The organism is Lentibacillus salinarum, assembly GCF_042679865.1.
In the GTDB taxonomy this organism is placed as follows: Bacteria; Bacillota; Bacilli; order Bacillales; family Amphibacillaceae; genus Lentibacillus; species Lentibacillus salinarum.
This window is the reverse complement of record NZ_JBHTNH010000027.1, coordinates 1-49,949: the sequence shown is the minus strand read 5'-3', so window position 1 is coordinate 49,949 and position 49,949 is coordinate 1. Positions and strand designations below refer to the sequence as shown.

The 49,949-nt window shown below is 44.4% G+C and carries 43 protein-coding genes, 1 other RNA gene and 2 riboswitches; of the genes, 10 read left to right on the top strand and 34 right to left on the bottom strand.

Annotation, left to right across the window (positions count from 1 at the left end):
• Positions 1-102 precede the first annotated feature (102 nt).
• The 7 genes from ACFQ4A_RS12755 to ACFQ4A_RS12725 all read right to left on the bottom strand — a co-directional run bounded on the left by ACFQ4A_RS12755 (position 103) and on the right by ACFQ4A_RS12725 (position 8,233).
• Complete coding sequence (locus tag ACFQ4A_RS12755; protein WP_382401213.1) at positions 103-438, bottom strand: thioredoxin family protein; 336 nt, start codon at positions 436-438, stop codon at positions 103-105.
• Between the two features lie 9 nt (positions 439-447).
• Positions 448-801: a toprim domain-containing protein gene (locus ACFQ4A_RS12750; protein WP_382401211.1), complete on the bottom strand. Its 354-nt coding sequence runs from the start codon at positions 799-801 to the stop codon at positions 448-450.
• A 232-nt stretch (positions 802-1,033) separates the two neighbouring features.
• The gene (gene gcvH, locus ACFQ4A_RS12745) at positions 1,034-1,417 is read right to left on the bottom strand and encodes a glycine cleavage system protein GcvH (RefSeq protein WP_382401209.1); all 384 of its coding nucleotides are present in this window, start codon (positions 1,415-1,417) and stop codon (positions 1,034-1,036) included.
• Positions 1,418-1,497: 80 nt separating this feature from the next.
• Positions 1,498-1,854, bottom strand: a complete 357-nt coding sequence (locus tag ACFQ4A_RS12740; protein WP_382401207.1) for an arsenate reductase family protein — start codon at positions 1,852-1,854, stop codon at positions 1,498-1,500.
• A gap of 326 nt (positions 1,855-2,180) precedes the next feature.
• A complete protein-coding gene (locus ACFQ4A_RS12735) occupies positions 2,181-3,965 on the bottom strand; it encodes an acyl-CoA dehydrogenase family protein (RefSeq protein WP_382401205.1) in 1,785 nt (594 codons plus the stop codon).
• A 673-nt stretch (positions 3,966-4,638) separates the two neighbouring features.
• The gene (locus ACFQ4A_RS12730; protein WP_382401203.1) at positions 4,639-5,814 is read right to left on the bottom strand and encodes an acetyl-CoA C-acetyltransferase; all 1,176 of its coding nucleotides are present in this window, start codon (positions 5,812-5,814) and stop codon (positions 4,639-4,641) included.
• A 19-nt stretch (positions 5,815-5,833) separates the two neighbouring features.
• Positions 5,834-8,233, bottom strand: coding sequence for a 3-hydroxyacyl-CoA dehydrogenase/enoyl-CoA hydratase family protein (locus ACFQ4A_RS12725; protein WP_382401201.1), 2,400 nt, complete (start codon positions 8,231-8,233; stop codon positions 5,834-5,836).
• Between the two features lie 438 nt (positions 8,234-8,671).
• Between ACFQ4A_RS12725 and ACFQ4A_RS12720 the strand changes: the two genes are divergently transcribed.
• The 5 genes from ACFQ4A_RS12720 to ACFQ4A_RS12700 all read left to right on the top strand — a co-directional run bounded on the left by ACFQ4A_RS12720 (position 8,672) and on the right by ACFQ4A_RS12700 (position 12,769).
• Positions 8,672-9,526, top strand: coding sequence for a YitT family protein (locus ACFQ4A_RS12720; protein ID WP_382401199.1), 855 nt, complete (start codon positions 8,672-8,674; stop codon positions 9,524-9,526).
• A gap of 221 nt (positions 9,527-9,747) precedes the next feature.
• Positions 9,748-10,719 carry a metal ABC transporter solute-binding protein, Zn/Mn family gene (locus ACFQ4A_RS12715; protein ID WP_382401197.1) on the top strand — a complete coding sequence of 324 codons (972 nt, stop codon included), beginning with the start codon at positions 9,748-9,750 and terminating at the stop codon, positions 10,717-10,719.
• 16 nt (positions 10,720-10,735) lie between these two features.
• Positions 10,736-11,491: a metal ABC transporter ATP-binding protein gene (locus ACFQ4A_RS12710; RefSeq protein WP_382401195.1), complete on the top strand. Its 756-nt coding sequence runs from the start codon at positions 10,736-10,738 to the stop codon at positions 11,489-11,491.
• A 17-nt stretch (positions 11,492-11,508) separates the two neighbouring features.
• Entirely contained in the window at positions 11,509-12,387 is an 879-nt protein-coding gene (locus tag ACFQ4A_RS12705; protein WP_382401193.1) for a metal ABC transporter permease, read from the top strand.
• Positions 12,356-12,769 carry a Fur family transcriptional regulator gene (locus tag ACFQ4A_RS12700; protein WP_382401191.1) on the top strand — a complete coding sequence of 138 codons (414 nt, stop codon included), beginning with the start codon at positions 12,356-12,358 and terminating at the stop codon, positions 12,767-12,769. Before ACFQ4A_RS12705 ends, ACFQ4A_RS12700 begins: the two co-directional genes overlap by 32 nt.
• Positions 12,770-12,908: 139 nt before the next feature.
• On the opposite strand, the gene ACFQ4A_RS12695 is transcribed toward ACFQ4A_RS12700, so the two are convergent.
• Both ACFQ4A_RS12695 and ACFQ4A_RS12690 read right to left on the bottom strand, forming a co-directional pair.
• Complete coding sequence (locus ACFQ4A_RS12695) at positions 12,909-13,223, bottom strand: DMT family transporter (RefSeq protein ID WP_382401189.1); 315 nt, start codon at positions 13,221-13,223, stop codon at positions 12,909-12,911.
• Positions 13,220-13,558 carry a DMT family transporter gene (locus ACFQ4A_RS12690; RefSeq protein ID WP_382401187.1) on the bottom strand — a complete coding sequence of 113 codons (339 nt, stop codon included), beginning with the start codon at positions 13,556-13,558 and terminating at the stop codon, positions 13,220-13,222. The genes ACFQ4A_RS12695 and ACFQ4A_RS12690 overlap by 4 nt, the downstream gene beginning before the upstream one ends.
• Positions 13,559-13,638: 80 nt before the next feature.
• A riboswitch (guanidine-I (ykkC/yxkD leader) is annotated at positions 13,639-13,731 on the bottom strand.
• A gap of 168 nt (positions 13,732-13,899) precedes the next feature.
• On the opposite strand from ACFQ4A_RS12690, the gene ACFQ4A_RS12685 reads away from it, so the two are divergent.
• Complete coding sequence (locus tag ACFQ4A_RS12685; protein ID WP_382401185.1) at positions 13,900-14,487, top strand: YitT family protein; 588 nt, start codon at positions 13,900-13,902, stop codon at positions 14,485-14,487.
• A gap of 142 nt (positions 14,488-14,629) precedes the next feature.
• On the opposite strand, the gene ACFQ4A_RS12680 is transcribed toward ACFQ4A_RS12685, so the two are convergent.
• The 3 genes from ACFQ4A_RS12680 to aceA form a co-directional block, all read right to left on the bottom strand.
• Positions 14,630-16,129 (bottom strand): BCCT family transporter, encoded by a 1,500-nt coding sequence (locus ACFQ4A_RS12680; protein ID WP_382401183.1) that lies wholly within the window; start codon positions 16,127-16,129, stop codon positions 14,630-14,632.
• Positions 16,130-16,447: 318 nt separating this feature from the next.
• Positions 16,448-17,680, bottom strand: a complete 1,233-nt coding sequence (locus ACFQ4A_RS12675) for a C40 family peptidase (protein ID WP_382401181.1) — start codon at positions 17,678-17,680, stop codon at positions 16,448-16,450.
• A gap of 216 nt (positions 17,681-17,896) precedes the next feature.
• Positions 17,897-19,177 carry an isocitrate lyase gene (gene aceA / locus ACFQ4A_RS12670; RefSeq protein ID WP_382401179.1) on the bottom strand — a complete coding sequence of 427 codons (1,281 nt, stop codon included), beginning with the start codon at positions 19,175-19,177 and terminating at the stop codon, positions 17,897-17,899.
• Positions 19,178-19,564: 387 nt separating this feature from the next.
• On the opposite strand from aceA, the gene ACFQ4A_RS12665 reads away from it, so the two are divergent.
• Positions 19,565-20,614: an FUSC family protein gene (locus tag ACFQ4A_RS12665; RefSeq protein ID WP_382401177.1), complete on the top strand. Its 1,050-nt coding sequence runs from the start codon at positions 19,565-19,567 to the stop codon at positions 20,612-20,614.
• A gap of 120 nt (positions 20,615-20,734) precedes the next feature.
• Here the strand turns inward: ACFQ4A_RS12665 and ACFQ4A_RS12660 are convergent, their stop codons facing one another.
• Both ACFQ4A_RS12660 and ACFQ4A_RS12655 read right to left on the bottom strand, forming a co-directional pair.
• The gene (locus ACFQ4A_RS12660; RefSeq protein WP_382401175.1) at positions 20,735-21,739 is read right to left on the bottom strand and encodes an LLM class flavin-dependent oxidoreductase; all 1,005 of its coding nucleotides are present in this window, start codon (positions 21,737-21,739) and stop codon (positions 20,735-20,737) included.
• Between the two features lie 27 nt (positions 21,740-21,766).
• On the bottom strand, positions 21,767-22,345 hold the full coding sequence (locus tag ACFQ4A_RS12655) for a DUF1836 domain-containing protein (protein ID WP_382401173.1): 579 nt from the start codon (positions 22,343-22,345) through the stop codon (positions 21,767-21,769).
• A gap of 147 nt (positions 22,346-22,492) precedes the next feature.
• On the opposite strand from ACFQ4A_RS12655, the gene trhA reads away from it, so the two are divergent.
• A complete protein-coding gene (gene trhA, locus ACFQ4A_RS12650) occupies positions 22,493-23,140 on the top strand; it encodes a PAQR family membrane homeostasis protein TrhA (protein ID WP_382401171.1) in 648 nt (215 codons plus the stop codon).
• 107 nt (positions 23,141-23,247) lie between these two features.
• On the opposite strand, the gene ACFQ4A_RS12645 is transcribed toward trhA, so the two are convergent.
• Positions 23,248-25,710 carry an Eco57I restriction-modification methylase domain-containing protein gene (locus tag ACFQ4A_RS12645; protein WP_382401169.1) on the bottom strand — a complete coding sequence of 821 codons (2,463 nt, stop codon included), beginning with the start codon at positions 25,708-25,710 and terminating at the stop codon, positions 23,248-23,250.
• Between the two features lie 294 nt (positions 25,711-26,004).
• On the opposite strand from ACFQ4A_RS12645, the gene ACFQ4A_RS12640 reads away from it, so the two are divergent.
• Positions 26,005-26,820, top strand: coding sequence for a ZIP family metal transporter (locus tag ACFQ4A_RS12640; protein WP_382401167.1), 816 nt, complete (start codon positions 26,005-26,007; stop codon positions 26,818-26,820).
• Between the two features lie 133 nt (positions 26,821-26,953).
• On the opposite strand, the gene ACFQ4A_RS12635 is transcribed toward ACFQ4A_RS12640, so the two are convergent.
• The 10 genes from ACFQ4A_RS12635 to secG form a co-directional block, all read right to left on the bottom strand.
• Positions 26,954-27,274, bottom strand: coding sequence for a universal stress protein (locus ACFQ4A_RS12635; RefSeq protein ID WP_382401215.1), 321 nt, complete (start codon positions 27,272-27,274; stop codon positions 26,954-26,956).
• 547 nt (positions 27,275-27,821) lie between these two features.
• Positions 27,822-28,871, bottom strand: a complete 1,050-nt coding sequence (locus ACFQ4A_RS12630; protein WP_382401165.1) for a homocysteine S-methyltransferase family protein — start codon at positions 28,869-28,871, stop codon at positions 27,822-27,824.
• Positions 28,872-28,976: 105 nt separating this feature from the next.
• Positions 28,977-29,076, bottom strand: a riboswitch (SAM riboswitch).
• Positions 29,077-29,417: 341 nt separating this feature from the next.
• Positions 29,418-29,783: a transfer-messenger RNA gene (ssrA, locus tag ACFQ4A_RS12625) on the bottom strand.
• A 110-nt stretch (positions 29,784-29,893) separates the two neighbouring features.
• On the bottom strand, positions 29,894-30,361 hold the full coding sequence (smpB, locus tag ACFQ4A_RS12620; protein WP_382401163.1) for an SsrA-binding protein SmpB: 468 nt from the start codon (positions 30,359-30,361) through the stop codon (positions 29,894-29,896).
• Between the two features lie 257 nt (positions 30,362-30,618).
• Positions 30,619-31,557, bottom strand: coding sequence for a metal ABC transporter substrate-binding protein (locus ACFQ4A_RS12615; protein WP_382401161.1), 939 nt, complete (start codon positions 31,555-31,557; stop codon positions 30,619-30,621).
• Positions 31,558-31,575: 18 nt separating this feature from the next.
• The gene (locus ACFQ4A_RS12610) at positions 31,576-32,430 is read right to left on the bottom strand and encodes a metal ABC transporter permease (protein ID WP_382401159.1); all 855 of its coding nucleotides are present in this window, start codon (positions 32,428-32,430) and stop codon (positions 31,576-31,578) included.
• Positions 32,427-33,170, bottom strand: coding sequence for a metal ABC transporter ATP-binding protein (locus ACFQ4A_RS12605; protein ID WP_382401157.1), 744 nt, complete (start codon positions 33,168-33,170; stop codon positions 32,427-32,429). Before ACFQ4A_RS12605 ends, ACFQ4A_RS12610 begins: the two co-directional genes overlap by 4 nt.
• 315 nt (positions 33,171-33,485) lie before the next feature.
• Complete coding sequence (gene rnr, locus ACFQ4A_RS12600; protein ID WP_382401155.1) at positions 33,486-35,672, bottom strand: ribonuclease R; 2,187 nt, start codon at positions 35,670-35,672, stop codon at positions 33,486-33,488.
• 51 nt (positions 35,673-35,723) lie between these two features.
• Positions 35,724-36,470 carry an alpha/beta hydrolase gene (locus ACFQ4A_RS12595; RefSeq protein ID WP_382401153.1) on the bottom strand — a complete coding sequence of 249 codons (747 nt, stop codon included), beginning with the start codon at positions 36,468-36,470 and terminating at the stop codon, positions 35,724-35,726.
• 123 nt (positions 36,471-36,593) lie between these two features.
• Entirely contained in the window at positions 36,594-36,827 is a 234-nt protein-coding gene (secG, locus tag ACFQ4A_RS12590) for a preprotein translocase subunit SecG (RefSeq protein ID WP_382401151.1), read from the bottom strand.
• 310 nt (positions 36,828-37,137) lie between these two features.
• On the opposite strand from secG, the gene ptsP reads away from it, so the two are divergent.
• On the top strand, positions 37,138-38,844 hold the full coding sequence (gene ptsP, locus ACFQ4A_RS12585; protein WP_382401148.1) for a phosphoenolpyruvate--protein phosphotransferase: 1,707 nt from the start codon (positions 37,138-37,140) through the stop codon (positions 38,842-38,844).
• Between the two features lie 272 nt (positions 38,845-39,116).
• Here ptsP and ACFQ4A_RS12580 read toward each other — a convergent pair whose 3' ends face one another.
• From ACFQ4A_RS12580 to ACFQ4A_RS12540, 9 genes are all read right to left on the bottom strand, one after another.
• Complete coding sequence (locus ACFQ4A_RS12580; protein WP_382401146.1) at positions 39,117-39,704, bottom strand: nitroreductase family protein; 588 nt, start codon at positions 39,702-39,704, stop codon at positions 39,117-39,119.
• A gap of 99 nt (positions 39,705-39,803) precedes the next feature.
• The gene (locus ACFQ4A_RS12575; protein ID WP_382401144.1) at positions 39,804-40,769 is read right to left on the bottom strand and encodes a nucleoside hydrolase; all 966 of its coding nucleotides are present in this window, start codon (positions 40,767-40,769) and stop codon (positions 39,804-39,806) included.
• 140 nt (positions 40,770-40,909) lie between these two features.
• Entirely contained in the window at positions 40,910-42,385 is a 1,476-nt protein-coding gene (locus ACFQ4A_RS12570; RefSeq protein WP_382401142.1) for an alkaline phosphatase family protein, read from the bottom strand.
• A gap of 232 nt (positions 42,386-42,617) precedes the next feature.
• Positions 42,618-43,904: a phosphopyruvate hydratase gene (gene eno / locus ACFQ4A_RS12565; protein ID WP_382401140.1), complete on the bottom strand. Its 1,287-nt coding sequence runs from the start codon at positions 43,902-43,904 to the stop codon at positions 42,618-42,620.
• Between the two features lie 12 nt (positions 43,905-43,916).
• Positions 43,917-45,455 (bottom strand): 2,3-bisphosphoglycerate-independent phosphoglycerate mutase, encoded by a 1,539-nt coding sequence (gene gpmI / locus ACFQ4A_RS12560; RefSeq protein ID WP_382401138.1) that lies wholly within the window; start codon positions 45,453-45,455, stop codon positions 43,917-43,919.
• Positions 45,452-46,210 (bottom strand): triose-phosphate isomerase, encoded by a 759-nt coding sequence (gene tpiA, locus ACFQ4A_RS12555; protein ID WP_382401136.1) that lies wholly within the window; start codon positions 46,208-46,210, stop codon positions 45,452-45,454. Before tpiA ends, gpmI begins: the two co-directional genes overlap by 4 nt.
• Before the next feature lie 18 nt (positions 46,211-46,228).
• Positions 46,229-47,410 (bottom strand): phosphoglycerate kinase, encoded by a 1,182-nt coding sequence (locus ACFQ4A_RS12550; RefSeq protein ID WP_382401134.1) that lies wholly within the window; start codon positions 47,408-47,410, stop codon positions 46,229-46,231.
• 169 nt (positions 47,411-47,579) lie between these two features.
• Positions 47,580-48,590, bottom strand: a complete 1,011-nt coding sequence (gene gap, locus ACFQ4A_RS12545; RefSeq protein WP_382401132.1) for a type I glyceraldehyde-3-phosphate dehydrogenase — start codon at positions 48,588-48,590, stop codon at positions 47,580-47,582.
• 40 nt (positions 48,591-48,630) lie between these two features.
• Positions 48,631-49,665 (bottom strand): sugar-binding transcriptional regulator, encoded by a 1,035-nt coding sequence (locus tag ACFQ4A_RS12540; protein ID WP_382401131.1) that lies wholly within the window; start codon positions 49,663-49,665, stop codon positions 48,631-48,633.
• Positions 49,666-49,949 lie beyond the last annotated feature (284 nt).

Genomic DNA, 49,949 nt, shown 5'->3' with positions numbered 1-49,949 from the left:
TTGTGATTAAATCCTGCCAATTTCCAGTGAAAATTGAATTTTTTAGCCGAAAACCATAGATCCCCGTTCTTCCTGCCATGTTAAGTCTCGCTTCATGTCTAATCATCTCTTAAGCGTGGACCCTGGGCTTCGCACGAATAATTCCGGCTTATACGCCATTAAATAGGTGTATATATTTGGAATGGACTTGAATGCATATACCTTATCTTGAACCTCGCCTTTTTCTTTAATCAACAGACAAGGGACACTTTCAATTTTGAATTCCTGCATAAATTCGGGATTGAGTGACGCATTCATTTCATAAAAAATATCCTGCTGATGGACTGTCTCAATTTTATCGAGCATCGTCCGTGCCAGCGCACACGTACCGCAAAATGGTGTATAAATGTATAATAAATAGCGTTCGTGTTGTAAACGATCATCCGTTACCTGCAGCAAAAAATCACCCTAAATCAGAAAAATCGGATTAACCGCTATCCGCTTCCCCACCAGTTCAGTCGCCAGTATATTTTCCGGTGTTGTTGCCACTTCCCGGTACTCGCTGCTCACATAAATATGTCTGGCATGCGGAAGCTCACGGGACAACTGGTTGCGCAGTTTGATGCCCGGGCTATCCTCATCAACGAGAATATAAACATCCCGGTTGTCCAGATCGTGATTATCGAGAAGCTCATCAAACTTCTCCACCCCAAGTGTCCCATTTGTACAAATAATCTCGGCCTCTTCAGCAATCACTTTTTTAACCTGTTTCTTATCGGTTAATCCTTCCACAATGATAACTTTTTCCGTCCTATCTGTCATTCATATTGCACTCCTTAGGCAGGATATCATGATTATTATATGATGATTGCGAAAAGACATCCACCCGGTCACAGGTATAAAGTAAGAAAAACCCGGCTCCCGCCTCGTCTTTCTAGAGGTCAGAGGCCGGAAGTCAGATCGGCGAATTCACCGATTTCGATATTGCAAACGTCGTCCAAAAAAAAGCCGACTTTCCGCTTTTGGGAGTAAGCCGGCTTTTCCTATTCAGCTATTAACCTTTATTAACAGCTTCTTCATATTGCTCAGCGGATAATAACTGGTCAACATCTGATGGTTCGGACGGTTCGACGACAACCATCCATGCTTTGTCATAAGGTGATTCATTGACAAACTCCGGACTGTCTTCCAATTCCTCGTTAATCTCGACAACTTTACCGCTGATAGGTGCATAGAGTTCGGAGACAGTTTTAACAGATTCGACACTGCCAAATGGCTCATCCGCTTCCATTTCGTCCCCGACTTCAGGCAGCTCCACAAAAACGATGTCACCAAGTTCATCCTGTGCAAAGTCAGTGATTCCAATCCTTACCTTGCCGTCCTCTTTTTTAATCCATTCATGCTCTTCCGTATAAAACAAATCGTTCGGTAAATTCATCCGAATCCCTCCATTCATCATTGCGGGTGTTACCCTAACTATACTAGGCAACCGTATATTTTTCTAGTATTTTTTTGTTTTTAGAGCCAATTTTCGGTGAATGTTTCCTCTTTGAAGCCTATTGTAACCTTTTCCCCGTCCGTCACGATTGGCCGTTTAATCAGCATGCCATCCGTTGCCAGCAGTTCCGCCATTTCGTCAGTGTTCATATCCTTGAGTTTATCCTTGAGATTCAGTTCACGATATTTTTTCCCGCTTGTGTTAAAAAACTTTTTCGGCGGTAAGTCACTTTTGGACATGTAGTTAAGCAGCTGTTCTTTTGATGGTGGCTCGTCCACGATATGTATGCTCGTATAATCAATGTCATGTGCATCGAGCCATTTTTTCGCTTTTTGACATGTACCGCATTTCGGATACCAGTAAAACGCTAACGCCATTCGTCTCCCCCCTAACTTTTAAATGATTATGTTCATTATAGCAAATATACTGAAAACAAGCGAGACATATTCCGGGAATGTCGGGATTTCACTGAGACTCTCCATCTAATTGTGAACACTTCAGCGAAAAAAGTGTGAATCTCAGCGGATTTTGTAACACTTTCAGCCGAAAATTCATGAACTTCGGCCAATATTGTGACACCTTCAGCCAATTTGAGATGATTAGAGTTACCAGGTCTAATTGATTGTATAAGTTGCGAATTTCGGGATTCAAAAAATACCCCCCGGCCGTCAATCTAGGCTGGGGGTATTTTCATATTATTGTATTAAACAACATATTTTTCTTCTTCAATGATTTTCGCTGCAATCTCGCGTTTTTTAGCAATCACATTTATCGGTGTGTGGCGGGTTAATTTACGCAACGATGACAGCATCATTCTTAGTGTGTCGCCTTCCTCAACAGCGATGAGTGATTCTTTTGCATCAGCTTCAATGCGGTTAAACGCTTCTTGTACATAGACTTGTGTGTACAGACGTTTTTGCTTGTGTTTATCCTCGCCATCTTTGTTGATCGCCTTCTCCGTACGCAAAATGGCTGATTCCATGTTATAGACGTCGTTTACCATATCGGCCAGGTTCACTAAAATCTCTTGCTCATTCTCCAGTTTTTGCTGATATTTTTGAACAGCCAGACCGGCACCAAGCAAAATCATTTTCTTGGCATTTTTAAGCAAATATTTTTCCTGTTCCAACGTGGCCTCGCCAACTTCTTCAGGCATCATCATCATGAGTTCTTCCTGCAGGCTTTGCGCTTGCTGGAGAAGCGGCAATTCACCTTTCATGGCTTTTTTCATCAGTGTACCCGGTACAATCAGACGATTAATTTCATTGGTCCCTTCAAATATACGATTGATGCGGGAGTCACGGTACATTCTTGCTACTTCATATTCCTCCATGAACCCATAACCGCCATGGAGCTGTACGGCTTCATCAGCAACATAATCCATGCACTCGGTCGCCGAGAATTTATTCAAGGAACATTCAATCTGATACTCGGCAATCGCTTTGGCAATTTCCCGGCCGTCTTTCAACTGTTCATCGGATAAGGAACCCATCCGAGTCTCAAACAGACCGACTGTACGGTAGACAGCACTTTCATTGGCATACGTTTCCGCTGCCATTGTTGCTAGTTTTTCCTGTGTTAATGAAAAACTGGCGATAGGTGTATTGAATTGTTTACGCTCGTTAACATATTTCGTTGCCACTTCGATGCCGCGTTTCGATCCGCCAACGCCACCCATCGCGAGTTTGTAACGGCCGACATTCAGGATGTTAAAGGCGATTTTGTGGCCATTGCCTTTTTCACCCAGCAGATTTTCAACGGGGACTTCAGCGTCCTCCAAAGTCAAGGTACGTGTTGACGAACTCTTAATACCCATTTTCTTTTCTTCAGGGCCTGTTGAAATTCCCGGAAAATCACGTTCAACAATGAAAGCCGTAAATTGATCGCCGTCAACCTGAGCATAAACAACGAACACATCCGCAAAGGCCGAGTTGGTAATCCATTGCTTTTCACCGTTCAGAATGTAGTGGGTCCCCGCCTCATTTAATTTTGCTACCGTTTTCCCGCTCATAGCATCTGAGCCCGCACTTGGTTCAGTCAGGGCATAAGCAGCAATCATCTCACCGGTAGCCAATTTCGGCAAATAGTTTGCTTTTTGTTCATCATTGCCAAAAAATACAATTGGAAGTGTCCCAATGCCGACATGAGCACCGTGTGTGATCGAAAATCCGCCGGCACGGGCAAACCTTTCTGTAATAATGGCTGAACTGATTTTATCCAGGTCCACCCCGCCGTATTCTTCCGGAATGTCTGCACCAAGCAGCCCGAGTTCACCGGCTTTTTTCAATAAGTCTAGTGAGTGCTCAAATTCATGGTTCTCCAGGTTATCAATCTTGGGTAAAACATCCCCATCAATGAAATCATCTGTTGTTTTGCCAATCATTTCGTGTTCTTCAGTAAAATCTTCAGGTGTGATGACATCCTCGGCTGTCAGATCTTCGGTTAAAAATCCGCCGCCTTTGAATAATTTTTCTTTTGTTTCACTCATGTGAATCGTTCCTTTCCCTAATTGGATTTTTCCAAGACATTGAATTTTCTGCGATGCCTTTTTTTAATAAAGCTGTTTTCGTTTGTTGCCTTTTACGCAGTTGATATAAATTGCGACGTAACTGCTGCTTGGTTGTTTTCTATAAGTACGTGCTATTCCTGCCGTCCGGGATCGCTTCGGGCGGATGCTTTCCGCGGGCACGGCCTCAGCCTCCTCAGAAGCAAAGAACGCTTCTTCCGGGGTCTTCGGACACGTGCTGTTCCCGCAGGAGTCACCGCCCTCCGCTCACCCGGACTAGTTAAGTTGAGATGCGATTTACGATTACTGCCGTAAATCCAAAACTAGCGAAGGAAAAACACGGAGACTCCTGTGGGAGAAGAGGCCTAGATGAGACCCCGCAGTGCGTCAGCAATCTTTTCTGCGAGGAGCGTATGCCTCGCCGAAATAGCTTGCAACGCGACGAGCACCAAGTGTTTTTCCGCAGCGATGGACCAGCACTTACTCAAATTCATAAGTTTGGGAGGAATTCCTGATAAAGTTATGTCGCATTCTATGGCTTTTGTGTCAAAAACAACAATCTTTTAGATAACAGCTTTTATAAAATCCCTGAATTCTTGCAAGTTAGCATTCGCGCCTTCAATTGACTAAATCAAATTTCATCACGATTCATAGGTTACAATAACTCAAACACACCGGCCGCGCCCATACCGCCACCGATACACATTGTTACAACACCATACTGGACATTGCGGCGCTTCATTTCATGGATAAGGCTTAAGGTCAATTTTGTTCCCGTCATGCCTAGCGGGTGGCCAAGTGCGATGGCACCGCCATTGACATTGACAATCTCCGGATCAAGATCCAACGCCTGAATGACACGGACTGACTGTGACGCAAATGCTTCGTTCAGCTCAAATAAACCAATATCCGATCGTTCGAGACCGGCGATTTTCAACGCTTTCGGAACAGCTTCAACCGGCCCAACGCCCATAATTTCCGGTTCAACACCGGCAACGGCAAATGAATGGAATTTGGCGAGTGGTTTCAAGCCTTCTGAATCAGCTTTTCCACGATCCATAACCAGAACGGTGCCGGCACCATCGCTCATTTGCGACGAGTTTCCTGCTGTCACCGACCCGGTTGCGGAAAAGGCCGGCTTCAGTTTGCCGAGAACGTCTTTCGTTGTTTCCGGACGCACGCCCTCATCCATGTCAAACATGAATGATTGTTCCTCCACTTTATTCTTCTCCCCGATGACTCGCTCGGTCACTTCGACGGGAACGATTTCCTCCTTAAATCTCCCTTCTTCTAATGCCTTGGCGGCGCGCTGATGGCTGCGGACAGCAAATTCATCCTGATCATCCCGCGAAATGCCAAATCGGTTGGCAACTTCTTCAGCCGTGTGTCCCATTTGCATATAATAGCCTGGTGCATCCTGAACAAGTTTTGTATTTGGCTTGATCACGTGACCGCCCATTGGGATCATACTCATCGATTCCGCCCCGCCGGCAATGATCGTATCACTGGCACCGATCATAATCCGTTCGGCTGCATAAGCAATGCTTTGCAGTCCCGACGAACAATAGCGGTTAATCGTGACCCCGGGAACATCTTTATTGAGCCCAGCAAGACCGGCAATATTACGCGCCATGTTCATCCCCTGCTCTGCTTCCGGCATCGCGGTTCCAATAATGACGTCGTCAATGTTTCCATCATAATTACCGGCACGTTTCAACGTTTCTTTTATCGTCAATGCGGCCAGATCATCCGGCCTTGTGTTAGCCAGTGATCCTTTGTTTGCTTTTCCCACAGGGGTTCTGGCACCCGCAACAATGACTGCTTCCTTCACGTTTTTTCCCCCTCTATAATTAGTTTCGCAATGGTTTTCCTTTTAAAAGCATGTGCTGCATCCGCTGTTGTGTCAGCGGCTCGCCGATCAGGCTCAGAAATGCTTCACGCTCCAGATCTAGCATGACTTGTTCGTCAATTAACGTCCCTTCTTTAATCCGTCCGCCTGACAAAACATAAGCCAGTTTTTCAGCCATTTTCACGTCATGATCAGAGGCATAGCCGCTGAATTGCAATGACTTTGCCCCGAGCAGCATGGCGGCATAACCCGCATCACCAACGACAGGAATCTTTTCACGTTTTGGTGCCTGATAGCCGGCTTTCGCAAGCGCAAGCACGTTTTCTTTTGCGTCATGCAACAGGTGATCAGAATTGACGCTGATCGCATCACCACTGTCCAAAAAGCCATTTTCGCGTGCTTCTTCCGCTGATGTCGATACCTTGGCCATGGCCACTTTTTCAAAAACATCATTGGCGACTTTCGTAAGGTCAAAGTCTACCCCTTTCGGAAGGTTGCGGAGTTCTTTCAAATAAAGCTCTTTTGTACCGCCACCGCCCGGAATGAGCCCGACACCAAATTCAACCAGCCCCATATATGTTTCGGCTGATGCCTGGATGGACGCTGCCGGTAGGGACACTTCAGCACCGCCACCAACTGTCATATTAAACGGTGCGGTGACAACCGGTTTTTCGGCATATTTAATGGTCATCGCCATGTTCTGGAATTGGCGGACAACCATATCCAGTTCAAAGAAGTCATCGTCCTGTGCTGCCATCAGCATCATGCCAAGATGAGCACCGACACAGAAATGTTTGCCCTGGTTGCCAATGACTAGCCCTTCATAATTTTTATTCACTTCATCAAGTGCGTCATTGACCATTTTGATAATATCAAGACCGATCGCATTGCCTTGTGAGTGGAATTCCAATCCGGCAACGCCATCACCTAAATCGATTAAGCTGGCACCGGAATTCTTCTTGATAACCCCTTTTTCATCTTTTAACCGCTTCAGGTTGATTTCTTTCGGATTAAACGCTTGCTGCTTATAGGTACCATTATTGTAATAATAGACTTGACCGCTCTCAGATTGATAGAAGGATTCCTTACCGTCCTCAAGCATCTTAAGCACCCAAGGTGGCACTTCAGATCCTTCTTCCTGCATGCGTTCGACTGATTGGCGGACACCAATCGCATCCCATGTTTCAAATGGACCAATTTCCCAGCCAAATCCCCACTTCATCGCCTCATCAATCGATACAATATCGTCCGCGATTTCACCGGTAAGCTCTGCTGAGTAAATGAGTACCGGCTTTAATACGGACCAGACCAGATCACCAGCCCTGTCACCTTTGGCTGTTACAAGCGCTTTCAATTTACGATGCGGTCCTTTTTCCTGTTTCGCCATCTCAGTTGCATTCGTTTTTAGTTTCCGGCGGTCTTCGTATGCCATTGTTTCCGGATTCAATTCATAAATCACACTTCCGTCGTTGCCTTTTTGCTTCAAAAAGAAACCTTGCCCGCTCTTGGCACCGAGCCAGCCTTTCTCCTGCATTGTTTGCATGAAATCCGGTACGTAGAATATGTCTTTCTCCTTGCCTTCAACCTGATCATGTACGTTGTTGGCCACATGGATAAACGTATCCAGCCCGACCACATCAAGTGTCCGGAATGTCGCACTTTTTGGGCGTCCGATCATTGGCCCGGTAACAGAATCGACTTCCCCGATACTGTAACCACCTTTGAGCATCTCCTGTACGGTTACAAGTAGACCATACGTGCCAATTCGGTTGGCGATAAAGTTTGGCGTATCTTTGGCTTCGACAACACCTTTACCTAATACATCTTCACCAAATGTTTTCATAAATGCCAGCACGTCTGGGTCCGTATCTTTTGTCGGGATGACTTCCAGCAGTTTCAAATAACGCGGCGGGTTGAAAAAGTGTGTCCCCAGAAAGTGCTTACGGAAGTCTTCCGTACGTCCTTCCACCATCGCCTCCACTGAAATGCCGGATGTATTGGAACTGACAATGGTTCCTTCTTTGCGGTACGTGTCAACGTTGGCAAAAACCTTTTGTTTGATTTCCAGATTTTCGACAACCACTTCAATGATCCAATCAACATCCGCCAATTTTTCCATGTCATCTTCCATGTTGCCGACTTCGATTAAATCAAGGCTTTCCTTTGATGTAACAGGTGATGGCTTTTGTTTTAAAAGCGCTTTTTTGCTGTCGGCAGCCACGCGATTTCTTACTCCCGGATCTTCCAGCGTCAAGCCTTTCTTTTCTTCACTTCTGGTCAATTCCCGCGGGACAATATCAAGCATTATCGTCGGTATACCTGTATTTGCCAAGTGTGCCGCAATGCCGGAGCCCATAACACCGGTACCAAGGACGGCAGCACGCTTGATGGTTCGCTTCATGTTATATCCCCCTTCTCCTTTTGAATGAATACTCATTCATTTTTAGTCAGAAAATATAAGATAGTCGCCTATCTCTTTACTTAACAGTATAAGTTATATTCAGACAGTTCGCAATAAAAATGAGCACTATTTTTCAAATAAATATACGAAGGGCTTTTATGACTTAGCAGACTGCGTTAAAATAATAAAGGTTTGATAGGAAAAAAATCGGCTGATGCCTCGTATTTCTAGAGGTCAGAGAGTTAAAGTCAGATTGGCGGAACCCTGCGAGCGAATGCCGGTATTGAAAACGTCGTCCAACATTTAAATTTCATAAGCTTTAAAAACCGGTTGCTCCCCTTGCTTTTCAAAAACCAAATACTGGAAGTCAGTTAAGAGAAGTCAGCGAGGCTGCGAATTTCTTCTCATGCCTTCTGCCAAAGAAAGGATTTACACACTATGAACAAAAAACGTATGAGAGAATACACTCAAGTTATCATCGGTGCCACACTAGTCGCATTATCCTATAACTTGTTCTTGTTGCCATCCAAGCTTGCCGCTGGTGGCATATCCGGGGTCAGTACGATTCTGTTTGAATTATATGCATTAAGTCCGGCATTGACACAGTTTCTGATTAACCTCCCCATTTTTGTCATTGGCTGGATAACGCTAGGAAAAGATTTCAGCTGGAAAGCATTGCTCGGTACTTTTTGGGTACCGTTTATGATCTATCTGACAGCTGATTTTCCGTATACTGTATCAAACCCGATTTTGGGTGCTATTTATGGCGGGATCATTCTCGGTGTTGGGCTTGGAACAGTTTACAAAGGACGCGGATCAACCGGCGGAACAGCATCCATCGCTCAAGTCGTCAAAAAGTTCACCGGTCTCTCAAGTGGTTACTCCCAGCTGATTGTTGACGGGGTTGTGGTGATTTCATCGATTATCGTATTCAATCTGGAACTGACCCTGTTTGCCCTCATATGTATTTATATTACGAGCAAGACAATTGATATCGTTCAGCTACGCACTTCAGCGTCTAAATTGATTATGATCATTACGGAAAACGAAGAAAAAATCCAAGGTAAGATTAGTGACCAAATTGACCGCGGATTGACAAAAGTCCGGACCATCGGCGGTTATACCAACCAGGACAAAACCATGATCCTCTGTGTGGCTGACCAGCAAGAAGCAGTATGGCTTAAACGCATTCTGCAAGACGAAGAACCAACAACGTTTGTGGTGTTTATTAATGCCTCCGAAGTACTGGGGCGGGGATTCACTCTTGACAAATATTATGGACAAAACTTTTAATCACCTCCCGTTCAACAGAAATCGGCGTCATGCCGGTTTCTTCTTTTTTTGTCTTCCATTGATGTTGTGATTGTTCCGCTAATTCTTCCGGTTAATGTCATGTATTATGATGAATCATATCTTAAGCAAATTAAATTTCATCCAAATCGTAATCATTCCTATTTACAAATCGTAATCGTTACGATAATATAAAACTATCTTATTGGAAAGGACTTGGGGATATGAGAATTTACCGGGTAATGATATTATTATTGATTGCTGGAATCTTCACAGTGGGGTGTACTCAAACCAAAACTGAAACAGACACGAATACTGATTTAACGATATATACATCGATCTACCCGATTCAATACGCTGTTGAGCAAATTGGCGGCGATTCTGTTGACGTTGAGTCTGTTTATCCGCCTGGTGTTGATGCACACACTTATGAACCGTCATCCAAGGAAATGACAGCCATTGCAGAGGGAGATACATTTATTTACCTTGGAGCCGGAATGGAAGGTTTTGCAGAAACCGCTGCTCAAGCATTGGATTCACAAGATACTGCATTAATTGAAATAGGGGCGGATGAAGCGCTGTTTCATGAGGATACAGGCGCCCACAATTCTGGGAACGAAGAAAAGCACGAGGAGCATCATCACGGGCAGGCAGAAAGTGAAGCACATCATCACGACCAAAATCCGCACATTTGGCTTGACCCGGAACGGATGATTGACATGGCTAGCACAATCAAGGATGAGCTGATTGCGTTAAATCCGGAAAGCTCTGAACAATATACCGAAAATTTCAATGCCCTTAAAGACGATTTGCTGGCACTGGATCACCAATTCCGGGAAACACTGGAATCCAAAGAAAATAAGAAAATACTCGTTTCCCATGCTGCATACGGTTATTGGGAAGAACGATACGACATTGAACAGATTGCCGTTAGCGGATTATCGTCAAACCATGAACCATCACAAAAAGAACTGACCACTATCATGGATCAAGCAGAAGAACACAATTTGGATTATATTCTTTTTGAACAAAACAGTTCTGACCGTGTTTCAGAAATCATCCAAGACCAAATCGGCGCCAAAAGCTTACAAATTCATAATCTATCCGTTTTAACAGAAGCTGATATCAAGAACGGAGAAGATTACCTGTCGTTAATGAAGCACAACCTGGAAGTACTCGACCAAGCAACTGAGTAGTAGGAGGCATAGAACAATGAATGATCCAGTTGTTTCGATGAAAAATATTCATTACGCATACGAAAAGAAAGACATCCTCCACGATATTCATTTCGAAATCCCACGAGGCGTTTTCATGGGGATGCTCGGACCAAACGGTGGAGGAAAAACAACGTTAATCAAACTTATTCTGGGCCTGTTAAAACCTGCCAATGGGTCCATTCACCTATTCGGACAGCCCATTCAAAAATTCAGAGATTGGGATAAAATTGGGTTCGTTTCACAAAAAGCCAATACATTCAATAAAGGCTTCCCGGCTACTGTCTATGAGGTTGTATCAATGGGTTTAACAGGAAAAATCGGTTATTTAAAATTTTTTACGACGAAACATAAAAACAAAGTGCTGCACGCCATTGAACAAGTCGGCATGAGCGATTACGCGTATGAAAATGTCGGCAGTTTGTCAGGCGGCCAGCAACAGCGTGTCTTTATCGCACGCTCACTGGTAAGTGATCCGGAACTGCTGATTCTCGATGAGCCAACTGTCGGTGTTGACCAGGAAAACGTGCAACGCTTCTATGACCTGCTCCATCAACTGAATGATGAGCACCATATCACATTGTTGCTTGTCACACATGATACCGGTACGATGACAGAGCATGCGACAGACATCGTTTGCTTGAATCAGACATTACATTTTCACGGCGATCCTGATGAATACAACACATTAACAAATCAAGATCTATCGAAGTTTTATGGTCATCCGGTCAATATCGTAACACATGACCATTAACGTTGGAGGAAAACATTATGCTGACAGATTTTTTGGAATATGACTTTTTACGACATACATTTTTAACCGGCCTTTTAATCGGCATCATCGCACCACTTCTCGGGACGTTCATCGTTGTCCGGCGTTTGTCGCTGATTGCTGATGCCTTATCACATGTCACCCTGGCTGGGATTGCATTCGGCCTGTTTGTGGATAAAAAATTTTCTCTCGGTATTGCGCCGCTATACAGTGGAATGGGCTTTTCCGTGTTGGGGTCCATTTTCATTGAAAAACTTCGGGGTGTCTATCAGGCCTATCAGGAGCTGGCCATCCCGATCATACTATCGGGTGGGGTCGGGTTGAGCGTCATTTTCATTGCATTGGCAGACGGCTTCAATACGGAACTGTTCAACTATTTATTCGGTTCTGTTTCTGCCGTCAGCCGAACAGATTTTTATACGATTGTTGGAATTGCTGTCGTTATCGTGTTTATCATCGGGCTGTTTTACAAAGAACTGGTGACCTTATCATTTGATGAGGAGCATGCGATTGTTTCAGGCATTCATGCGAAACGGATTCATCTATTGTTCATTGTCATGACCGCTCTTGTGATTGCTGCTTCGATTCGCGTTGTTGGGGTACTGCTCGTATCCGCCCTGATGACATTGCCGGTTGCAGCAAGCATGCGGATTGCCCGCGGATTTAAACAAATGGTCATCTATTCGATTGTATTTGGTGAATCAGCTGTTATTATAGGGTTAATATCAGGCTATTATTTCAGTATTCCACCTGGAGGCACGATCGTTGTTGTTTCCATTTTAATCCTACTTCTCGCTATCGGAAGCAAACGTTTTTCATCCACTTCTCGGAAAAGGAGGCTCGCATATGGAACTGAAGGAAGCCATTCAGGAAATTAAAAAACAGGGTTATAAAACCACTGCTAAACGACAGGATATGCTTCAATTTTTCGCCGAAGCTGACGGGTACCGAACAGCCAAAGACCTGATTAACCATTTGGAGCCCACATATGAAGGCATTAGTTTTGATACGGTTTACCGTAATCTTCATTTATTTGATGACGTCGGAGTGCTGGAGACGACGGAATTAAATGGGGAAAAACACTTCCGTCTCAGCTGCAGCCATCATCATCACCACCATTTTATTTGCAAAGATTGCGGGAAAACAAAAGAAATCGACGTGTGCCCGATGGATGAAGTACATCAATCTTTGGGCAATTACGCCATTGAAGGACACAAGTTTGAGATATACGGTTTATGCCCTGTATGTCAGGCAACCTAAAACAAGGCTCCTAAAATGGCGCCTTGTTCTAGGTTATGATTCTTTAAACTGCTATCACTTTTGATTTGTCATGGTCCAATTGATTTTTCTAGATCAGTTCCGTCACAGGCTTGCTTATATTAAAACGTCAACTAAACGATTATGTCATGAGTTTCAGACCAACAGCTGCCGCAATAACCATGCTGATGAATATAATACGACGCCAATCAGCCGATTCGTTGAAAAAAATCATTCCCGCAACCGCGCTGCCGGCTGTACCGATTCCTGTCCACACCGCATAAGCCGTTCCCATTGGGAGATTTTCCATCGCCAGCGTTAAAAAGATAAAGCTGAACACAAACCCGCCAATCAACCATGTGAATGCGAAAAGGCTTTTTTCCTGATTCACTTTATTAATGCCCATCACACCTAATATTTCGCCAATCCCGGCAATGACTAAATAAATCCAGCTCATGATTCCCGTTCACCTGCCTGTTCATCTGTCACCATTTTCAATCCGATGACACCGCCCAATAAAATTAAAATAAGAATAATTTTGAGCAGTTGGAATGGCTCCCCGAATACAACAATCTCCAATATGACGGTCCCTGCTGTTCCCATACCGGCAAATACAGCATAAGCCGTCCCAACCGGAAGCTTATGGGTAGCATACACCAGCAAATGCATACTGAGATAAATCGCTGCAGCAGTCAAAATCCATGTCACCGCACTGTCAGCATGTTTTAAACCGACAACCCAGCCAATTTCAAAAAGGCCGGCCAAAAATAGGATATTCCAGCTTTTATTCATGTTCATCACCTCAAAATACTGCCTCGTAAATGGCGTCCTATGACAGCAAAAAAAGCCGGGAAGATATCTTCAACTAGATATCCTCCCGGGCTTTTGTCCCGCCGTGTACACATTTCGTGCGTTTTCTCTCGGACCAGACCAGTATGGACTGCGGAACCCTAGAAAACTTTAGAATCATGAATAGTATAGATGAAATGCCCGCCTTCAGTCAAACCATATCATTTCAGTTGCCACAACGGGGAAACATGCACCCGACTGCTTTTGCAATATAATCTACATGGATAATGTGAATGAATCATTCATATGAATGAATAGGACAAGTTATATGGTGTGTGATATGTTTGCTGCAAAAAATGGTATCGATCATAATCGGGAGTGCCCTAATTGCCATTGGGATAAACCTTTTCGCTATTCCAAATCACCTTGTTGATGGCGGCATTATCGGGCTAGGTCTGATTTCCAACTATACACTCGGTCTGCAGCCGGGCTTAACGGTTATTGTGTTAAACCTGCCTTTATACACTTATGCCTGGTTTCATTTCCGTTCTTATTTTTATAATGGTGTACACGGTGTATTGGCTTCAGCATTCTTTATTGATTATTTTCATCCACTGATGTCTTTCCATACACCGCCCATCCTGATCAGTGCCATAACATGCGGGTTATTACTTGGTACCGGAATCAGCATCATGCTGCTGACAAAGGTAAGCGCTGGTGGAGGCGACTTGTTGGCACTCATGCTGACGAACGTTATACGTCTTAATGTCGGGGTTATCATTATGATCATTGACGGTTTCGTGATTCTGCTCGGCTGGGTGGTTATCCAGGAAACAACACTCATTTATTCCGGTCTGATGGTTGGCATGACCGGTCTAACTATATTTACCATTACGCAGCTTTTTTCCACGTCAAAACAGCTGGAAGGTTAACAGCCTCCCAGCTGTTTGTCATGTCTTACAGAAAGTCAGCTAACTTGCCAATTTCCGCCAACCTTCTCGTGCCTGCAGTTTGGCGCTGGCGACTGATGTGGCGTATATGGCTGAACTTTCATTAAGGCCTCCGAAACAAGATTTAATCATCTTTTTTCGGTAGGGGTTCCTTCTTCACCATTCGTATAAACGCCACGACAATCAGCAGTAGAATAATCGTAAATGGTAATGCAGACGTAAGCGAAGCGGTCTGCAATGCATTCAATCCGCCGGCAAACAAAAGCACCACGGCAATCGCCGTAATCAGGATACCCCAGATAACTTTGACCGTTAACGCTGGGTTCAGACTGCCTCTGGAGGTCATACTTCCCAATATATAAGTTGCTGAATCGGCTGATGTGACCAGAAATGTGAAGATCAGAAAAATGGCCAGAATAGACAGGACGTTTGTAAATGGTAAATCACCAAATGTTTCAAACAATGCAACAGTCATGTCGGCATTTACCGCTTCTGCGATTTGTGTTCCATTAAACAAATCACTGTATATCGCCGTCCCACCAAATGCAGCGATCCATAAACAGGCAATCACCGGGGGTACAACCAACACCCCAAATACGAATTCACGGATTGTCCTGCCTCTCGATACGCGGGCAACGAAAGCGCCGACAAATGGTGACCAGGCAGTAGACCATGCCCAATAAAAGACAGTCCACTCGGTTACCCATGACTCGCCCGAATAAGGCGTTAGACGTAAACTGTAGTGCACAAAATTCGTTATGTAGTCACCTAAACCTAACACAAATGTGTCCAAAATAAATACGGTCGGTCCCGCCAAAAAGACAAACACGAGCAAAAACAGACATAAGCCCAGATTCAAATTACTCAACCATTTTATCCCTCTATTCAGACCGGTACTGGACGAAAGCAGGTAAGTCACCAGCATGACACCTGCGATAGCCATTTGGATCCAGATAGAATTCGGCACAGCAAAAACACTTTTTAAACCGCCATTCATTTGGGAAATGCCCAGTCCGAGTGACGTTGCCACCCCCATGACTGTCGCAATAACGGCGAGTGTATCAATCGTTCCACCTAAAGCTCTGTTTTGCCCGACAACCGGTGCAATCGCTGTCGAAATCAACCCTTTTTCGTCTTTCTTAAATTGCAGAAAAGCAATAATCAAACCAACGACAGCAAATACAGACCATTGGCTCACACCCCAGTGGAAAAAGGCATAGCCCATGGCCACGCGGGCGGACTCTTCCGTCTGTGCCTCCAACTCATTGAATGGTGTTGTGAAAAAGTGACTCATCGGTTCCGCCACACCCCAGAATACCAGCCCAGCACCAAATCCGGCTGAAAACAGCATGCCAATCCAAGTAAAGAATGGATATTCGGGACGCGACCCCTTTGGCCCAAGTCGGATATTGCCATATTTCGTGATTGAAAGCACTGCAAGAAATAAAACAAAAATAAATACTGCCAGCAGGTAAAACCAACCGAAGTTGATGGTCGTAAAACTGAATAATGTATCGGCTGTATTCTGAAATGCATCTGTGAAAATGGCCCCGGTTAATACAAGTAATGCGACGATGATGGCCGATACAAAAAATACCGGATTTTTGTATGTATGTTTTTCCATAACAAATCCTTTCTTTTTCAGGCTAAGGGTGTGCATGACGAATATGGCTCAGCACGTGGTCTACCCTCTGAACATAGTCGTTCACTGTCATAGCCTGTATTATCTTCTAAACCCTTAAGAAAATAGTGGAAAAGCCATGTTTTTCATTATACATTTTCTACTGGTAATTTTCGATCGATATGTCGTTATTATTTGCCATTCGGTTCCATTTTACTATGTAAAGGAAATGTTGTCTGTGAGGCTAAACGCCAGCTGTGTTAATTGATCGATCAATAAAAAACAAAAAAGATCTGCCCCAAAAGGCAGATCCTTCACATATTATTGCACACGGCGTACATGGCCACTGAAGTTCTTGCTCCAATACGTGCTGTTCATGTCAGCAACATCAACCCCGGTACTGCTTTGAGCACCCAGGAACTTGTTATCGCCAAGGTAAATGCCGACATGGCCGTTTGTTTTGTACGTGTCAAAGAACACAAGGTCTCCCGGTTGCGCATTGCTGAGGGAAACTTTTGACCCAACACTTTGCAGCGCTGACGTGCTGGACGGAATGGATACACCGGCTTGTCCAAATGCCCACGACACGAAACCAGAGCAATCAAAACCGCCAGGGCCTTTTCCAGCCGTTACATATGGAGTTCCCGTCTGTGTAAACCCTGCGTCGATAGCAGAGCTATACTGACCGCTCCCTTTATCGGTGTTATCGCTCAACTGTTTCAAATCACCATCGTCAGACGAATCAGCTGAAGATGAATTTGATGATGAAGCTGATGCAACAGCATTGGAATTATCGGACGAACCACCATTGGACTGATCCCTGCGCTCGCTGAGTTCCTCCTCGATAGAAGCGAGACTGCTGTCTTTATCTTCCAGTTCAGCTTTCATGTCGTTTAAATTCTGTTTTTTCTTTTTCAATTCTTCCTTATCGGCTTCATTTTGTTCTTTTTGCGCGACAATCGTTTCATTCATACCTTCCAGTTCCACTTTCATATCCTGAAGCCCGGACAGTTTATCCTGCCTGTCATCTTTTTTCTCCTGTAATTCAGCTTTATCCGCTTCCTGCTGCTCCATCAGCTTTTTATCCGAATCGGCAATTTTGGAAACAGCGGACATACGGCTAATCATATTACTGAAACTTTTCGATCCAAAGATAACTTCAAGATAGCTGATGTTCCCGCCGTTTTCCTGTAGGGATACAATCCGCTCTTTCAAAACCTCTTTCCGTTCGACGATTTTTTCTTCAAGAACTTGAACGTCCTCTTCAATTCCGGCTACTTCATCTTCTGTTTGTGTTATTTCTTCTTCCGTTTCGTTCATTTTCTGTTTATTTTTATCAAGTGCTTCATTGGTTGAATCAACTTTTTCATTCAATTCTTCCAGTTCAGCCATGACATCAGCAATTTCGGCTTCTGCATCAGACAGATTGTTCTGTACCTGAGCCCGTTCTTCCTGCACATCCTGCATCTGTTCCGCGTGAACTGTATCAGTCAAACACACGCTGCCAACCAACACGGCACCAGCCGTAATAGCTGTTCCAATTACTTTTTTCACTTTCTCTTCCCCCATTCTCATATCTGCAAAACGTTTATGTATACCTAAAAAGTTCTACGGTCGTCTATTTTGTCTATTATGTCCTTAATAGTTTTAGGCAATTCGAATTATATCATCAAAAAATGACATGCGTGTAATAGAGAGATTACAATTGTATTTCAAATGAAAAAATCCACCCATATTAAGGATGGATTTTTCATAGGTTCATAGGATGGGTTACCGTACAAATTGTGCTGTTTCCGTCGAGCCTTCAAGTGCTCCGGTAGAAGATGTGCCCCCTGAAATAACCTGGGCGACCTCATCGAAATAACCCGTGCCGACTTCACGTTGATGACGGGTGGCACTATACCCGTACGTCTCACTGGCAAACTCCTGCTGCTGTAATTCGGAGTATGCAGCCATCCCTTCTGTCTTATATTTTCTGGCCAAATCAAACATACTGTAGTTCAAAGCGTGAAAGCCGGCCAATGTAACAAATTGGAATTTATAACCCATTTTGCCGAGTTCTTTTTGAAAATTGGCCATTTCTTGCTCTGACAGTTTCCGTTTCCAGTTAAATGACGGCGAACAGTTATAAGCAAGCAGTTTATCCGGGTATTTTCTATGGATAGCCTCGGCAAAACGCTGTGCTTCCTGCAAATCAGGTTCGGATGTCTCACACCAGACCATATCAGCATATGGTGCGTAAGCAAGACCACGGGCAATCGCCTGGTCGAGCCCTGCGTTTGTCCGGAAAAAGCCTTCCGTTGTCCGCTCACTTGTTAAAAACGGTGCATCATATGGATCAAGATCGCTCGTAATCATATCGGCCGCATTGGCATCTGTTCGGGCGATAATGAGTGTTGACGTTCCCATGACATCCGCAGCCAGCCGCGCCGAAATTAGATTCCGTACAGCTGTCTGTGTCGGCAGTAACACTTTTCCACCCAGATGGCCGCATTTCTTTTCCGATGACAGCTGATCCTCAAAGTGTACAGCTGATGCGCCGGCTTCAATCATGGCTTTCATTAACTCAAAAACATTCAGCTGGCCGCCAAACCCCGCCTCAGCATCAGCGACAATAGGAGCAAACCAGTCAAAGGCATCGTCACCTTCAGCATGGTGGATTTGATCAGCACGCTGCAACGCCTGATTTATCCGTTTGACAACATTTGGAACACTGTTTGCCGGGTAAAGACTCTGATCCGGATACATCTGTCCAGCCAGATTATTATCAGCCGCCACCTGCCAGCCGCTTAAATAGATTGCCTTCAAACCAGCATTGACCTGTTGTACTGCCTGATTACCCGTCAATGCCCCAAGCGCATGCACATAGTCTTCATGATTGACAAGGTTCCATAATTTTTCGGCTCCCTTTTTGGCAAGCGTATGCTCGATATCAATCGATCCACGCAACCGGTCAACATCTTCTGCTGAATATGGGCGTTCAACATCTCGCCATCTCAAATCATTTTCCCATTCATTTTCAATTTTTTCGATTCGTGTTTTTCGGTCCATTATCCGTCCCTCCTCTTAATACATGCGATCCTTCTGTTACCTGCAATAGTTTTGTTATACAACAATAAATTAATGTACATTTTGTTATATAACAACTCGGCCAAAAAAATTTACTCTTCCCGCTTTGACAAACAGTAATCACATTCCAGTGTATAACTGTGCTGATCAATTCGTTCACCACATTCCGGACATGTCGGAAATGACAATGTAAAAAGCCCCCTTCCTTTTATATAACAATTTGTGTGATATTTTATTGTTATAATACAGTTTATGGGGTTAAATAAGAAATTGCAACCCTTTTTTCGGCATTTCCATAAAAAAATTTGCAAATGAGCGACAGACTTGGAAAAATGGAATGTGTCAGACATAAGAGCGGAGATGAAGTGGATGAAACGTTTTAAATTAGTGGGGAGCCGTGTCGTTAAAACCGGCGTGGCAATTTTTATAACAGCATGGATTTGTGTGTTATTAAATTGGCCGCCTGTTTTCGCAGTGATTACAGCTATCGTCACGATCGAACCCACGGTGTCGGATTCAATTAAAAAAGGCATCGTCAGGTTTCCGGCATCAGCCATCGGTTCAGCGTACGCGGTCCTGTTCATATCGCTTTTTGGCAATTCGCCGCTTACATATACACTGGCGGCTGTCTTCACGATAACGACATGCTTTCGGCTAAAATTGCATGCCGGGCTGGTTGTTGCCACGTTGACATCTGTCGCAATGGTTGAAGTCATTCACACCAATGTGCTCATTTCGTTTTTCATCCGGCTGGGAACGACAACGATAGGGCTTGTTGTTTCAACAGCGGTCAATTTGTTTGTACTGCCGCCGGATTATACGAAAGAAATCAGCAAAAAACTGCAGGCTGTAGCGAATAAAATCGGCGTCACCATTGAAAAGTCATTCCAGGATATTTTCCGTGACGGGCATCGGGATAATGAAATCGAACAGGAACGTGACGATCAACTGGCTAAAATGATTCGGCGGGCAGAAATATTGATCCAATTTCAAAAAGAGGAGACCAAATATCATCCGCTGGTTGGCAGTGAGAAAACACAATTTCGGGACCTGCAGAACCAACTTCTTCGTTTACAGCAGATTCATTATCATATTGGCAATTTGAATTACTCGCTGTTCAAGACCACAAAACTGTCTGCAACTGAGCGGGCCGTCATACTAAATGCTGTCTCTGATTTGGCACAATCTCTTAAACAGCCGGATACGTACGAGGAGCAGAAACATAACCGGCATCTGAACCAATTAACGGATATTTTTTGGGCAGACAATGAAGAAATCATCGAAAACCAGCAGCATCCAAATCGCTTCCCACCTGATCTGATTATTTTATATGAACTCGTGTCCATCTATAACTTGGTTGGAAGGTATTATAAAAAGCCGCACTCGATGGCGGCTTTTTCAACAAATAAGAAAGAATAAAATGTTGGATGACGTTTTCAATACCGAAATCGGCTAACTCGCCGATTTCTTCCAATCCGACTTCTGACCTCTGGCATCCGAAAAGACGCGTCAGCGTTTTTTTCTTATGTACGCCACGTTTCAACTGGGCGTCAATAGTTCATCAGCAAGCAATTCATACGACTTCTTCCGCGCTTCGTAGCTGTGGGTAATCGTGACGATCATCCATTCATCCGCGTGATAGGCCGACTGTAACAGCTTAAGCTGCTGTCCCACTTCATATGGATTTCCGATAATCGCCTTGTTCTTCATACGGTGTACCCTCTCTTTTTCGTCATCCGAAAACGTATAATTTTTTGCCTCTGCAACAGTTGGAACCGTTCCGTTGCCCTCTCCTTTATCGCGCTGGATCGACCATAAATGATTGCTCAGGGCAAGATCCCATGCTTCTGCGGTCGTTTCCGCACATACGACAGAAACAGTCCCTATTACTTCCGGTGTTTTGTCCGGATGCTGTTCAGTAAACCTGTCCTTATAGGTTTTGATAATGGATGGTCCGTCCTGATCACTCATGAAGTGGCCGAATGTATACGGAAGTCCTTTTTCTGCAGCAGCGATCGCACTCTTCTCACTTGTCCCGAGCATCCAAGGCTTAGGAGGCAATGTCGGGACAGGTGTCGGCTTAATCCTGGCGTACATGTCATCCGCAGCAAAATCAAGGTACAGAAACTTCAGCAATTCATCAATCTTCTCAGGGATTTGCCGGACATTTTCCAGAAAATTGCCTGACAATGCCATCGATGCCTCGGCAGATCCCCCTGGGGCCCGGCCAATGCCTAAATCAATTCGCCCTGGGAATAATGTTGCCAAAAGATTATATGTCTCTGCTACCCTGTATGGCTTATAATGTGGCAAAAGGACGGCCCCGGCACCAATCCGGATACGCTCTGTCTGCGACCCAATCATGCCAAGCATCACATCGGGATTGGGACAGGCGAGACCACGCATGTCATGATGCTCAGCGATCCAATAGCGCGTATAACCCCATTTATCGGCCAGACCGGCCAGCTCTGCTGAAGCATTCAAAGCTTCCTGCGGCGTTTTACCAGCTGCGATGGGTGACTGGTCCAGTATGCTTAGTTTCAATTGGTATGCCTTCTTTCTGTTGTTTTTTTACGAATCCTGATCATTTATCATATCGTCGACCAACTTCTCGGCAGCCCTGCGATAGTAATTGCTCATATTTGTAAACATGGCAATCAGCAACAGCTGTTCAAGATAGGTTTTGTCCGAATCATCATGGGTTTGGATTGCCTGATTGACCTCCTGCTGCTGAACCTGTATTTCGTCTGTAAATGTTTCCGTACTCTTTTCAATCAGCTGCAGATAACGCTGATAAAGCGCCGGTAATTCAAATTCGTCATGCGACACTTTTTCATTCAGCCTGTCTAACGTCGTCTTCACGTCATTAATCGATAACGCGCCTTTCATTTGATAAATCATACTAATAAGAATCAGGTGTTCTTTGGTGTATTTTTTGTTTTCAACCGGGAAAAATAATTTCCCCTTGGCATAATTATTGATCATTGTTTTGGTGAGGACTTTTTCGTCCGCATGACGTTTTGTGTCGGCAAATTTACGTTCGAACAATTGAATGACCTGATCCATGTACAAGTTTAAATCCGGTATGTCTTCCAGTGACAACTGACGGTTTAAGTGGAGACTCCCAGCTAATTCTTCCATATTTTTCATCGCAAAAACCTCACCTGTGTTTAAGTTTGTCTATGTTGATTATACGGCAGGAATTTTTTAAAGTAAACGATTGACGACTTAATGATATACCTATATGATGATTATATAGTTTTTAAAACTACTTAAGATTGTGAGGATGTTGAGTATATGCCTTTTCCGATTCGCGAACCCATTAACGGTCTGACCCATTTGGCCGGTGCTGTTTTATCACTGGCGGGATTGATTGCCTTAATTATCAAAGCTGCTATGACGGCAGAGTCTGCCCTTGCCTTGATGGCTGTCACGATATTCGGCGTCAGCATGATTCTGTTATACAGTGCTTCGGCCACATATCATATGGTCATAGCAAAGGATCATGTCATTGCTTTTTTACGGCGGATTGATCATTCGATGATTTTTGTCCTGATAGCCGGCACCTATACACCGCTTTGTCTGATCAGCCTGGGTGGTGTGACAGGATGGGTGCTGTTCGCAGTCGTTAACAGTTTGGCTTTAGCTGGGGTTGTTTTTAAACTGGTTTGGTTTCATGCACCAAGATGGCTGTCGACCGCATTATATATCGCGATGGGCTGGCTTATTATTTTCTTCAGTTCAACGCTTTTGCCTATTATCGGCGGCGACGGCATGCTTATGCTCATAATTGGCGGCATATTTTATACGATCGGGGCATTTATTTACTGGCTGAAACCATCTATCTTGTCATTTAAACATATGGGCTTCCATGAGATTTTCCATATATTTATTTTGTTCGGCAGTCTGTTTCATTTTATTTGTGTTTATGGCTATGTTCTTTAAGCTATTAATGTCGAGCTGACAGCCGATATCATGTGCCTTGGCCAGCCCTACCAGGTTTTGGCACAATCCGTAATGAAAGGGACCACTTGCATCTATTGGCATCCGTTTCATTCAAGAAAGCTCGCTAAACGATCGTCAATCAACCGAACGTCTTCATCACTTAAGCCAAATGCAGCCGCTGCATACTGATCAATTTGTTCATTTAACTGTTTTTCTTTTTGAATTAACTTGCCCATTGGCTGCAACTTCTCGCTTTTCTGACGCTGGACATGCAGCATTTGATCCACCGCTTTCGATAGCCGCTTCATTTCCGATTCTGACACATCAGGAATCGGAAACATCTTTAAATCTTTTACTTTAAATTGCGGAAATGTTCGTCGCTGGAACTTATCAAATTTATGGATGAACCAGAATGTGGTAATCTTTGAATTCAAGACACCGAGCAAGAACAGCGGATCTTTTTGGAAGTCAATAATGTTGTTGGCATTCCGGTCATTTAACATTTCCTTTTCAGCGTAAGCCGCGCTGATAGCATACATTGACTTTGCAGGGATCTGCCGGACTAAAATGCGAGGTAACGTGAACAGCGCCTCATGTCGTCTGGCTGCTAGATTCGGACCATACTTCAGCCAGGTGCCATGCCAGTCAAGCGAATAACGGCGGACATCTTTTCCTTCCAGATACATCCAATATGTTTCATCCAATGGCCGGGCACTGTGATATATCCTGTTTTCTTTCATGTTCCTCGTCTGTGCCGGATTTCCCCGCCCGACTTCATAAGCAAGCAAACCTGATTTCACTGTTGCAACCGATGCCAATTTGAAATGACCTGCTTCAATTCGATTCATAACCTCGTGAACCCGTTCATTTTTCATGAGCGATATATTGATGATGCTTTGTTCATTCAGCAGCTGTTCCGGTTCAACTTCCGCCACGATTTCCAGCCGTTCATTGATATATTCACCCAGTTTGACAGTTGTCGGCGCCGTTTTTTGGAAAATAAGTAAACACGTATCAATAGCCGCATCCGCAAACATGCGACCATGCATATTGATAATCTTTAGATTGCCGGTATGCTGCAGCAGAAAACGACGCATTTTCCGGCATGAATCAATTGTCAGCCAGTTGTTGGGAACAATAAAACCAAGCCAACCGCCTTCTTTCAATAATTCGTAGGAACGTTCAATGAATAGTAAATAGGTATTGAGCTGATAGGCTGACAAATGATAACGGCTTTTGAAATAGCTTTTCTCCTTCTGTATGAGTCCCTCATCCCTAGTAAAAACATATGGTGGATTGGCGATAATGATATCAAACCCACCGTCATTCATAATGGCCGGAAACGCTTCATGCCAGTTAAAAGCCTTGTCCGACACATCCGATTGATCAATGATCGAATTCCCCGTTTTCAGATTGTCTTGAAGTGAGGTCCATTCGTCATATTTATGACCGCTTTTAAGCCATAACGAAAGCCTGGCGATCCCAATACTTTCTTCATGCAAATCGACACCATACAAGTTACGATGCAGAATTTGCCAGTTGTCATGGCTGGAGGCCACTTGCCCTTCCTGAAGTTTTGCCAGTTTTTGCGTTAGCTTTTCGCGTTCCAAAACGAGCCTGTCAAACGCACTGTTAAGCAATGCACCACTGCCCGCAGCCGGGTCCAATATGGTTACCGAATTAAGTTGCTGTCGCAATTCACGGTAAAGTGTCATTTTCTGGTTAACCGTCAGCTGCATTTTTTCATAGCCGGTCGATACGGCTTCCTGAAGCGTGCCTTGACCATCTCCGGATAAACGCTTTACTATTTCTGCTCTCCTGTCTTCAATCCAGCTGTACAATGTTTCTTCCAGTAATTGTTCAGCAACACCTGAAGATGTGTAAAATATCCCGTTTTGATTTCGTATTCCACGCTCAGGTTCCGATCTGTGACCCAGCAGTTCCGTTTTTATGTATTCCATGTCATGGATGGATTGTTCAAACATATGACCCAATACGCTCACATCGAGCTCAGCTGCATAGTCATAACCAGTTAACTTCTCAATTGACGGAAAAATGGCATCCCGAACAGTCAATTGATCCAAAACATGATCTGTTGTCAGATAAGATGTTCCGGCAGCCAATTCCAAATTTTTGTGATAAAGAAAATCAAAAACACGATTCAACCGATGCCATGCTTTTGTACCGTTCGGGTCTACGGGCTGTCTGGCAGCTTGAATAGCTTCTCGGCACCCATTATGTGATAGTAAGCCATGATCTTCACAAAAACAAACCATTACAATGCGCTCAAGAACTTTCTGCGTTTTTTCCAAAATGACATATGCATTCAGATCGCTGTTTTGTGCCTGTAAATGTGCAAACAGGTCGTTCCGGACTTGCTGGTAGTCCTGATAAAACGTACGGGCAACCGCATCTGCTTTTTTGCTGTTACGCTCATTGATGACATCTGCTTTTGATCGGCCGCTGCTCGAATGGGAAAGATGTCTATGGACAGAACGCGCTATTTGATTTGTTTCATAAGTACCGAATTGGCTTTTTATATGTGTGCTATTGAATTTGTCATTTTTCATCTTGACACCCGCCAGAAAGAAATACAGACTACCTATATTATAACACAGCAGTTATTTTCTTTGGTTGTGCCGGTCATTTTAAATACAAATCCAGTCACAGTCAGGGCAAAATAAGAATCAGTTGACATCACCCATTATCCGCATTATGCTATTAATATAATTGAGAAATGTTTACCTTGGGAAACACTTAGGTACCTATCAAAAAAACATGAATTAATTGAGCAATTTTTTTCGTACCAAATCATATTCTAGTCAGTAATGAATCGATACTGATAAAAGAGAGGAGTATCAGCTGTGTTTGATTATTTTCTCGCGCTTGATCCTGTGATACAGGCAGCAATCGCCACTATCTTCACTTGGGGAATGACGGCACTGGGTGCTTCATTGGTATTTACCACAAAAAAATTTAACCAGCGACTGATGGATAGTATGCTGGGCTTTGCCGGGGGCGTTATGATTGCTGCGAGCTTTTGGTCGCTTCTTGCTCCGGCGCTGGATATGGCTGAAGGCGGAATTGTACCAGTTTGGGTCCCGGCTGCAGTTGGTTTTCTGCTTGGCGGTATCTTTTTATGGGCGGCTGATAAATTACTCCCGCACCTTCATCCAACATCATCATTTAATGAAGCAGAAGGCATCAATCCCGAGCGAAAAAAGCGCAGTACATTGCTTGTGTTGGCCATCACACTGCATAATATACCAGAAGGGCTTGCCGTGGGTGTCGCATTTGGTGCAATTGCTGCAGACTTGCCGTCAGCATCACTTGCAGGTGCTGTTGCATTGGCCATTGGTATAGGGATTCAGAACTTCCCTGAAGGGCTCGCTGTATCAATGCCGCTGCGGCGTGAGGGCATGTCACGTGGAAAAAGCTTCAACTATGGTCAGGCGTCAGGAATGGTTGAACCAATCGCCGGTATTATCGGGGCACTGTCTGTTACGGTCATTCAGCCGATTTTGCCATACGCACTCAGTTTTGCGGCCGGCGCGATGATTTTTGTTGTAGCCGAAGAGGTCATTCCAGGTTCACAAGAGAATGGTAATAAAGACCTCGCTTCCATGAGCGTCATGTTCGGATTTGCCATTATGATGATTCTCGATGTCGCACTGGGTTAACGATACGTGGGAACAATCCCCATTCGGTTTACCGGATAGCGGCAGATTTTTTCCATTATTTACAATGTTTATAAGAAAAGAAGGAACAACACATTAAATAAAAATGCGTTGTTCCTTCTTATTTTATATGAATTTATTTTACAATGAGAACTGGACAATCTGCTCGTTTAGCAACCTTGTGACTAACACTACCCAATATCATCGTTTGCAGGTTATTTAGTCCACGACTTCCAATAACAATACAATCAAAATCATTTGAATTAGCAAAGTCAACTATCGTAGGTCCCGGCTCTCCGTGCAGTATATGGACTTTAAAATCTATATCGAATTGCCGAATTTGATCCTGAACGGACTTAATCTTTTCTTTCCGTTTATGCTCAATTTCATATTTATTATCATGGTGCAAGACATCCGTTTTCGATGTTTGGCCATCGACCACATAAACGACATCAATGGTTCCATTATACTACGACTATTCCCGCCAACACTTCTCCCCGTATATTTCCAAACCATTCTTGTTTTATTTCCTGTAATTTCAATTTAGCACCTCTTAATTGTTTCATGGTGTTGTATAGTAACTTTTGTGCTAACAAAAGTCGTTTCCGTTTTTAACAAAGCAAATCATACCATAATTATTTTTGAACACAAAATGCCATGTAAACGTAGCCATTAATGATCAACTTTCATTTAATCGATATGCTATTTGAGAAAAAGTATAAAATTGTGCCCTTGTATGACAGCGATACTCACCACGAACGCGTATGAAAAAACGCTGACGCGTCTTTTCAGATGCAGAGGTCAGAAGTCAGTTTGGAAGAAATTAGCGATTTAGCCGATTTCGGGATTGAAAACGTCGTCCAACATTTTATGCTTGCTTATCTTACAAAAAGGGCAGATTATACCCCGTTTTTTCAGAAAAACAGGGATAATCCACCCTTCCAAACATTTTCATTAAGTTCGGCAGATGCGGTTGGTTCAAGACGTGCAAATGTTCACGTTGATCAGGCTTTTAATCGATAGTTTACGTTATGTTCCTTAAGTGTTTTGTCTTTACCAAACAAAAAGTGTTTTTCCATATCAGGGGCGTATTTAGAGTTTATCGTTTCAACTCCGGCAGCTTCTGCAACCTCCCGCAACATCGCTGGTGAAGCGCCACAACATAATCCAATATAGTTTATGCCAATGTCTTTGGCTTTCTTTGCCCATTCCGCTAATTCATAACGATTATGATAAAGCGGGTCTAAAGCAGTCGGAAAAGTTGTTTCTAAAGGTAAATGACAGCTGCATCCACCATCAGGTAAATTGAAAAATGTCGGATTCTCTTCCGTTGTTCGATATGGAATTGGTAACCCACCTACATAGCCATCCACATGTTTACGTATGTCAGCAAGGTATGGCTGCATTGTATCCGGGCCGCGGAAACAATTCATCCCGACAACTAACGCGCCTTTTTCGGAAAGAATTTGACACGATTCCTCTACCGTGTACCCATCCCTTAAAACACTTTCACCCATTAATCCTAATGTAATGACAGCTGGTAATCCGTGGTTTTGAATTTCTTCCAATGCTACGACTGCTTCTTCATGATAATAAAACGTTTCACCATTAATAAAATCGACGCCTTCTTCCTTGCACCATCTCACCATTTCAGAAAACATGTTTCTAACTTGCTCTTTTGACTTAGAATCTTCTGGATCAAAAATGTTCGTGTTTGATATGTTACCTGCTACCAATGCCGCTTCAATTGGATGCTCGTTTGCGACTTCTTTTGCCAGGCGTATTGCGTTCCTGTTCAGTGGTTCCAATAAATCTTCCTTGCCAATGATACGCATTTTTTCTCTATGGGCGTTGTATGTAAATGCTAACACCACATCTGAACCTGCATTCATGTAATCACGGTACGTTTGTTTAAGTGCTTCTGGATTATCCAATGCTACTTCTGGTACAAAGGATCCTGCTTGCAAATACCCTCTTCGTTCCAGTTCAAATAAATAACCTTCCCCAGCGATGACTGTTCCGTCTTTCAGCCTCTCTTCCAAGCTGCGTTTCATGCGACTCTCCTCCTTAAGATTTTTTGTGCGCCACTTGCAATTTATATGCAAAAAATAAAACCTCTTCTTGATAAAGAAGAGGTTTGGCACCATGGCTGTTTACTCTTCTTATCTCCAAGCCTTCGCTTCTGGAATTGGCACAGTACTTAAACAGCCTGTTGCCGAGGTTTCATAGGGCCAGTCCCTCCACCTCTCTGGATAAGAAAAATTTTGATATAAATGTTAACTTTAATTAACTATACACTTTTCCACATTTTCTGTCAATTGTTATTGACCGATTTCTTAGGCTTATTGTTGCTGTAATTAACTTAACAGCCGTCATTTTTAACAAGACGGAAAAAGAAAAGAACTCTTTCTTAAACAGAGAAAGCCTGAGAAACTGCGGAGAGAATCACTTCCCTCTCCCCCGTATCGTAAAAATATGTAAGAAACGAGTGCTAATATGCTTCGGGTCCCGCGATTATTTCTATTATAACGTTGGGGATCGCCGAATATACGTTGATTTATGTCCAAAGGTAATAAATAAAAAACCACCAACATATGTATTGGTGGAGACGGTGGGAATCGAACCCACGTCCAGAGATATCGCCACTCAGACATCTACACGCATAGTTGACATATTATCATTCGCTTACCGCTCAGCCTGCCAACAGGCTTCCCGGCAGCTAGTCTGATTGGATTCTGCCATCATCCTCAGACGGTGGACGACAGAATAGCCCGCTTGATTTGAGACCCTTCAATCTGCTACACGAGCGATAGCAGGAAGGATCGCTTTAGGCAGTGCTTAGGCAGCTGCTAAAGCTGGTGAATTGTTTTCTTCGCCAGTTATATTTAGGCAATAACGTTTTACGAGCCGTAACCTCGACGCGCAGTCTGAGCTCAATCTATCCCTGTCGAATCCGTAACGTCCCCATGAAAAAGATGGGAGAATACGCCCGGATAGAACGAGCACTATTCATTTACTTGTTATAACGACAATTTTTATTATAACAGAAATCCTTTGAAAGTCAAGGGTTGGCGGTCTACTGCAAGCTTTCCTTCGCGGCACGATCCGCGTCACGCTTCATTTGCTTCCGCTTCAGATCTTCCCGTTTGTCATATTTCTTTTTTCCTTTACCGACACCGATCAACACTTTGGCCACACCGTTTTTGATGTAAACCTTCAGCGGTACAAGCGAATAGCCTTTTTGCTGGATCAAGCCGACCAGTTTATCGATCTCTTTTCGATGCAGCAGTAATTTGCGCGAACGGGTCGGATCATGATTGAACCGATTTCCCTGCTCATACGGTGCAATATGCATATTGACCAATTGCACTTCACCGCGGCGATCAATCCGTGCGTGCGAATCCTTCAAATTGATACGGCCGGCACGAATCGATTTAATCTCGGTTCCCTGCAGCACAAGGCCTGCCTCATATGTCTCTTCTATAAAAAAATCATGCCGCGCTTTTTTATTTTGTGCGATTGCTTTCCCATTTCCTTTTGGCATACGTACGTCCTCCTACTGCTTCCGTGCAACTAATTTTAACAGAAAAGAACCGTTATGCCAATTGTCGGCGAGGTCAGCTACCCGTTTTCAATGCCTGCGTTAGGGCGACAGGACGTTGAACCTTAGCCGACCGATCCTTTCTAGCCTTTTTTGAACGCTGACTAAAAAGAGGTATTTCACACATATTATAGGCAATAAACTCAACATAACAGCCTCCCAGCAAACCATCCAGACCCGAGACTTGTCAGCTGAACACCTTAATTTGTTAATCCTTCGACAATCATATCCGCGTTCCATTCCAACATTTCTACATACGTGTCCCCTTCTTCACCCGGTTTTCCCAGAGAATCGGTGAATATTTCCCCGGCAATCGGCACCCCGGTTTCATCTGACACGGTTTCCATACTGCGTGGATCCACACTTGTTTCGACAAACAATGCGGGTACAGCTTTTTCTTCAATCAAATCCACGACCGACTTAATTTGATCCGGTGTCCCTTCATTTTCATCGTTAATTTCCCAAATGTAGGCTGCTTCAAAATCATATGCTGCGGAAAAATACTTGAACGCACCTTCACTGGTCACTAAGTACCGTTTATCTTCCGGAATTTCCGCTATCTTTTGTTTAATTTTTTCATCCAGTTTTTCAAGTTTTTCAATGTATGCAGCAGTATTATTCTTATAGGCTTCTTCATTATCAGGATCAATTTTTATTAAAGCATCCCGTGCATTTTGGGCATACCTAATACCGTTTTGGACATCCAGCCATGCGTGTGGGTCTTCATCGCCTTTATGCCCGCCGGATTGAAGCAATTTAGGCTCCACCCCTTCACTAATACGGAAGACAGGATCATCTTCGCCGTCTTTACCTGCCGTTTGGATCATTTTTTCAAACCATGAATTGCCTGCTTCCAGATTCAATCCATTGTAGAACACGGCATCTGCATCTGTCACCGCCTGAACATCCTCGGGCAACGGATCATACTGGTGCGGGTCGGATCCGATTGGTGCCAGATTCTGTACGTCGGCATGCTCGCCGGCGACATTTTTGACAATATCATAAACAATTGAATAAGTTGTTACAATATCCAGGCTTTCGTCTCCTCCTTCTGCATCACTTTTAGCCTGATTTTCCTCTGAACAGCCTGCCAGAACAACAAATGTAAGCACCAGTATAATAAATACTATTTTCCTCATAAATTCCCCTCCTGATTGTTAATAGGATAATCGTTTCCGGCGTGAACGCCACGCTTTCCACAACACACCATGTTTGGGTGATACGATGAACGTAATACCAAATAAAAGCGTTGCTACCAACACAATCGTCGCGCCTGAGGCAAGGTTCGCTTTATAACTGATGTATAATCCGACCACAGAAGCAATCACCCCAAAACCGGCTGATAAAAATATCATCGTTGAAAGCCGGTTCGTGATTAAATAAGCTGTCGCAGCAGGTGTTATCAGCATCGCAACCACTAATATGATGCCTACTGTCTGCAAGGATGCGACTGTTACCATCGTCAGCAACGTCATTAGGAAGTAGTGAATGACATTATTCGGCAGACCATATGCTTTTGCCATTGTCGGATCAAATGAGGTGACTAGCAGTTCTTTGTAAAAAACGTACACACTGATCAAAACGATCACACCTATAATCATTGTCATCCACATATCCGACGGACGAACGGCAAGAACGTTGCCGAACAAAATATGGTATAAATCTGTACTGCTTTTTAAAAGTGTAATCAGGATAATCCCCAGTGCAAACGCCGCTGTAAACATAATGCCGATGGATGAATCGTTTTTAATCCGGCTGTTTTGGCTGATGTATCCGATGCCAATAGCAGTCAGTACCCCTGTCGCAACCGCTCCAAAGAAAAAATTGATTCCCAGGAAATAAGAAACTGCTACACCTGGAAGAACCGCATGTGAAATCGCATCCCCCATCAGTGCCATGCCGCGCAGCACAATAAAACTTCCAATCACACCGCATATAATACCGACCATAATGGACGTGATCATTGCCTTTTGTAAAAAATCATAATGCATCACAGCTTCGAGGAAATTCATGATTCCACCGCCAATTCTTTCAGGAATGACAGCTGACCCTCATAAGCTTTTGCAATGGTTTCGGGTTGCATGACATCCTCTACTTCTCCAAAGTCCATTAATGCCTGATTCAACAAAATAACCTGCTGAAAATATTCTTTTGCTTTACTCAAATCATGGTGGACCACCATTATGGTTTTGCCACTTGTACTCAACTCCTTCAAAATAGTCATAATTATCTCTTCACTGCGAATATCGATTCCGACAAATGGTTCATCCAAAAAGAATACTTCCGCCTGTTGTGCCAGTGCTCGTGCCAAAAATACGCGCTGCTGCTGGCCGCCGGATAATTCACCGATCTGCCGATTTTTGAAATCCGCCATTCCCACTTTACCTAGTGCATGCATGGCTACTTCCTTGTCTGCTTTTTTCGGTTTACTGGCTATTTTTAAGGACGGATATCGACCAATCAGGACCGTATCAAATACAGAAATGGGAAAATCCCAGTCAACGTCACTTCGCTGTGGGACATAGGCGATTTTTTTCCTGATATCACGATTGCTTTTTTCCATTATTTTAATATGCCCTGTATCTTTTGGTATCAAGCCTAAAATTGATTTCAACAAAGTAGATTTTCCAGCACCATTGGGACCGATAATGCCAACGATATTACCGGCTTCAATTGAGAATGAAACATCACGAAGCGCAGTCTCACCGTAGTATGAAACGTTCAGTTGATCCACACTAATTGACTTGTTCACTCCAATCCCTTCTTTCTGAATTAAAATAATTTCTACAATAACACCTTTATTGAATTTATATTAATTAGTAGCATACACAACAATTATTTAAATGTCAACAATAAAGTTGTGCGTATGCAAAATATGGTCTGTTTTTAATATATGTATTTAGTGTCGTTTTGTTCCAGCAAAAATTTATTGCAAAAAATTGCCGCCCAATCCTTGAGCAGCTGGGATTATTTCTCTCACCGACTATTTCAATAAAAGTCCAACAAAATAAAAAAAGACCAATATGATGCTCTGAATCGCACCACATTAGTCTAAATTGTTATTGACTTATTTTTTAGCCTTTTTCGCCTTGATCTTTTTCTTGTTTTCCTTCTTAGGCTGCTTGATTGTTACCAGTTCAAAGTCAACCACACGTTCATCAATATCAACCTTGACAACACGGACATCGACTTCTTCACCGATCTTATACATATTACCGGTGCGTTCACCGATCATCGCATGATTACGGTCATCATAATGATAATAATCATCGGTCAAGTAGCTGACATGCACAAGCCCCTCGATTGTATTTTCCAGTTCAACAAACAAGCCGAAATTGGTAATCGAGCTAATAACACCAGTATATTCCTCACCGATTTTATCCTGCATAAACTCAGCTTTTTTCAGATCGTCAGTTTCCCGTTCAGCATCAACTGCCGCCCGTTCCATTTCAGACGAATGACGGGCAATTTCCGGCATCCGGTCTTTCCAGTGGTTGATCGTCTGGCCATCCATTTGCTTATCAATCAAATAGGTCCGGATCAATCGGTGTACCGTCAAGTCCGGATAACGGCGAATTGGTGATGTGAAATGGGTATAAAAATCGGTTGCCAATCCAAAATGCCCAACACTTTGTGGATCATATTTCGCCTGCTGCATCGAGCGCAGCATCAGTTTGGACACAATCATTTCTTCCGGTTTACCCTTTACTTCTTCGATCACTTTTTGAAGAGCCTGGGGATGGATTTCATTGGCTGTCCCCTTCACCACATAACCGAGTCCTGCAATGAATTCGAAAAAGTGCTGCAGCTTGCTTTCATCCGGGTCCTGGTGAATCCGGTGGATGAATGGGACATCCATCCAATGGAAGTGTTCGGCAACGGTTTCGTTTGCCGCCAGCATAAATTCTTCAATCAGCCGCTCTGCCACCGACCGTTCCCTTAGGACAACATCTTCCGGTTTTCCGGATTCATCAACAAGCACCTCAGCTTCTTTAAAATCAAAATCGATGGCACCGCGGTCCATCCGTTTTCTGCGAAGGATGTCAGCCAGGTCTTCCATATTTTCAAACATAGGGACAAGTGGCTTGTATCGTTCACGGCGTTCCTCATCCCGATCAGTTAATATTTTATTCACATCATGGTATGTCATCCGTTCGTCCGTCTTGATCACACTCTGGAAAATTTCGTGATTGACCACTTCACCTTTCGCGTTGATCTCCATTTCGCAGCCAAGTGTCAATCTGTCCACGTTCGGATTCAAGGAACAAATGCCGTTTGACAGCCGGTGCGGAATCATCGGAATCACCCGGTCAACCAGATACACACTAGTTCCGCGTTCAAAAGCCTCCTCATCAATCGGGGCGTTTTCTTCCACATAATAACTGACGTCGGCAATATAAACGCCGAGTTTGTAGTTGCCATTATCCAACTTTTTGACGGATACGGCATCATCCAGGTCCTTAGCGTCGGCACCGTCTATCGTGACAATTTGTTCATCCCTTAAATCACGACGGTGTTCCAGTTCGGACGGATCAATCTCGTCTGGTGTGTTAGCCGCCTGCTCAAGCACTTCCTGAGGAAAATCAACGTTGATGCCGTGTTTATGAATAATCGATATGATATCGATGCCTGGGTCATTTTTGTGACCAAGTATATGAATGATTTCCCCTTCAGCACTCTTCCGGCCTTCCGGGTATTTGGTAATATGGGCAATCACCTTATGCCCGCTCACCGCACCACCTGTCAAGCTTTTCGGGATAAAAATGTCATTGGGAATGCGTTTATCGTCGGCAATAACAAAACCGAATGATTTGTTATTCTCAAACGTTCCGACGACCTGATGGGTGGCACGTTCCAAAATCCGGATAACCGTTCCCTCCGGCCTGTTGCCATCAGCATTCCGTTTTTCAATCCGAACCATAACCTTGTCATTATTCATGGCTGAACCCAGATCGGAGTGATGAATATAAACATCTGATTGTGCCTCATCATCCGGAATCAAAAAGGCAAACCCTTTGGCGTGCATCTGGATTCGGCCGCGGACGAGATTCATTTTTTCCGGCAGTCCGAAACGGTTTTTGCGGGTGCGGACAAGCTCGCCGGCTTCTTCTAGAACATTCAGCGCTTTCACCAGTTCTTTGAATTCAACAGCATCCTGCAAGTTTAGTGCTTCCTCAAGCTCGTCCACTGCTAATGGTTTGTCACTATGTTCATTAAAATAATCACGTAAGCGTTCCTGCATCGTTTCACGCATGTTATCACCTTCTTTCTATAGCCTATTATTCACGTTTTCCTCATTTTATAATCATTCATTCCAATCAAGCGATTCCAGAAATTGATAGATATCGTCAAACAACTGCTCTTTTTCCTTGCCCATCGTAATGACATGGCCTGAATCTTCATACCATTTGATATCCTTTTGCTCTGCTTCAACATTGTCATAAATATATGTCGCACTATCGGTGTTGATCATTTCATCTTGGCGTGCCTGCACAACAAACGTCGGGACATATATCGTGTCAATATGGCCATTCACTTCCTTAATCAGATTCGCCAGATCCGAGAACATAGCGCGGGAATTACCGACCAGTTCCTGTACCTCTTGTTCGATGGTGTCCTTATCCTTCCCTTCCAGTTGCTTAAATTCCCGTGCTTTAAATTTATACCCTTTTGTCAGTTCTTCTTCGTTGTCAAAAAACATCGGTGCACACATTGGAATGATGCCTTTCACCTGTTCAGCGTAAGCCAGCCGCAGCCCGAGTACACCGCCGAGCGACAATCCCGCAACCGCTATTTCCTGATAGCCCAGTTCCTTTAGATGATGAAAAGCGTTCCGGACATCTTCCCACCAATCATCGGCACTCGCCTTCACCAGCTCTTCAGGTTCTTTTCCGTGCCCGCGGTAAATCGGTGCATGGCTGGTGTAGCCTTTTTTCTCCAAAAACCGACCGAGCATCCGCACATCCGCTGAATGACCGGTGAATCCATGCAATAACAATACCGCACGCGGACCAGCTTCAAACGTGAACGGTTCCGGTAATTTAATTTTCATGTCTTGTTTCATCTCCTTCTGTGATTCCAGCTCCATATAGTATACCTTACCCTATTATGAGACCATTTTAAAACAAATAAACCCTTATCACACGTTGCGATAAGGGCTTCGGCCAGAATGCCATTATTGAAGTATATAACCACTCAGAAAAGCTAGCACAAAGAACAGGACGCCGGTGACAATCGTCGCCCGGTGTAAAAATAAATCCGCGCCCCGTGCTTTTTGTTTACCAAAAAGTTGCTCGGCCCCGCCGGAGATCGCTCCGGAAAGTCCTGCGCTTTTTCCCGATTGCAATAAAATCAGGACAACCATAATCACCGCATCAATCAATAATAATATATGAACAAGGCCTTCCATTCTCAATTGCACCCCTAACTTTAAGACACTCGATACCTATAAGTACTTTAGCATAACTGGATGAGCCACCGCAAGTCATCGCTTGCTTAATTTTGGACGTTTCCTGATTTTCATTTTATCATCATGATAACACATATAGAAATGGATGATGCCGGCATGAATTGTTGCAAGAAATAAACCGGCATGAGATATACCGGATTTTACTGAACTGGCTCAATTGGATGACAAGGAGAAATGCTTGATTTGCTAGTGATAAACCATGTAAAATGTAGAGTGGTGTAAAAACTTATCGAAGGGTTGGTCGAACATTATGATTGAAGGAATTGCCGCATCGAGTGGAATAGCCATTGCCAAGGCGTATCAGCTCATGACGCCTGAGCTGACATATGAAAAAAAATCCATCGATGATCCAAATAAAGAAGTCGAACGTCTGGAAAAAGCGCTGACAACAGCTAAAGGCGAACTGGAAAAAATCCGGGAACACACCCGAAAAGAAATGGGCGATGAGCACGCCGAAATCTTCTCAGCCCATTTACTCATTTTAGATGACCCGGAAATGATAAACCCAATTAAAGATAAAATTACCAACGAGAATGTCATTGCTGAAGCAGCACTGGACGAAACGACCAATATGTTCGTCGACATGTTCAAAAACATGGATAATGCTTATATGCGGGAACGTGCTGCCGATATCCAAGACGTCACCAAACGTGTGATGGCCCACTTGCTGGGCGTTACATTCCCGAATCCTGCCTTAATCGATGAAGCGGTCATTGTGATTGCGAATGATTTAACACCATCCGATACTGCCCAGCTGAACCGGGAATTCGTCCAGGGATTTGCTACCGATATTGGCGGGCGAACATCCCATTCGGCTATCATGGCACGATCACTTGAAATCCCTGCCATCGTTGGCACGAAAGAAGTGACGGAAGCTGTGAAGCAGGACGATCTCATCATTGTCGATGGTATTGAGGGAAATGTCCTTGTGAATCCAACTGATGATGAACTGGCCGCATATAAAGAAAAGCAGGCGGATTTTGAACGGCAAAAAGAAGAATGGGCCAAGCTGAAAGACGAATCAACGCTAACGGCCGATAAAGAGCAAGTCGAACTGGCAGCCAATATCGGGACACCGGACGATGTTGACAGTGTTCTGGCAAATGGTGGTGAAGGCATCGGCTTATACCGTACTGAATTTTTATACATGGGTAAAAGCCAATTGCCGACAGAAGAAGAACAATACGAGGCCTATAAAGCTGTATTGGAGAAAATGGCGGATAAGCCAGTTGTTGTCCGAACACTAGATATCGGCGGTGATAAAGAGTTGAGTTATTTGGATCTGCCGGATGAGCTGAACCCGTTTCTGGGCTTCCGTGCCATTCGTTTCTGCCTGGAAAATGAGTCCATTTTCCGGACCCAGCTGCGCGCATTATTGCGTGCCAGTGTACACGGTCATTTGAAAATCATGTTCCCGATGATTGCCACCTTGGAAGAATTCCGCCAGGCAAAAGGCATTCTACTAGACGAAAAGCAGAACCTGAAGGATGAAGGCATCAGTGTCTCGGATGATATCGAAGTCGGCATTATGGTGGAAATCCCATCAACAGCCGTCATCGCTAAACAATTTGCCAAAGAAGTTGATTTTTTCAGCATTGGCACCAACGACCTGATTCAATATACGATGGCAGCTGACCGCATGAACGAACGCGTGTCCTATTTGTATCAGCCATATCACCCGGCTATTTTAAATTTGGTCAACAATGTGATTGAAGCAGCACACGATGAAGATAAGTGGGTTGGCATGTGTGGTGAAATGGCAGGCGACACCATTGCCATCCCGGCACTGCTTGGTCTCGGGCTTGACGAATTCAGCATGAGTGCGACATCCATCCTGCCTGCACGCACACAAATCCGTGGGCTGTCGAAAGAAAAAATGACTTCCTATAAGGACAAACTGTTAGCAATGGGAACGGCTGAAGAAGTTGTTGAATTCATTAAAGAAAAAACCGAATAACTGGTTGAACGCCCGGGGCACTTTGTGCTGATCGGGCGTTTTTTATGGCAATTCAGAGGAGCTGGCGTTTTCTGCTGACCATTTTGTTGATTGTGATCATGCGCTTGTTCTATTGATATTTGTGTTCTTCTATTGATATTGCACTCTTCTGCTGATATTTCCTGTCTTCTGACGATACTGCTGCTCTTCTGACGATGTTACTGCGCTTCTGTTGATATTCCCCGTCTTCGGATGCTATTTCGTCCCTGATACTTTCATCTTTTCAGCAAAGTTCATTCTGAAACAAACGCCATTTTATCAACAATCGGCGTTCTCCCTTTATCACGGGGAATTCTTGCCGGATAACCGATTTGCATCACAGCGGCAATTTTCTCGGTTTCACTATCCAGGCCAACTTCGGTAGCAAACCCGTCGTCATGCATGTACGGGGTAATCGTCCACAGCATCCCGACGCCATATTCCCAAGCGGCGAGCTGGGCATTTTGAATAAATGCACAAACACTGGCATACGCTTCTTCATACCTGATAGGATCTTCTTCTTTTGGAAAATAAATCAGGGCATGGTGCGGAATCTGCAATAAAAATTGTTGCATCGATGCGATCATTTTTTGCGTCTTCGGGTCATCATCCGCTTTCAGCATGCCTATCCGCTGATAACTGGCGATAATCGCATCAACAAACGCTTTTTTACCGTTCTTTTCATAAAGTCTGATGTTCCATGATTCTTTCATATAATGGGACGGCGCATAAGAACCATAAGTAAAAATGTCCCGCAAAATATCGCGTTCAACTTCTTCGCTTTTAAAGTTATGAATAGACCTGCGTGCTTTAATAGCTGTTAACAAATCGATTGGGATCACCTCAAATCGTTCTCCCCTTTATTATGCCATTCATTAAAAGGGCTGCCCAGTCTGCTCAACCAAGTGAGTCAAGTTTGAGAGGCTTTATTATGCCATTCATTAAAAGGGCTGCCCAGTCATGATCGACATGAATTGATTATAAAATTGCCAGTAATCCAGATTAAGAGCAATACGATGATGCTTTTCCTCCTCCACTTCCGTCTCCAGGACATCAACATACGGTCTGATGTCCGCAATACTTTGCCCCCTGTCAATGTCATGGTCCCCTTGAATAATATTAACCGGCAAATATCTGTACGTGAACATATTATCATAGACGGTTGCCATCAAGGTGACCACATCATGCAACGGGCTCCCTTGTATGCTCGGATTTCGCTGTTTATAAAAATCGTAATAATAATCCAGCAGTGGCTTGATAATTTTCGCATGCCCCACTTGATCGATATAATCGACCATTTGTGGTGTCGCAATCGCTTGCAATGTTACATTCAACGGGACAATCGTAATATTGTTAGCATTTTTCAGAACCAGTTGTGCGGCAATCGGATCGCCATAAAAATTAGCTTCCGATACTGCTGTAGCATTCCCAGGAACCCAAAACGCACCGCCCATCATATAAATATGCCGCACATTTTCCATGACAAATGGATACAGAATACACATCGTGGCAAGCGACGTCAACCTGCCAATATTTACAATCACCAAATCCTGGTCTCGATACCGCTCTATAATTCCTACAACTTCAAAGAAATTTTCAACAACACCCTCATCATTCAAAAGCGGTGGCTCAATTGGGCCAAGTCCATATTCACCATGAATTTCAGGGAAAAAAATTGGATCCTCACCGGTCATCGGCTTTTCGGCACCCAAAATAACCTCTATCGATGGATCGATATTAAACAACCCTCTTACGTAATTAACATTTGCCAGTGCCTTTTCCCTTGGTATATTTCCATAATTAGCTACCACACCAACAATATCAATCCTGTCATCAAAATAGCCATAAATCAGGGCGACAGTATCGTCAATGCCAATATCACCGAATACCAGCACCTTTTGTGCCACATAAATCCTCTCCCAAGATTGGAATAGTTACCCAGTTAACACTATTCGTTGATGTATTTGTCCTATACCAACTTAATGACACCTTTCCGGCGCTGCTTTTGGGCAGCAGTATCAGAAAGGTGTCGTATCAGAGGGCGTTATCATTTACAGCGGTCAAGCAGGTCCAGCAGAAAAGATTTCATATCGACAAGCCGCGGGTATTGTGGCTTGATGGCGGTCCCTGCAATCACCAGGGGCACCAGCGTTTCCTGCTTGTGCAATGAACCATGTGCAGCACCACCAAGATGGAATGGTGTCGATTGTGCTTTAAATTCACACCCAGGTTTTGCATTAACCACAATGAAACGGCCTGGCTGAGAGTGCAAAGCACCGTAAATACGGGCTAATCCATCGGGATAATCACCATACGCAATTTTGTTGTCACTTGAAAGCGTTACATCCAAAAGCTCAGGGTTTCCTCTCATGTGCCATGTTTGCTGGTACATGTCTGAATATTCACCGCCTGGACTATAGTGCAATGAACCTTCTCTCATGCCTGATTCGATCCGAATGCCGTCTCCGGATTTCCAGGCTATGATATCAATCCGGGAATCTTTCATTAGTTGTCCGGCAACAGTTAAGAGCGGTAACGTATCATCCAGTATGTAAACATACGCCATGCGCTGATTCACACTGAGTACTATCTGATCTTTTTTTCGGATGGGACGCTGAATTCGTGCGATGCGATATTTTTTCAGTATTTTGCGAAGATCGATCACAAAGTCACGGTACCTGGACCCCATCGGCGCATGACCGTTATCCCCCATAACCATCCATACATTCCGGTTAAGCGCTTCTTCCCAGCTCGGGTACAAATTGAGCGTTTTTTGGATTTGACGATCAATTTTGGCGATTCCCTTTATATCCATCGGTCCTTTAAAATGAATGCGGAAATCCAGATCCTGAAAGATGCAAAATGTAAAGCCCGGAAGTTTATTCCGGCGGATTAAATGGCGCAGCTCCCGGGCCGTATATTTATAATTTCCGGCTGCGATTTGTGTTGCCACACTACGCTTACGCAGTTTGGAAAAAACACCTAAGGAAAAAATCGATGTGGCTTCCGCTGTCCACTGATCATCTTTAAAACGGGTAAATCCGCGAAGCAGTCCGGGAACCTGCAGCTTTTGCGGTGTATTGCCGCGATAAACAAAGGAATTAATGGAAGCAGATTGAATTCCCCTGTCTGCCAATTCTTCATAAAGCGTTCGGACATGACTGCTCAAATGCTCATTATTCAGGCGGTAAAGCATGTTATGGACTGTCTTTTTGAGCCCTGACTTATTCGTCTCCCTGAATCCCGTACCGTAGTTAATAATCTCTTTTTTAGAATCATCGAACCAGTTTAAACCGGGAATTTGGTGCTGATCAGCATAAGTGCCTGTCAGAAGACTGCTATCAATCGTCACTGACATTGTAGGGAAAGAACTGACCACATTGGAAATATAGCTGCCATTTTCCATCAAAAACTTCAAAGCTGGTGCCTTTCCGGTTTGTACCGCTACTTCCAGTGGTTCAGGCATCAATGAATCGATATTTAATAGAATGACCGGTTTTCGTGGTTTTACATGTTGATCCACTTTGTTTCATCCTCACTGTATGTAATAGATCTCCTCATAAAGTCATCATTTTTTATTACTGCCCAATTCATTTTCACCTATTCTGGCAATATTTGAACTTAAGCTGATCAAGGTTATTGGAAGGCTCTTGTTATAAGTATTGTTGCAGATAGGAAGGCTTATCATTTCCTGTCTGCAAAAAGAAAGATGACTCTCCTCCTGGATAGCCATCTTTCTTTCTGTTTCATTTCACTTACTTTTTCAAATTATAAAATGCATCCAAACCGGCATATTCGCCCATTCCTGCCAGTTCATCTTCAATGCGCAACAGCTGATTGTATTTGGCAACACGATCCGTTCGGGACGGTGCGCCGGTTTTAATCTGTCCGGCGTTGGCTGCAACCGCAATATCAGCGATACTTGCATCTTCTGTTTCGCCGGAACGGTGGGAAATGACCGCTGTATAGCCGGCCTTTTTAGCCATCTCAATCGCCTCAAATGTTTCGGTCAACGTTCCGATCTGATTCACTTTGACAAGGATAGAGTTACCGACACCCTGTTCAATACCACGGGAAAGCTTGCTCGTGTTCGTCACAAACAAGTCGTCGCCAACAAGTTGAACACGGTCACCGATACGGTCGGTCAGACGTTTATGGCCTTCCCAATCATTCTCGTCCAATCCGTCTTCAATCGAGATAATCGGGAACTTCTCAATCAGGTCTGCATACCAGTCAACCATTTCTGTTGCCGTACGGGTAACACCTTCGCCTTTAAGGTGGTATTTGCCGTCTTCATAGATTTCCGAAGAAGCAACATCCATCGCGAGCTTAACTTCTTCACCCGGTTTGTAGCCGGCAGCTTCAATCGCTTCAACAATCGTACCAAGTGCTTCTTCGTTGGAGCTAAGACTTGGTGCAAATCCGCCTTCATCACCGACACCGGTATTGTAACCTTTGGACGTCAACACCTTTTTCAGGGCATGAAAAATTTCCGCACCTGTCCGCAATGCTTCTTTGAATGTTGGGGCTGCCACAGGCATGATCATGAATTCCTGAATGTCCACGTTATTATCGGCGTGTTCACCGCCATTTAAAATATTCATCATTGGTGTTGGCAGTGTTTTGGCATTAAATCCGCCGAGATAATTGTACAATGGCTGTTCAAGATAACTGGAGGCCGCGTGGGCAACTGCCATGGATACGCCAAGAATCGCATTGGCCCCGAGACTTCCTTTATTATCAGTGCCGTCAAGTTCCTGCATCAGCTGATCGATAATGTTCTGCCGGGTCACATCAACACCGAGCAGTTCAGGGGCGATCACGTCATTCACATTCTCGACCGCTTTTTCGACACCTTTTCCAAGATAACGGTCCTGGTCACCATCGCGCAATTCCACGGCTTCATATTCACCTGTTGAAGCACCACTTGGCACCAATGAAGCACCAAAAGCCCCGGATTCCGTAAACACTTCCACTTCAACTGTCGGATTGCCACGGGAGTCAAGGACTTCACGGGCATAAACGTCTGTAATGTATGGCATCAAACCACTCCTTTATTTTTTTATAAGGGATTCACCGGTCATTTCCGCCGGTTTTTCAATCCCCAGTAAATCCAGTAATGTCGGGGACAAATCGGCCAAAATACCGCCATCACGCAGTTCGGCTCCCTCTTTCGTCACGATGACCGGCACAGGCCGCGTCGTATGTGTTGTCATCGGGTCGCCTTCCAGTGTGACAACTTCATCCGAATTACCGTGATCAGCGGTAATAATCGCATTGCCGCCCAGTTCCAAGATCTTATCCACGACTTTGCCAAGACACTCATCAACAGCTTCAACGGCTTTGATCGTTGGCTCAAGTTTACCGGAATGACCGACCATGTCCGGGTTGGCAAAGTTAAGGATAATGGCATTGTGCCGCTGTGAATCAAGTTCTTCAAGCAAGGAATCCGTCACCTTGTAAGCACTCATTTCCGGCTGTAGATCATAAGTAGCCACTTTCGGTGAGTCAATCAGCACCCGATTTTCGCCCGGAAATTGATTTTCACGGCCGCCGCTCATGAAAAACGTCACGTGCGGATATTTTTCCGTTTCGGCTATACGCAGCTGATTCATCTCATGCTGGGACAAAACTTCCCCCACCGTGTTGTCTAGATTAGCTGGCTCATAGGCAACATAGCCGTCAATCGCTTCACTGAATTCAGTCAACATAACAAAATCCAGGTTTTTCGGCCGTTGTTCGCCCCGGTCAAAATCACGGAAGTCTTCATTGGCAAACGTCCGGGAAATTTGGATCGCCCGGTCAGGCCGGAAATTGTAAAAAATGATCGCGTCTTCATCCTGCACTTTACCAACTGGTTCACCGTTTTTGTCCGTCAGAACAGACGGAATAACAAATTCGTCATAAATGCCGTTTTCGTAGGAATCGTCAATCACCTTATATGGGTCTTCATAAGTCGGACCTTTGCCATATACCATCGCATCATAGGCTTTCTGAACCCGCTCCCAGCGTTTATCGCGATCCATCGAGTAGTAGCGACCGGAAATCGTAGCGAACTGACCGACCCCATATTCGTTTATTTTGTCCTCCGTCTGTTTGATGTATTCCTTCGCCGTTTGCGGGCCGACGTCGCGGCCATCCAAAAAGGCGTGGATGTAGACGTTTTCCAGTTCATGATCTTTTGCCAGTTTCAGCAGAGCAAAAAGATGGCTGATATGACTGTGCACGCCGCCGTCAGACAAAAGGCCAAAAATGTGCAGCGCCTTATCGTTGTCTTTGGCATGCTGGATGGATTTCAGGAAGGCCTCTTTTTCAAAAAATTCTCCTTCCCTGATGGATAGATTAACCCGCGTCAGGCTCTGGTAGACAACCCTGCCCGCTCCAATATTAAGGTGTCCAACTTCCGAGTTGCCCATTTGTCCTTCAGGGAGTCCGACTGCCTTACCAGACGCCTGTAATTGATTATGGGCACAGGTTTTCCAATAGCGGTCCAGGTTAGGTGTATGGGCCTGTTTGACGGCATTGCCTTCCGCTTCATCACGCAGGGCTAATCCATCAAGGATAATCAATGCCGCTAATTTATTATCACTCATGTTGTACCTGCCTCCACAAGCTGCTGAAATGATTCCGCTTCAAGACTGGCACCTCCGACAAGCGCGCCATCAATGTCGGATTGTGTCAGGAGCTCATCAATATTGGCCGGCTTGACACTTCCGCCATATTGGATGACCACTTGTTCGGCAATATCGCCGGATGTCATCTCTTTAACAACGTTGCGGATATGTGCACAAACCTCATTGGCATCGGCACTTGACGCTGTTTTGCCGGTACCAATGGCCCAAATCGGCTCATATGCGATAATGGTGTCCGCCACCTGATCATGACGCAATCCTTCCAAGCCTTTTTTGATCTGTTGTTCAGTATGATTCATGGTTTGGTTGGCCTCACGCTGTTCGAGTGATTCACCTACACAAACGATCGGTGTTAAACCATGATTAAAAGCCGCGTGGACTTTCTTATTCACCGTTTGATCTGTTTCTGCAAAATGTTCACGACGTTCAGAGTGGCCAATGACAACATACGTGACGCCAAGATCCTTCAACATAACCGGGCTGACTTCACCGGTGAATGCGCCACTGTCTTCAAAATGCATGTTTTGTGCACCAACCTGCAACCGGCTCCCTTTCGTCTTCTCCACTAGGGATGGCAAAAAGGGAAACGGGGCACAAACGATCGCTTCGACGTTATCGTCATTCGGGAGCTTGTCTGTCACGTTATCGGCAAATTGCTCAGCCTCAGTCAGTACTTTGTTCATTTTCCAATTTCCTGCAATGACTTTCTTTCGCATTATATCACCTCTCCTGAATTATTTATCGTCAAGTGCCTTTACGCCAGGCAGGACCTGTCCTTCCATAAATTCAAGTGATGCGCCGCCGCCTGTGGACACGTGATCCATATCACCGGCAAAACCAAATTTTTCGACAGCCGCTGCTGAGTCGCCACCACCGATAATCGTATAACCGTCAGTATCGGCCAAGCTTTCGGCAACAGCGCGTGTTCCGCCAGCAAATGGGCTGTATTCAAACACACCCATTGGGCCGTTCCAGATAATCAGCTTGGACTCCTTGACGATTTGACCGTATGATTCACGTGTTTTCGGCCCAATATCCAGCGCCTCCCAATCAGCAGGTATGTCGGTGATGTCGACGATTTTCGTGTTGGCCTCTTCGGAAAAGTCATCGGCTACAACGACATCTTCCGGCATAAAAAACCGGACACCTTTAGCTTCTGCCTTTTGCATGAATTCATTGGCCAGGTCCATTTTATCTTCTTCCAGCAATGATTTGCCAATTTCGTGGCCTTGTGCTTTGACAAATGTATAGGCAAGTCCGCCGCCGATGATTAGATTGTCTACCTTGTCCAACAGATTATCAATTACATTAATTTTGTCTTTGACCTTGGCTCCGCCGATAATGGCGGTGAATGGCTGGTCAGGGTCCGCCAATGCGTTGCCGAGCACTTCTATTTCCTTTTCCATTAGAAAGCCGGCTGCGGCAGGCAATTTTTCAGCGACACCAGTTGTTGAGGCGTGGGCCCGATGTGCAGCACCGAATGCATCGTTGACATACAGATCGGCCATATCCGCAAACGCCTGGGCCAGGTCTGGATCATTTTTCTCTTCACCCGGTTCAAACCTAACATTTTCAATCAAGACAATATCACCATTGCTAACTTGTGACAGAGCCTCATTCACTTCTTTTCCATGTACGGCATCGGTTTTAACCACATCTTTTCCAAGTAAATTACTTAAACGCTCAGCCACCGAGTCAAGCCGCAATTCCTCTACCACGTCACCTTTTGGCCGGCCGAGATGGCTCGCTAAAATAACGATGGCACCTCTTTCTGTCAAATGTTCAATCGTCGGCACTGCTGCCCTGATCCGTGTGTCATCCGTCACCTGGCCGTCTATCATCGGCACATTAAAATCCACACGGCAAAACACTTTTTTGCCTTCTACATCCAGATCCTGCAGTGTTTTCTTATTCAAATGAGCGTCCTCCTTCCAGGGGATATGTACAGTTTAGAAATGACGGTGCTGCCGCCTCATGCCAAAGGCGGAAGCCCGACAGTCAGATGTAACAATCGCTAAGTCAGTCGATTTCATTATCGTTGGATTCGAAAAAAGGAGGAGGATGGCCCTCCCCCTATCATCAACCTTATAGTCCCTGTTTGCTGATATAAACAGCCAGGTCAACACAGCGTGCAGAATAAGCCATTTCGTTGTCATACCAGGAAACGACTTTCACCATGTTGTCTTCAAGGGTCATTGTTGACTGGGCGTCAAACAATGACGAATACGTGGTGCCGACGATATCACTGGAAACGAGCGGCGCTTCACTGTAGCCGACAATTCCTTTGAGTCCTTCTTCTTCAGCAGCTGCTTTGAACGCTTCATTAACTTCCTCTTCTGTTACGTTTTGCTCAAGTTCAGCGACCAGATCAGTCAATGAACCATCAGGTGTCGGTACGCGGACAGCCATACCGTTTAGTTTGCCGTCCAATTCAGGCACGACTTTGCCAACCACTTTGGCAGCGCCGGTTGTTGTCGGAATAATATTTTGGGCTGCTGCACGGGCACGGCGGTAGTCTTTATGCGGCAAGTCAAGAATTTGCTGGTCATTCGTATAGGAGTGAACAGTTGTCATCAGACCGCGTTTGACACCGAATTTGTCATGCAATACTTTGGCAAGCGGTGCAATGCAGTTTGTCGTACACGATGCATTGGACACAATGTGGTGTTTTTCAGGGTCATAGTCTGTTTCGTTAACCCCCATGACCATGGTCAAGTCTTCTTGTTTTGCCGGTGCTGAAATAACCACTTTTTTCGCGCCTGCGTCAAGGTGTTTTTTCGCATCGTCACGCTGCGTAAAATGGCCGGTCGATTCAATCACAATGTCAACCCCGATATCGCCCCAGCCAAGATTAGCGGGATCGCGTTCCGAAAGGACTTTAATTTCTTTTCCGCCGACGACAATGTTGGAGCCATTAACCGTCACTTCCTCATCCAGTACACCGTGGACAGAGTCATACTGCAGTAAGTGTGCCAACATATTCGCATCTGTTAAGTCATTCACAGCGACGACGTCGACGTCATCATTTTTTAGTGCTTGACGGAAAACGTTACGTCCAATACGGCCAAATCCGTTAATTCCCATTTTTAGTGCCATGTATATTTCCTCCTAATTGTTGCTAGTAATTTGATTTATTTTAAAGGGATTGATTATCCCTTAAAATCGTTTCTGCCGCTGCCTCATCGGTTATTAAAAGATTGCTTCTGCCTTGTTTAAAAAAAGACGTAATGGCCTGTGCTTTTGACTTGCCACCGGCCACCGTAATAACACGTTGGTCGGCTCTGGATAAGTCTTCGAGGTGAATCCCGATTGTCCTGACTTTGTGGACTACCGCCCCAGACGCATTGAAATAATAACCAAATGCCTCACTGACAGCCTTTTCCTTCTCTAATTTTCCGATGATATCCGGCGATGTTTTACGCCGCTCTGCCATTGTGATGGCATCACCGATCCCGTGCAGGACAACAGAAGCATGCTGAATGCGTTGTAACACGTCGATGACGGCAGGTTCCTGTATCATTGTTTGGTATGAGGTTTCACTTAACGGGTCCGGCACATAAAGCAGCCGGTAACTCCCTTTTGCCTGTCTTGCCATTCTAGCAACGATTGTATTGGCCTGATTTTCCTCTTTTTCGCCAATACCGCCTCTAGCCGGGACAAACAAGCATTTCGTGTTGTTTTCGAAAGGACTCATCATCTCAGCAACTGCCGCCATGGTCGTTCCACCAGTGACAGCAATCGATTCATCTGATGACACGTGTTCTTTCAAATACTTCACACAGGCTTTTCCCATTTCTTGTTTTACCCATTCATGCTCATCACTATTACCGGGAACAATGATAATATTGTCCAGTTTTAATGTTTCCTTCAATTGGCTTTCTAAAACACTCAAGCCCATTAAGTCATGCATAAATGCTGCCAATTGGTCAATGACTAATTTCCCCTCTTTTGTCAATTGCATACCTTTTAATGATGCATCAATTAACCCTTGACGCGACAGTACATCAACCTCACTGCGTACATGGCGTTCGGTTAAATTGGTATTGGCTGCCAGAGCACGGCGCCCAATCGGCTGCAAAAGTTCGATATTTTGCATGAGTGTATATCGCTGCTGCATGACTTCCAGCAAATCAGGGTATAATTTTTTCTGCATGTCGATCAATTCGCGCATCCAAGAACTCCTTATCTGGTCAATTTTTGTCCCGGCATTTTATAATATGTCCCGCATAGACCAAAAAAATATAGATGGGATGCCTTCCGTTCATTTTCATTGTATCATATCTCTATTTTTATACAAATCATTTGCTGTTCGCCACCTGCAATGCTGCTCGGGAGTTTGACACCCAAATTGAATAAAAAGTGACCGTAAGCCAACTCAGGCTTATATTTTTTTGTCAAATTTTACTTAAAATTATTGCGTACTATTTCGTACTATCGTATAATAAGGATACTAGC

Excerpts from the sequence above, each read along its gene's own strand:
- ACFQ4A_RS12750 (WP_382401211.1), bottom strand. The coding sequence starts at position 801 with ATGACAGATAGGACGGAAAAAGTTATCATTGTGGAAGGATTAACCGAT.
- gcvH (WP_382401209.1), bottom strand. The coding sequence starts at position 1,417 with ATGAATTTACCGAACGATTTGTTTTATACGGAAGAGCATGAATGGATT.
- ACFQ4A_RS12740 (WP_382401207.1), bottom strand. The coding sequence starts at position 1,854 with ATGGCGTTAGCGTTTTACTGGTATCCGAAATGCGGTACATGTCAAAAA.
- ACFQ4A_RS12735 (WP_382401205.1), bottom strand. The coding sequence starts at position 3,965 with ATGAGTGAAACAAAAGAAAAATTATTCAAAGGCGGCGGATTTTTAACC.
- ACFQ4A_RS12725 (WP_382401201.1), bottom strand. The coding sequence starts at position 8,233 with ATGAAGCGAACCATCAAGCGTGCTGCCGTCCTTGGTACCGGTGTTATG.
- ACFQ4A_RS12720 (WP_382401199.1), top strand. The coding sequence starts at position 8,672 with ATGAACAAAAAACGTATGAGAGAATACACTCAAGTTATCATCGGTGCC.
- ACFQ4A_RS12715 (WP_382401197.1), top strand. The coding sequence starts at position 9,748 with ATGAGAATTTACCGGGTAATGATATTATTATTGATTGCTGGAATCTTC.
- ACFQ4A_RS12710 (WP_382401195.1), top strand. The coding sequence starts at position 10,736 with ATGAATGATCCAGTTGTTTCGATGAAAAATATTCATTACGCATACGAA.
- ACFQ4A_RS12705 (WP_382401193.1), top strand. The coding sequence starts at position 11,509 with ATGCTGACAGATTTTTTGGAATATGACTTTTTACGACATACATTTTTA.
- ACFQ4A_RS12700 (WP_382401191.1), top strand. The coding sequence starts at position 12,356 with ATGGAACTGAAGGAAGCCATTCAGGAAATTAAAAAACAGGGTTATAAA.
- ACFQ4A_RS12695 (WP_382401189.1), bottom strand. The coding sequence starts at position 13,223 with ATGAGCTGGATTTATTTAGTCATTGCCGGGATTGGCGAAATATTAGGT.
- ACFQ4A_RS12690 (WP_382401187.1), bottom strand. The coding sequence starts at position 13,558 with ATGAATAAAAGCTGGAATATCCTATTTTTGGCCGGCCTTTTTGAAATT.
- ACFQ4A_RS12680 (WP_382401183.1), bottom strand. The coding sequence starts at position 16,129 with ATGGAAAAACATACATACAAAAATCCGGTATTTTTTGTATCGGCCATC.
- aceA (WP_382401179.1), bottom strand. The coding sequence starts at position 19,177 with ATGGACCGAAAAACACGAATCGAAAAAATTGAAAATGAATGGGAAAAT.
- ACFQ4A_RS12665 (WP_382401177.1), top strand. The coding sequence starts at position 19,565 with ATGAAACGTTTTAAATTAGTGGGGAGCCGTGTCGTTAAAACCGGCGTG.
- ACFQ4A_RS12655 (WP_382401173.1), bottom strand. The coding sequence starts at position 22,345 with ATGAAAAATATGGAAGAATTAGCTGGGAGTCTCCACTTAAACCGTCAG.
- trhA (WP_382401171.1), top strand. The coding sequence starts at position 22,493 with ATGCCTTTTCCGATTCGCGAACCCATTAACGGTCTGACCCATTTGGCC.
- ACFQ4A_RS12645 (WP_382401169.1), bottom strand. The coding sequence starts at position 25,710 with ATGAAAAATGACAAATTCAATAGCACACATATAAAAAGCCAATTCGGT.
- ACFQ4A_RS12630 (WP_382401165.1), bottom strand. The coding sequence starts at position 28,871 with ATGAAACGCAGCTTGGAAGAGAGGCTGAAAGACGGAACAGTCATCGCT.
- smpB (WP_382401163.1), bottom strand. The coding sequence starts at position 30,361 with ATGCCAAAAGGAAATGGGAAAGCAATCGCACAAAATAAAAAAGCGCGG.
- ACFQ4A_RS12615 (WP_382401161.1), bottom strand. The coding sequence starts at position 31,557 with ATGAGGAAAATAGTATTTATTATACTGGTGCTTACATTTGTTGTTCTG.
- ACFQ4A_RS12610 (WP_382401159.1), bottom strand. The coding sequence starts at position 32,430 with ATGAATTTCCTCGAAGCTGTGATGCATTATGATTTTTTACAAAAGGCA.
- rnr (WP_382401155.1), bottom strand. The coding sequence starts at position 35,672 with ATGCGTGAAACGATGCAGGAACGCTTACGTGATTATTTTAATGAACAT.
- ACFQ4A_RS12595 (WP_382401153.1), bottom strand. The coding sequence starts at position 36,470 with ATGAAAATTAAATTACCGGAACCGTTCACGTTTGAAGCTGGTCCGCGT.
- secG (WP_382401151.1), bottom strand. The coding sequence starts at position 36,827 with ATGGAAGGCCTTGTTCATATATTATTATTGATTGATGCGGTGATTATG.
- ptsP (WP_382401148.1), top strand. The coding sequence starts at position 37,138 with ATGATTGAAGGAATTGCCGCATCGAGTGGAATAGCCATTGCCAAGGCG.
- eno (WP_382401140.1), bottom strand. The coding sequence starts at position 43,904 with ATGCCATACATTACAGACGTTTATGCCCGTGAAGTCCTTGACTCCCGT.
- gpmI (WP_382401138.1), bottom strand. The coding sequence starts at position 45,455 with ATGAGTGATAATAAATTAGCGGCATTGATTATCCTTGATGGATTAGCC.
- tpiA (WP_382401136.1), bottom strand. The coding sequence starts at position 46,210 with ATGCGAAAGAAAGTCATTGCAGGAAATTGGAAAATGAACAAAGTACTG.
- gap (WP_382401132.1), bottom strand. The coding sequence starts at position 48,590 with ATGGCACTAAAAATGGGAATTAACGGATTTGGCCGTATTGGACGTAAC.
- ACFQ4A_RS12540 (WP_382401131.1), bottom strand. The coding sequence starts at position 49,665 with ATGCGCGAATTGATCGACATGCAGAAAAAATTATACCCTGATTTGCTG.